This is a genomic window from Arthrobacter sp. E44 (assembly GCF_041877125.1).
Classification (GTDB): Bacteria; Actinomycetota; Actinomycetes; order Actinomycetales; family Micrococcaceae; genus Arthrobacter.
Window position 1 is genome coordinate 1 of record NZ_JBHDJA010000018.1, and the last position, 56,531, is coordinate 56,531.

Below are 56,531 nucleotides of genomic sequence, written 5' to 3' on the forward strand. Positions count from 1 at the left end.
CTCGTTCAAGGCTCGTGGTCCTGTTCCAGGTTGAATGCTTAGACACACTCATCCCAACAGGGCCACGGGCCCCTTTGTCTTCAACGACACGAACTCAATTCCCCATCAACCGCGAAGAGCCCCTTTACCTGGAATTTGCAGTCTTCGATACCCGCGAGCTCGTCGCCCGGCCGGACGCCAAGTGTCTCGTTGATTCCGATCCCGATTCCGACCAGGTTCCCGCGACCATCGAGTCACTCATCAGCTGGGGTTGCCGGGTCAGGCCGGTCCTGATTCGGACCGTCTCAGTGGTCCTGGATCGGGTTGACATACTCAATTGGCATGTTCTACGGAGACGTTCTCACTCACACCATCCCGGGAGCCCACTGGGAAGTTGTCGAAGAGGGCTCACCAATAGTCCGCATAAGCAGGAACACAAGTGTTTCGGTTATTCAGGTGGCTCAACGACGGCTTGATGCGGGGCTGCCGACCCTGGCGATGAATTACGATCACGCACTCGATCACATTGGCCGCGACGAACCTCAAGGGACGTGAGGTTACCAGGTCTGTGAGGATCAGTGCGTCCCTGCCAGCCGAGGACCGGCCTCCACGAGTCCTGTGAAAGATCCTTGTCGAACACGGAAGGGCCGTTGGCCGCACCAAGGAAACCCGGACGCTCAGTTTGGTGTGTGATCCGAAGGGACTGCAGATCTTTCAGGATCCTCTGCCGATGGCTCTAATGTGGCTGCATCGTGGGCAGCTTCGGAACGCCTGCGCCTTCTGCCGACCAGGATCAGCGCGGCGGCCCCTACGAGGATGGCTGCCGCCACGGTGCCGACGATGACGGGAAGGTCGGACATGATGCCGTTCCCCGTGGTGTCTGCCTGAGCCGAGGGTTCTGTTGCTTTTGCCTCAGCCTCAGCAGCTTGGGCCTTGACAGCCGCCAGCGCGGGGATGCCCAGGTCCTGGGCTGGGAAGACCGTCACGGACATATCGGCGGTGTTGGTGACCAGGACGGACCCGTTGGGAGCGACGGCGAGATGCCCGGGGTTCCGGGCCGTCGGCTGGCTGCGGCGGACACTCGTTTCACCTGGTGCGATGACGTTGAGGCTGCTGGCCTCGGAAAGAACATAGACAGCGCTGTCCGGGCCGACAGCGATTTCCTTTGGCCCGCCCGGAACCGGCACCCGGTAGGACACAACTGACTCTCCCGGCTTGATCACCGCGACGTCGTTTGAGGTGATGTTGGTGACGTAGACCGCGCCATCCGGGCCTACTGCAATCCCGTGGGGAGCGCCAGCGCTGTCAGGTGTCTTCCTGACGTCAATGGTGCGGGAAACCGTGCCGGCGGTCGGGGCGATGACCGAGACGGTCCCGCCGTCCTGGTTGGTCACGTAGGCGGTGCCGTCCTGGGCTACGGCTACTTCCCTGGGAGTCGGGCCGACGGTAACCTCTTGAGCCGGCGCGTCGGCTCCTGGCGGGATGATTGACACCGTCCCCAGTTCTGGGTTGGGAACAAAAACAGTGCCGTCGGCAGCGGCGGATATGAGGTGGGCGCTGAAACTGAGGGGAATTGTGCGCGCCACGGCTGAGGCGCCCTTCGGTATTACCGTCAGCTCTTCGTGTGGTCGGTCCCCGAAGGTGGGCCCCTCGACAAACAGGGTGCCATCCGCAGACAATGCCATTCCCTTCGGGTTGACACCTGTCATGAGCGTCTTGGTTGGCGTGCTCGCGCCCTTGGGAAGAACGTGAACTCCTCCGGTATCGCCAATGTAAGCAGTGCCCTCGGTGTCGACGACAACGCCGAGAGGGAATTGGTCAACATAAACCAAATCCCCTGATGCCATCGACGGGGCAGCACCAATCATCAAGATGCTGCCAGCGACAGCCACAGCTATACCCGCGGTGAACCGCATGCACCTACCCCCAAACCTTGCAAGACGAAGACCTTCGAAGAGCATACTGCCGTCGGTCTATCCCCGAAGGCGAAAGATCGCCTTGTCAGTTGGTCCATTCGGCAGACGCGGGATAAGCGGCGACCTTTTTCATCCGCATGACGGTAACGCATCGGGAGATGATGAGCGCGTTCAGGCCGAGCGCGCTGATCTCGACCCCAGAGGACGCTTCCTCCCGGCAAGGCCAGCAGGGCTCCGTTACCGCAGAGGGGAAGCCCTCCATCCTGATCCTGTAGATGAGGCTTTGAGCCAGATGCACAGCGGTTCCGGAGGTCGAGCCCCCTGATATGGATCCGCACAGCACAGTCCGCGCGTTGTGAACACCTCGAATACCTGTTCCCGGTGCGGCTTCCAGCCGATCACGCGAAGCTGACTGCCGCGTGTAGACTCCGGACCACGGGCCGTCGACCATCAGGTGGCGGGAGACGCACCACTACAAAAAGGCACACGCATTTGAGGATCGGCTTGCGGCCCCTGACACTTGCTGTCCAAGTGTTGCAATCTCTCGGTTCCCGGCGAAGACCATCGAAACCGCTGGAGTGCCTTCCATGACATGGGGGATGCAATAGGCACTCGTGCCCGCCGTCCATGGACGTTCGCGGCGTATGCGTCATGGTCGTCTCGATGGGCCTGCTGCTCTACGGCATGACCCAGGTGCCGCCGGACCTGCTGCTGCCCGGGCTACAGCTATGTATGCATAGCGCTGAGACAGGCCAATAGAAGGCGGCCAAGAGTTTGGCCGCCACGACCCGGCCCGGCGGGCGACGGCAGGTGCCCCCGCTGCAGCCGGCATGTATAGAGGCCGACGGTGAGACCGGCTACCGCAGCGCCCGCATGCCGAGAGGCCGACGACGAGAAGCGCCCTTAGATGCTGGCCGCTTGACGGTCGGCGGAGACCCTCGTGAGGAAGTCCTCGACTACCGCCGCGAACTCGTCAGGCCGTTCGATCTGCGGCATGTGCCCGGTCTTGGCGAAGACGTGCGACTCGGCGCGGGGCAGCGCCGCGGCGGCCGCTTCAAGGTGGCTGAACGGCAGGATGTGGTCGTGGTCGCCCCACACCACCAGCGCCGGAACGTCTGACTTGGCGAGCGCGCCGATCAGAGCGGTGCGCCACTCAGCCCGGACACCGGAAATCGTTCCCAGGTCGCGGGCGACGTCGACCAGCGTCCGGCGGTGCGCCTCCCGCTGCGACAGGGCGAGCGCGTGGCCGATGCGGTCGTCCGTGACCAGCGTTTTGTCGTAGAAGAGCGACTGTACCGTCCGGCGTGATGCTTTCTCGTCGGGCCGCAGGAGCAGGGCCGCGAGCGGGCGGACCGCAAGGAGGCGAAGGACCAGTGCCACTTCCTGGCCGAATCCGGCGCTGTTGGCCAGCACGAGCGCGGAGACGCGGTCCGGATGGTCGGCGGCCAGCTTCATGGCCACGGCACCGCCGAGCGAGTTGCCCATCACGGGCAGCGGCCCGGTAACCCCGACGGCGTCCAGGAAGGCCGGCAGGATCCCGGCCAGCTTTGCGAGCGTGGTCGTGCCGGGGAGCCGTTCGGAGTACGCGAAGCCTGGCAGGTCGACGCTGTAGACCGTGTGGCGGTCCGAGAGCCGATCGTGCTGTTCGTTCCAGTCCTCGAGGCTCTGGCCGATGCCGTGCAGCAGCAGGACCGGATCCCCACTGCCGGTCTTCCGGTAGCGCAGCCGTGTCCCCGCGACGGTGACATGGCCCGTCCCCGGCAGCGCGAGGGGATCCCGGGCCGGGGCCGCGGGTTGCCGGGCGGTTTTCCGCACCGGCTGCCCCCGCCGGCCGAACCGGACGTGGTCGGTCAGCCGGCCGGACCGGAGCAGGGCGAAGTCGCGGAAGTAGTTCTGGTGCAGCCGCCACGGCGAGCCTGCGCCCTGCCGGGGCAACTGGTCGGCGCCGCGGAAAATGTAGCCGGCCTTCAGGTCGATCAGCGAGGACAGCGAGCCGTTGGCGACGTCGGCGGGTGCCGCGGGTACCAGCCACTGAAGGTTCCGGCGGTCCAGATGCTTGATCAGCCTGCAGATGTACCCGGCGACCAGGTCCGCCTTCAGGGTCCAGGACGCGTTGGTGTAGCCGATGGTGAGGGCGAAATTCGGGACCCCCTCCAGCATCATGCCCTTGTAGGTTAGAGTCCTGCCAACGTCCACAGGCTCGCCGTCGACGGAGAGCTTCATGCCGCCGATCACCAGCAGGTTCAGTCCCGTGGCCGTGACAATGACGTCGGCGGGCAGCGATGTGCCGGAGGCCAGGTCAATCCCGTCCGGGGTGATCCGGGAGATCGTGTCGGTCACGATCTCGGCAGTGCCGGCACTGATGGCCCGGTACAGGTCCCCGTTGGGGATCGCGCAGACCCGCTGGTCCCACGGCTGGTACGACGGGGCCAGGTGCGTGTCCACCGGGAAGCCCGCCGGCAGTTTGGCTACTGCCGACTTGCGCAGGATCGCCTTCATCGTCTCGGGCCGCCGTCGGCTGAGCTGGTAGGTGAACATGGAGAAGAGAATGTTCTTGGAGCGTACGACGTCGTATGCCAGTTGCGCGGGCAGCTTGCCCCGGAGGCGGTCGGCCAGGTGGTCCCGCGCGGGCACGGGGGCGATGTAGGTGGGGGAGCGCTGCAGCATCGTTACCTTGGCCGCCGACTTTGCCATGGACGGCACCAGCGTCACGGCCGTGGCGCCGCTGCCGATGACCACCACCTGCTTTCCCTCATAGTCGAGGTCGGCCGGCCAGTGCTGCGGGTGGACGATCGTTCCGGCAAAGGTGTCGGCCCCGTTGATGGCCGGGGTGAAGGCCTCGTCATAGCGGTAGTAGCCGGAACAGACGGACAGGAACGAGCAGGTGAAGGTGAGTGGCTCGGGGGAGGAGTCGGTGTCGCCGGACCGGAACTCGCCCCCGGACGTGTGGACCGCCGTCACGGTCCACAGTGCGGTTTCGCTTGACCATGAGGCGGAAATGACCCTGGTGTTCAGCCGGATCCGCGGCGCCAGGCCCTCGTCGGCGACCGTTGCCTCGATGTACTCGCGGATGGACTCGCCGTCCGCGATCGCGTTGGCGCCGGCCCAGGGCCGGAAGGAGTAGCCGAGCGTGTACATGTCGCTGTCGGACCGGATCCCGGGGTACCGGAACAGGTCCCAGGTACCCCCGACGGCGTTCCTCGACTCCACTACGGTGAAGGTTTTTCCGGGTACCTCGCGCTTCAGCCGGCTGGCGAAACCCACACCGCTCAGCCCGGCGCCGACAATCAACACATCTACGTGCTCGCTCATGCCGCCAAGCTATCGACTTAATGTTGAGATAGTCAACACCGTGTTGAGAACCGGGGCTAGGATGGGCGCATGGCTCAAAGAGGAAGACGCAGCGCGAGGGTTTCGGGCGATGAGCGCCAGGACGCAATCCTGGTCACCGCCGAGGCCCTCCTGGCAAACCGTGCCTTTGACGAGGTCTCCATCGAGGATCTGGCCCGGGGTGCCGGCATTTCGCGCCCCACTTTTTACTTCTACTTCCCCTCGAAAGATGCCGTGCTGCTGGCCCTGCTGGACCGGGTTATCAACGAGGTCGAGCACCGGGTGGGGCACCTGCCGCGCGATTTCGAGAGCGACCCCGCGGGTGCGTGGACCCGTTCCATCGGAATGTTCGTTGAGGTGTTTGTCTCGCACCGCGGTGTGTCGACCGCCGCCATCGGGGCGCGCACCCGAAACGACGAGGTGCGCGGGCTGTGGTCCAGGTCGATGCAGTCCTGGGTCGACTTCTCAAGCGACGTTATCCGTGCCGAGCAGGCCCGCGGGGCCGCGCCGGCGGGCACCGACGCGCACGACCTCGCGGTGAGCCTGAACCTGATGAACGAACGGGTCATTACTGCTGCCCTCAACCGGGAGAGTCCTGCCATCGCGGAGACCGCCGCCCTGGACATCCTGTCAACCATCTGGATCCGCAGTATCTACGGGTCCGACAACCCCGGCGGCCGCTAAGGCCGGCGCCGAAAGGAAACCATAATGCCCTCCATCAAGACGCTCACCGTGCTCGGCACAGGGGTGCTCGGCTCCCAGATCGCCTTCCAGGCCGCATTCCACGGTTTCGCAGTCACCGCCTACGACGTCGATGAGGACGCACTTGCCAAGGCGCGGGACCGTTTCGCCCGCCTCGCCGGCATCTACCGGGCACAGATTGCCGGCGCCTCCGAGGGCAAGACCGAAGCAGCCCTGGCAAACCTCCGCCTCACCGCAGACCTGGGGGACGCCGTCGTCGACGCGGACCTCGTGATCGAAGCCGTTCCCGAACTGCTGGAACTCAAACGCGACGTCTACCGCAAGCTCGCGGAACTGGCGCCGGCCAAGGCCATCTTCGCGACCAACTCATCCACCCTGCTGCCCAGTGACCTGAAAGACTTCACCGGACGCCCGGACCGCTTCCTCGCGCTCCATTACGCCAACAACATCTGGGCGCAGAACATCGCCGAGGTCATGGGCACCGCGGAGACGGACCCGGCGGTGTACGCCGCTGTCGTCGACTTTGCCCGGAACAGCGGACTGGAACCGATCGAGATCAAGAAGGAGAAGGCCGGCTACGTCCTGAACTCGCTGCTGGTTCCGCTGCTGAACGCGGCCGCCGGACTGCTGCTGCAGGGCGTGGCCGACCCGCGCACCATTGACAAGACCTGGCGCATCGCCACGGGCGCCCCGAGCGGACCGTTCCAGATCTACGACGTCGTCGGCCTCACCACGGCGTACAACATCGCCTCGGCCTCGCCGGATGCCGGTTCCCAGGCATTCGCCCAGTACCTGAAGGAGCACTACATCGACCAGGGCAAGCTGGGGGTCGCCTCGGGGGAGGGCTTCTACAAGTACTGAGTCGAGGACCTTTAGTGCTGCTGCAGTTCTTCCCGTTCCAGGTCTTGGACCGACCGCGAGGGCGGGCAGAACTCATTGCCCTCCGGCTGCAGGCAGCAAGTGGTTGTCCGGCAAAGGATGGGCTTATGCCTCCCTCGACGGTCACGTTGTGGCCGCACAAATGGATCACCTTGTCAGGTACTCGGTCCACTGACCAGGACTTCGTGAGTTGGTAGCCTGTGGCACATGCCCATCAAACTTGAGAACGTCGGAATCGCGGTTCGTGACCTGGAAGAGGCCATCGCGTTCTTCACTGACCTCGGGCTTACGGTCCTGGGCCGTGACACCGTCAGCGGGGAGTGGGCCGACACCGCCGTGGGCCTTGACGGCAACCACGCAAAAATCGCAGTGCTCCAGACCCCGGACGGCAGAGGCCAGCTTGAGCTCTTCGAGTACATCCATCCTGCCGCCATCGACACACACCCCACACTGCCGAACGAAATCGGAATGCACCGCGTTGCCTTCTCGGTCGACGACATTGACGCCGCGCTGGAGATCGCCGCGAAGCATGGATGCCACCCGCTGCGGGGCGTCGCAACCTACGGAGACATTTACAAGCTGACTTACGTCCGTGGTCCCAGCGGCATCATTGTGATGTTCGCCCAGGAACTCAAGAAGTCCACCGGAAACTGAGCACCTCGCCCCCGTGCGGGTGAGAGGGCCTACGCCCTGCTGCCATATACTCCGAAGATGCCCATCACGCACGCACCCACCCACGCAAAACCGTCCGGTCCCCAGCCAGGCGGAGGCCACCTGTGAGCGGCGGGCTCGTCGCCCTGCTGGACGACGTCGCCGCCCTGGCCCGCATCGCGGCAGCCTCGGTAGACGATGTGGCAGCCGGTGCCGCCAAGGCTGGTACCAAGGCCGCCGGCGTCGTAATTGACGACGCCGCCGTCACCCCGCAGTACGTGTCCGGGGCGGACCCGTCGCGCGAGCTGCCCATGATCAAGAAGATCTTCTGGGGCTCCATCCGGAACAAACTCCTGATCATTCTCCCGGCGCTCCTGCTGATCAGCGCCTTCATCCCTTGGATCATCCCGTTCATCCTGATGCTGGGCGGCACGTACCTCTGCTATGAGGGCGCGGAGAAGGTCTGGCACAAGCTGCGCGGCGGCCACCATGAGGCCGAGGAAGCGCCGGCTGTGGAACGCGGGCATGACGCGGAGGCCACTGTCGTCAAGGGCGCTATCACCACCGACTTCATCCTGTCCTGCGAAATCATGGTCATCTCCATGAACGAGGTGGCGACGGAATCCATTTGGGTCCGGGCTTTCATTCTGGTCCTGGTGGCGATTGCCATCACAGTGCTTGTGTACGGCGCCGTCGGGCTGATCGTGAAGATGGACGATATTGGAGTCCATCTTGCCGCCAAGGATTCTGCGCGCGCCAAGCGCTTTGGCCACCTCCTGGTAAGGGGCATGCCGGCCGTACTGGCTGCGATTACCTTCGTGGGAACGATCGCGATGCTCTGGGTAGGCGGCCACATTATGGTGCAGGGGGCACACGACCTTGGCTGGCACGCGCCCTATGACTTGATCCACGCACTCGAGCACCCGGTGGCGGGCGTTGCCGTTGTTGGCGGCTTCCTGGCCTGGCTCGTGGACACCCTGTGCTCAGCGGTGATCGGGCTCGCCTGGGGCCTGGTGGTCATGGCTGTCATTGGCCCGCTGCTGAAAGTGCTGCCCTTCGGCAAGGCGAAGGATCACGGGCACGGCGCGGCAGGAGAAACGCCCGACGGCGGTGGTCCCGCGGGCCATTAGTCTTCCGTTCCATCGCGGGCCGGGCCAGCGGGCCGGGAAGCGCGGTGCTTAGAACGCGTACCGGATCCGGCAGTACGGTGCGATCCTGCCGATCAGCGCAGTCAGTTGCTGGACGTAGCCTGCCTTGGCGCGCGCCCGGTACCGGACATTGCTGAAACCATTCGAGGAGACTTTGGCCTCCTGGAGGTCAGGGCGCCACAGGACGTTTTCGGCCTGCGGGTGCCAGCCCAGGTTGACCTCGTGCAGTTGCTCATTGTGGGTCAGGAAAATGACCTCGGCGGCCAGCTGCGCCTTGGCTGCAGGGGTCAGGGCGGCGTCCAACTGGCGCAGCAGCTCCTCCCAGTCGGCCAGCCACGTGTCGGTAATGATCACGGGGGAGAAGTTCACATGTACCTCGTACCCGGCGTCGACGAAATCGTTAATGGCGGCCAGCCGCTCGGCCACCGGGGACGTCCGCACATCGACTGACTTCGCCAGGTCCGCCGGCATCAGCGAGAAGCGGACCCTGGTGTGGCCCCCGTGGTTCCAGCCGAGCATGTGCCGGTTGACGAACTTTGTGGCGAAGGACAGCTTGGCATTGGGCAGTTCCCGGAACAGCGTGACAAGGTCCTCCACGTTGTCGCTGATCAGCGCGTCCACCGAGCAGTCGCTGTTTTCGCCAATGTCATAGACCCAGAGCTCGGGGTCGCACTGGTTAGGCTCCAGCTTGAGTCCCTGGCGCGTGGCGTGCCGTTCCAGCGTCCCGGCGATCTGGTCGATATTGGCGAAAACGGTGACCGGGTTGCTGTAGCCCTTGTGCCGCGGAACGTAGCAGTAGGCGCACGCCATGGCACATCCGTTGGCCGTGGAGGGGGCAATGAAGTCCGCTGACCTGCCGTTCGGCTTCACGGTCAGGGACTTCTTGACCCCGAGGACCAGCGCCTCGGTTTTGATCCGGGACCACCGCGGCACGTTGGTTTCGTCGCCGTGGAGGTCGGGAATGTTCCAATGGCTCTCCACGGGAACGACGTCGGCTCCCGGCCACCGTGCCACGATCTCCCGCCCGCGCGGCAGCTCCAAGGCTGCAGGCTGCGCGTAAATGCGGCGGATTTGCAGCAGCCGGTCGAATTCCATGTCCTCATTGTCCTTGACGGACCGGGCCCGAAACGGCAGTTAAGCCGACGGCATCCTTCCCCTGTATGCAGTATGGATGGACCGCCGCCTGCCGGACGGTAGACTGGGATGTGCCGTTCTCCGGCCACTCTGCCCCAGCGTCCCCTGGCACTCCGTGCGCGGACCGTGGCGTTCCCTGTTGTGAAAGGCCTTACCTGCTGTGATTACTGTCCAGGATCTTGAACTGCGCGCCGGTGCCCGGCTCCTGATGGACCAGGTGAGCTTCCGCATCGACAAGGGAGACAAGATCGGCCTTGTCGGCCGGAACGGTGCCGGCAAGACTACGCTGACCCGCGTCCTCGCAGGCGAAGGCCTTCCCGCCGCCGGTAAGGTCACCCGCAGCGGGGAGATCGGCTACCTGCCCCAGGATCCCCGTACCCCGGACATGGAGCAGTTGGCACGGGACCGCATCCTGTCCGCCCGTGGCCTGGACGTCGTCGTCGGTAAGCTTCGGAAGGCCCACGACGAAATGGCCAGCGAGGACGCCGAAGTGCAGCGGAAGGCCATGGGCCGGTATGACCGGCTGGAATCCGAGTTCCTCGCAGCCGGCGGTTACGCAGCGGAAGCCGAAGCTGCGTCGATCTGTTCCAACCTTGCGCTCCCGGACCGGCTGCTGAACCAGCCGCTCAAGACGCTCTCGGGCGGCCAGCGGCGCCGTGTCGAACTGGCCCGCATCCTCTACTCGGACGCCGAGACGATGCTCCTGGACGAACCCACCAACCACCTTGACGCCGATTCCATCGCCTGGCTGCGTGACTTCCTCAAGAACCACCAGGGCGGCCTGATCGTCATCAGCCACGACACGGACCTGCTGGAAGCCACCGTCAACAAGGTGTTCCTGCTGGACGCCAACCGTGCCCAGATCGACTTTTACAACATGGACTGGAAGCGCTACCTCCTTCAGCGGGAGACCGACGAGCGCGCCCGGAAGCGGGAACGCGCCAACGCTGAGAAGAAGGCGCAGGTCCTCATGGACCAGGCCAACAAGATGCGGGCCAAGGCCACCAAGGCCGTTGCCGCGCAGAACATGGCCAAGCGCGCCGAGCGCCTGCTCAGCGGGCTGGAAGCGGTCCGCGAGCAGGACCGGGTGGCAGCGCTGCGGTTCCCGGACCCCGCACCCTGTGGCAAGACCCCGCTCACCGCGGACGGGCTCAGCAAGTCCTACGGCTCGCTGGAGATCTTCACCGACGTCGACCTGGCCATCGACCGCGGTTCCAAAGTGGTCATCCTGGGCCTCAATGGTGCCGGAAAGACCACTCTGCTGCGGATGCTCGCCGGCGTGGACATTCCCGACACCGGCGAAGTCATCCCCGGCCACGGCTTGAAGGTTGGCTACTACGCCCAGGAACACGAAACCCTGGACCACAACCGGACTGTGCTGGAGAACATGCGCTCCGCCGCGCCCGATATGAAGGACGCCGAGGTGCGCGGCATCCTTGGCTCGTTCCTGTTCTCCGGTGACGACGTGGACAAGCCTGCGGGTGTGCTCTCCGGCGGCGAGAAGACCCGCCTGGCTCTCGCCACCATCGTTGCCTCCAGCGCCAACGTGCTGCTCCTCGACGAGCCCACCAACAACCTCGACCCCGCCAGCCGCGCCGAAATCCTGGGCGCCCTGCGCAATTACACCGGCGCCGTTGTCCTGGTCAGCCACGACGAAGGTGCGGTCGAAGCCCTGAACCCGGAACGCGTAGTCATGCTTCCGGACGGCGTCGAGGACCTCTGGAACGAGGACTACCTGGACCTCATCACTCTGGCTTAGCGCACCTGCAGCTCCAGCGCCGCGGTAAGGCTCCGGAGCTGTTGGTAGGTGATGCTGAACATGGAGTTGTGGTCTCCCGCTCCGGCCCACAGCAGCTCGTGGCGCCGCAGGGACTCGTCCAGCAGGGTGCGGATCCCTTTGGGGTGGCCCACCGGGGCTACGCCACCTACCTCCTGGCCCGTATGTTCCAGCACGAAGGCGGGGGAGGCGCGGCGGATCTTCCCTGCGCCCAGCTGCGTTGATACCAGCGCTGTGTCCACGCGCGCGGCGCCGCTGGCCAGGATCAGCAGCGGCTCCCCGCCGAGTTCGAAGACAAGGCTGTTGGTGATGGCTGCAAGGTCACATTCGAGGGCCTCAGCTGCTGCGGCTGCCGTGGGTACTCCCGACGGAAAGGTGCGCACGGTGTCGGCGAGCCCCGCCGCCACCAGAGCGGAGCGCACCAAGGAGACCGGGCCGCCGTCGTACTCCATGCCTCAGTAGCCCTGCGCGTCCAGGAGAGCGTCTTCTTCTTCCTCGGCGGTCGCCTTCTTGCGCTTTCGGGGTGCAGCCGGCCGACGGCGGGGGGCCACCGCAGCATGCATGGCCCCATCGTCAATCAGCTCCTCGTCCTCGGCGTCGATCGCCGCGTTCCGTGCCTGCTGCCGCGCCGCGTAGCCGAACCCGACGAACATGAGAACGCCGAAAGCGAACCACTGCAGGGAGTAGGACAGGTGCGTCCCCTCATCCGTCGACGGCTTGGGGAAGGCAACGGGCATCGCGGCTGCCGGCGGTGTTTCCGAGGCGAGCTGGCCGTACGCGCCCGTCATCAGCGGGTAGCCCAGCTGCGCGGCGTACGTGGGGAGATCGATGGACGCCAGTTGCCCTTCGGGGGCCCCGCGCTGAAGCTCCGGCTCACCATGCTTCAAGCGCACGACGGCGGTCACCTCACCCTGGGGAGGGGCAGGCACCGAATCGGGGCTGCCCGGATTCTTGTTGCCGATGGGCAACCAGCCCCGGTCGATGACGACTGTCTCACCGGTGGTGAGGCGGAAGGGGACCACTACCTCGTAGCCGGGCTGACCGTTGAGAGGCCGGTTGCGCACGATCCGTTCCCCGGCGGCGTCATAGGTTCCCTTGAGCTCGACCTGGGTCCACTCCTTGGCCGGGTCCAGGTGGTTGAACTGGTCCCGTGCCTGCTCGAAAGGGATGGGAGTTGCCGAGTAATTGCTGACCACCCGGTTGATTTCGGCCAGGGTCTCCGCACGGCGGTCCATCTGCCAGCGGCCCAGGAAAACACATGCGGTGGCAAAGATGGCGGCCAGCAGGAGATAGCCCAGCCACTTGCTGGAAAAAAGGAAACGGTACATTCAGATGTCCTGCTCCAGCGATCCGCCGTCGCCGGCGAGGGGGAGGGTTTCCTTCCAGAGCCCGCGCGTCTGCAGGTAGTCCTCCAGCCATGCCCGGTGGTCGGCGCAGGCCAGCCAGGTCTTTCGCCGCTCGGGTGTGTGGATTTTGGGGTTGTTCCAGAGAAGCTGCCAGGACGCCTGCGCCCTGCACGCCTTCCGCGAGCACAGGGCGGTCTCAGAAACGACGTCGGATCCTGCTGCAAAATCGAAAATGCTCATTTGGCCTGCCCCTGCTCTCCGCGCTCCTGGTCATCGTCCTTCACCAGCTCGCCCTGGAGCACGGCGCTTTCCGGTTTTTCGTCGGTGGCCGGGGGAGGCGGGCTTTCGAGCTCGGCCAACGGGGCCGAGTCCAGCAGCAAGTCGCTGGGCGTCTCCGCCTTGTCGCTGCCGTTGGCGATGACCACCGCAATCCACGGCAGGAAAACTGCTCCCGCCACCGCAATGATCTTGAACCACCCGTCCACCACGAAAATCAGGATCAGGCAGACCATGCGGATCCCCATGGCCAGGGCGTACTTGATCATCCGCTGGCGCATATCTTCCGAATGTGCGGCCGCGGCGTCCGTAATGCTGTGGACCTCGGCGTCGCCGGAGAACCGGCCCGGTTCTTCGGGCGCGGAACGTCCCGCATGGTTTTCAAGGGTCACGGTGGATGATCACGCTCCAAAGGCTTCCCTTAATTCTCGCACCATCGGCAGTGCTGCCCAAACCCGCCGCAGGCCTGCCGCTAAGATCGGAGGCAGCCCAAACCACACCCCGCTAGCGCGGCACAGCCTGCCGCAGAATTTCGGAGCATCCCCATGACTGAAACAGCGTCCGCCCCCCGCAGTGTCCTGGTGACCGGCGGCAACCGCGGCATCGGCCTTGCCATCGCGCAGGCGTTCCTCGCCAACGGTGACAAGGTGGCCGTGACCTACCGCAGCGAAACGCAGCTTCCGGAGGGAATCCTCGGCGTCAAGGCGGACGTTACTGATGAAGCCTCGGTGGATGCTGCCTTCAAGGAAGTGGAAGCGGCGCATGGCCCCGTGGAAGTCCTGGTGGCCAACGCCGGCATCACCAAGGACACCCTGCTCCTGCGCATGAGCGAGGACGACTTCACCTCGGTCATCGACACCAACCTGACCGGGGCCTTCCGGGTCATCAAGCGCGCGTCCAAGGGCATGATCCGTCTGCGGAAGGGCCGCGTTGTCCTCATCTCCTCGGTGTCCGGCCTCTACGGCGCACCCGGCCAGATCAACTACTCCGCGTCCAAGGCCGGCCTGGTGGGCATCGCCCGGTCCCTCACCCGCGAGCTCGGTTCCCGCGGCATCACCGCCAACGTGGTGGCGCCCGGCTTCATCAACACCGACATGACGGCAGAACTCCCCGAAGCCACCCAGAAGGACTACCTGTCCAGCATCCCCGCCGGACGCTTTGCCGAGGCCGCGGAGGTGGCCAACGTGGTCCGCTGGATCGCAAGCGACGAAGCCGCCTACATCTCCGGCGCCGTGATCCCGGTGGACGGCGGCCTGGGCATGGGCCACTGACCCTGCCGGTCTCAGCCGCTGACCCTGCCGCCCCCTGACGCTGCGGGAAACTAGCCGCCGGGTCCTTCTTTGTCGAAGTCGGACAAGGGATATCGGCTTCGGCCGCTGGCATGATGGACTGCAGGCCACAACGATTTAGATGTTTCGAACAAAGGAAGCTCGTATGGGACTGCTGGACAACAAAACGGCGATCGTCACAGGATCATCGCGCGGCATTGGCGCTGACGTAGCCAAGATCCTCGCCTCGGAGGGTGCCGCCGTCGTGGTCAACTACCGCCAGAAGGCGCCCCGCGCCAACAAGGTAGTGCAAGGGATCGAGGCCGCCGGCGGCCGTGCCGTCGCCGTGGGTGCCGACCTCACTACCCAGGAAGGCGTGCAGGCCCTCGCCAGCGCCGCCATGGAAAACTTTGGATCGCTGGACATCCTGGTCCTGAACGCCTCCGGCGGCATGGAAACCGGCATGGGCGAGGACTACGCGCTCAAGCTGAACCGCGACGCGCAGATCAACATGCTCAACGCCGCAGTGCCCCTGATGAAGGAAGGCTCCAGGGTGGTCTTCGTGACCAGCCACCAGGCCCACTTCATCAACACGGTCCCCACGATGCCGGCCTACGAGCCGGTGGCCCGCAGCAAGCGCGCCGGCGAGGACGCCCTGCGTGAACTCATCCCCAACCTCGCGGAGAAGGGCATCTCCCTGGTGGTGGTGTCCGGCGACATGATCGAAGGCACCGTCACCGCCACGCTCCTGGACCGTTCCACGCCAGGCGCCATCGAGGCCCGCCGCGCGGAGGCCGGCAAGCTGTACTCCGTCGAAGAGTTTGCGCAGGTTGTGGCAGGGATGGCAACGGCCGACGTCGAGTCCGGCCACACCGAATACGCCGGCGGAGCGGATTACTTCGGCAAGAGCGCCGAGGCTTCCAGCTAAACTCTGGCCCCTTCGCGAGATGGCAGTTCGCGGCAATGCTCATGTCGAGCACTGCCGCGAACTGCCATTTCGCGGTTAAAGCGGGGGAGTCAGACGCCGGCGACGTGGCGGACCGCGTCCAGGTACGGCATGTTCAGTGCTGCGTCGGCCACGGCGCGGACGGCAGGCTTGGCGTTGAAAGCCACCCCGATCCCGGCGGCGCCCAGCATGTCCAGGTCGTTGGCGCCATCACCCACGGCGATGGTGTGTTCAAGCGCGATACCCTCGGCGGCAGCCCACTCCCGCAGGTACTTTTCCTTCGCAGCCCTATCCACCACGGCGCCCAGCACCCTGCCGGTCAGCGCGCCGTCGACAATCTCCAGTTCGTTGGCCTGCCAGTAGTCCAGGCCCAGGTCGGCGGCGATCGGCTCCAGGATCTGGTTGAATCCGCCGGACACCACCGCCACGGTGTGGCCTGCGGCCTTGAACGCGGCCACCAACTGCTCGGCGCCTTCGCTGAGCTTCACTTCCTGGCGGACGGAATGGACGACGTCGGCCGGCAGCCCCGCGAGTACGGCCACTCTGGCGTGCAGGCTTTGGGCGAAGTCCAGCTCACCACGCATCGCAGCCTCCGTTACGGCTGCGACCTCCTCCCGCTTCCCCGCGTAGGCGGCCAGGAGTTCGATGACCTCCTGTTGGATCAGGGTGGAGTCCACATCCATGATCAGCAGCTTGCGGGCCGCAGTGCGAAGGGCGGCGGGCACGATGGCAGTGTCAAAGCCGTCCGTTGCGGATTCCGCCACGCCGCGGCGCAGTGCGGCGAGCCCCGCAGCGGTGGCGTCGGGAAGGGCCAGTTCAAGGATGTGGACCCGATAACGGTTGTCTCCTGACTCCGTTTCGGCCAGCACCTCGGCGCCGTGCGAATCAAGGACGGAACGCAGCTGCTCCAGCCCGGCAGGGGTCACATTCAGGCCATAGCTGACCGCAGTCACGTTCGAAGTCATGCCAGCAATCTTAGCCAGCGGTCAACGGGTGCCTTGAATTCATTGCGGGCGGCCGATGCAGGGCCGTTAGGCAGCCTTCACACCGGTTATCAGTCATCTTCTTTTTTGTCCTAGTGTCTACTCCTATGAGTGATGTTCTGGAACTGGACTCCGTCAGCGTTGTCCGAGGCAAAAAGACCCTGCTGGACAAGGTTGACTGGCAGGTCAACGAGGGCGAGCGGTGGGTCATTCTCGGCCCCAACGGCGCCGGCAAGACCACCCTTCTCCAGATCGCGGCGGCCCGGCTTCACCCCAGCAGCGGAACGGCCGGCATCCTCGACGAAATCCTGGGCCGCGTTGACGTGTTCGAGCTCCGGCCCCGCATCGGTCTCTCCTCCGCAGCCCTTGCCACCCAGATCCCCGAGCACGAGAACGTCTTGAACGTTGTGGTTACCGCTGCCTACGGCGTCACCGGCCGCTGGCGCGAAGGCTACGAGCGCGACGACGAACGGCGCGCCTTCCGGCTGCTGAACGACTGGGGCATGGGGCCGCTGCTCAACAGGACGTTCGCCACCCTGTCAGAGGGCGAGCGCAAGCGCGTCCAGATTGCCCGGGCCCTGATGACGGACCCCGAACTGCTCCTGTTGGATGAGCCGGGCGCCGGACTGGACCTGGGCGGCCGCGAAGAGCTGGTGCACAAGCTCGCCGAGCTGGCCCGCGATGAAGCGGCTCCTGCCATGGTCCTGGTCACGCACCACCTCGAGGAAGTCCCGCCGGGGTTCACCCACGCCATGCTGCTGCGTGACGGCGGAGTTGTAGCTGCGGGTCCCATTACCGAGGTCCTGACCGAAGAACACCTCAGCACCACCTTCGGGCTGCCGCTTGCGGTGACCGAGAACGCGGGACGTTACACCGCCACAGCACGCCGCTAGAAGAGGCCTGCGCAACTACCTTGGAATTCTTCAGCAGCATCATTGTGTTCATCGCCGGGCTGTGGGCCGGCACCATCAACGCCGTGGTGGGCTCCGGGACCCTGGTCACCTTCCCAGTGCTCATCGCCTTGGGCGTTGCCCCGGTAACCGCCTCCATGAGCAACGCGATGGGCCTGGTCTTCGGCACGGGCGCCGGGGCCTTCGGGTACCGCCGTGAGCTGGCCGGCCGTGGGCGGCAGGTCATGCGCCTGCTGCCGGCGTCGGTGCTTGGCGGCATCACCGGCGCCTATCTCCTGCTTCACCTGCCCGAAAAGGTCTTCCACTATGTGGCCCCGGTCCTGCTGGTCCTGGCCATGCTGATGGTCGTGTTCCAGCCGCGGCTGCAGGACTGGGTGCGCAAGCGCGAGGCCGATCCGGCGCAGGCCGCCAAAGACAAACGCCACGGGATCCTCCTGCTGGTCCTGGTCTACCTGGCCGGCGTCTACGGCGGCTACTTCGTGGCAGCGCAGGGGATCCTGCTGGTGGGCATCCTTGGCGTGTTCCTCACCGGCACCATCCAGAACGCCAATGCCATGAAGAACTTCCTGGTCCTCGGCGTGAATATGGTCGCCGCCATCTCCTACCTGCTGTTCGCCTTCGACCGTGTCAACTGGCTGGTGGTGCTGCTGATCGCTGTGAGTTCCACCATCGGCGGCCTCATGGGCGCGAAGGTGGGCCGCAAGCTGTCGCCCCGCGTCCTGCGTGCCGTGATCTTCAGCCTGGGCCTCGTGGCCCTCGCCGTCATGATCGCCAACCTGCTGCAATAATCACCCGGTGACTTTCCACTACCTCGAATCCGCCGACGACCCCCGGGTCAGCGACTACACCACGCTCACCGACGTGCACCTGCGCAAGCTCCGCGAACCGGCCGAGGGCATGTACATCGCCGAGTCGTCGCGGGTGCTGCGCCGGGCGCTGGCCGCCGGGCACCAGCCACGGTCGTTCTTCCTCGCCGAGAAGTGGGTGGCGGACCTCGACGACGTCTTCAAGGCGTACCCGGACGTACCGGTTTTTATCGGCTCGGCAGCCCTGCTGGAGGAAATCACCGGCTTCCACCTGCACCGCGGGGCGATGGCGGCGATGCAGCGCCCTGCCCCGGTGCCGCTGCCGGGGCTCCTGGCCGGGGCCCGCCGCGTGGCCGTGCTGGAGGACATCGTGGACCACACCAATGTGGGGGCCATCTTCCGCTCCGCAGCGGCGCTCGATATCGACGCCGTCCTGGTTTCCCCGCGGTGCGGTGATCCACTGTACCGCCGCAGTGTCAGGGTGAGCATGGGCACCGTGTTCCAGGTTCCCTGGGCGCGCCTGCACAACTGGCCCGGCGACCTCCAGGTGCTGAAGGACCACGGCTTCACCGTCGCGGCACTGGAACTGACGCCCGACGCGGAGGACGTCGACGCCGTCGCCTCCCGGAACCTGGACAAGCTCGCCCTGGTGCTCGGCACCGAGGGTGCCGGCATGAGCCCGGAGACCCTCGCCGCCGTCGACCTCGCCGTAAAGATCCCCATGCGCAACGGCGTGGATTCCCTCAACGTGGCCGCCGCTTCGGCCGTGGCCTTTTGGGAGCTTCGCGCGCGGGCCTAGCGTATGGCGCATTGGTTCGTCAGCCCCACGGGCATCGGCTATGATGGATAGCTGGTTGTCCTGCTTTTTCAGCTACGGCTGATGCAACAGAGCCCAGCCATCCCATTCATACCTGGCAGCTGGCAAAATCCAGCTGCGCGAACAAAGGTCCCATTATGAAGTCTGATACCCACCCGAAGTACGAAGCTGTTGTCTTCAACGACCTGGCCTCCGGCACCAAGTTCCTGACCCGCTCCACCGTGTCTTCCTCCAAGACCATCGAGTGGGAAGACGGGAACACCTACCCGGTCATCGACGTCGAAATCTCTTCCGAGTCCCACCCGTTCTACACGGGCAAGCAGCGCATCATGGACTCTGCAGGCCGCGTCGAGCGCTTCAACGCTCGCTTCAAGGGCTTCGGCGGCAAGAAGTAATTCCTTCGCCTTGGCTTGTATCAGGAAGCCCGCACCGGAAACGGTGCGGGCTTCCTGCGTTAACCGCACACCTGTCTTCTGGGGCAGGATTGGAAGCATGACCCAGTCACCTTTCCCCGCCCCTGAAGCCGCCAGCAACCAGCGCCTGCACGGTGAATATAAGGTGCCCGGCGGCAAGCTGGTGGTGGTGGACCTGACCGTGGTGGACGGCGCCCTTGCGGACGTCTCCGTCAGCGGCGACTTCTTCCTGGAACCGGACGAGGCACTGGCAGACATCAACCGCGCGCTGACCGGGCTCCCCGAGACCACTCCCGCTAAAGACCTCGCCGCGGCCGTCAGCGCAGCGCTGCCAACTGGAGCGGTCCTGTTCGGCTTCTCTGCCGATGCGGTGGCCGTCACCGTCCGCCGTGCACTGGCCAAGGCAACGTCCTGGGGAGACCACGACTGGAACATCATCGCGCCCACCGTGCTTCCCACCGAAATCAACGTCGCCCTGGACGAGGTGCTCACGGAAGCCGTTGGCGCGGGGGAGCGTACCCCCACCCTGCGGTTCTGGGACTGGCAGGAGCCGTCGGTGGTCATCGGCAGCTTCCAGTCCGTGCAGAACGAGGTGGACCCCGAGGGCGTTGCCAAACACGGCATCAACGTGGTCCGGCGGATCAGCGGTGGCGGCGCAATGTTCATGGAGGCCGGCAACTGCATCACCTACTCGCTCTACCTGCCCCAAACCCTGGTGGACGGGCTGAGCTTCGCGGACTCCTACCCCTTCCTGGACGCCTGGGTCATGGCCGCACTGAAGAAGCTTGGCATCAACGCGTTCTACATCCCGTTGAATGACATCGCCACGGACCAGGGCAAGATCGGCGGCGCCGCACAGAAACGGCTGGCAAACGGCGGCATGCTGCACCACGTCACCATGAGCTACGACATCGACGCCGACAAGATGGTGGAGGTCCTCCGGATCGGCAAGGAGAAACTCTCCGACAAAGGCACCCGCAGCGCCAAGAAGCGCGTGGACCCGCTGCGCCGCCAGACCGGCCTGGCCCGGATGGCGATCATCGAGGCGATGATCGAGGTGTTCAGCGAGCGCTACGGGGCAACGCCGTCACAGCTGGCGGGACACGAACTGGCCGCAGCCGAGGAACGGGTGGCCACCAAGTTCGGGACCGAGGAGTGGCTCAACCGCGTCCCGTAGCCTCATCGGTTGCTCCCCACCGGCTCCCATCCTTCGCAAGCTCAGGCCGGGGCCCTCGCCGGCGTGGGCCCGTTGTCGTTTTGGCGCCTCAAAACGACAGTTAGGGAGCAATCGATGAGTGGTGGGGAACGACGGCGGCCTGTGCGGTGAGTGCGCGCAGCAGGTGGCTGCGCTGCTCGATGATGATCCGGCGCAGGGCATGCGGCGCCTCCGGGGTGGCAGCCAGCCACTCATCGGTCCGCCGTACCACCGGATGCTCTTCGGGTTGGGTGCCTGCCGCCAGATCCTGCGCCGCGGGGTAGAGACCGCGAACAATCCGGCTGGCAATCTCAATGCTGCGTTCATCCCATACGGTCCGAAGGCAATCGAAATACGGCTCCACATAGGGTTCCAGCAGCGCCGGCGGAGCGGTGGTGAAGCCACTGATGGTCGCCGTCAGGAGCTGGTTGGAGAGCTCGGTCCCTTCGACGGCTGCGTGCCAGGCCGCGGCCTTGACGGCAGGGTCCGGCCGGGACGCCATCGCGGTCGCGTGCCCTGCCCGGCCCGAAGCGGTGGTGTCCCGGGCCAGTTCGGCATCCAGTTCTGCTGCGCCGGCCTGTCCGTTGGCAGCGAGCGCATGCCACAGGTGCCAGCGGAGCTCGGCATCCACAGCCAGGCCCTCCACCGGAGCACTGCCGTCCAGCAGGCCCCGGAGGCGGGGGAGCAGGCTCCCGTCATGCCGGCTCAGGGTGGGCAGGGTGCGGGCCCAGGCGAGCTGCTGGTCCGAGCCGGGCGTGGCACGGTCCAGTTCGGCAGCGGCCGCGGCCAGGAAGGCGGAGCGCACGCTGGCCCGGCTGTCAGCGGGGGTGTAGCGTTCGACGGCGGTTGTCGCGTTGTCGAGGACGTTCAGCAGGACGCCGATGCCCGTTTCGGCAGGGGCGAAGGCAGCTACGGCATCCACGTACAGCGATGCGGGGCTTTCGCCGTCCCGGGCGGAGTTCCACAGCGACGTCCAGCAGAGAGCGCGGGCCATGGGATCGGCAATCCGGTCCAGCGAGGAACGAACCGTTGCCTCGGAGGCAGGATCCAGCCGCACCTTGGCGTAGGTCAGGTCGTCGTCATTGACCAGGAGGAGCGCAGGCCGCGGTTGGCCCGCGAGCTGGGGGAGTTCCGTGCGGGCGCCGGCCACGTCGGTTTCGATGCTGCCGGTCCGCACCAGGGCGCCCTCGGCGTCGAAGTCGTAGGAACCCACCCGGAGGCGGTGCGGCCGCAGCTCCTCGTGTCCCGTGACGGGGTCCGTCGCTTCCTGGACGATTGCCACCCTGCCCGGCACGCCGTCGTCGTCCGCTGCTGCGCCTTCCGGCGCACCCTCCGCAGCGAAGTCCAAAGACAGCGTGGAAATGCCTGAGGTCTGCAGCCACTGCCGGGCCCAGCCGGACAGCTCACGGCCTGAGGCAGCATCCAGGGCCGCCAGCAGGTCGGCCAGCGAAGTGTTCCCGTAGGCGTGCTTCCGGAAGTACTCGCGCGAGCCGGCGATGAAGGCGTCAAAACCTACATAGGCCACCAGCTGCTTGAGGACGGAGGCGCCCTTGGCGTAGGTGATGCCGTCGAAGTTCTGCTTGGCCGCCTCGAGGTCCGGGATGTCCGCCACGATGGGGTGGGTGGTGGGCAGCTGGTCCTGGACGTAGGCCCAGGCCTTGCGCTTGTTGGCGAAGTTGACCCACGCGGTGTCCCAGTCCGTGGCCCGGTCGACGCCGAGCGTTCCCATGTAGTCGGCGAACGATTCCTTGAGCCACAGATCGTCCCACCACTGCATGGTCACCAGGTCCCCGAACCACATGTGGGCCATCTCGTACAGCAGGGTGTTGGCCCGCCCCTGGTACTGGGCGTCGGTGGCCCGGGACGTGAAGACGTAGCTCTCGGTGAAGGTGACCAGGCCAGGGTTCTCCATGGCACCGAGGTTGTACTCGGGAACGAAGGCCTGGTCGTATTTGCCCCAGGGGTACGGGTAGTCGAAGAGCCGGTTGAAGAAGTCCAGCCCCTTCCTGGTGAGATCGAAGAGGTGGTCCGTGTCGAAGGATTCGGCCATCGAGGCGCGGCAGTAGAGGGCCAGCGGGACGTCGAGGCGGGTGCCGTCGTCGAGCGTTGCCTGCCAGCTGTCCTCTGCTTTGAAGTAGGGGCCGGCCAGGACGGTGGTGATGTAGGTGGACATCGGCAGGGTCGTGGCGAAGTCCCAGCAGGCGGTGGCCGGGTCGCTGGTGAGCAGGGTGCGCTTCACCTCCGCACCGTTGGAGGCTACGTGCCAGTCTGCAGGGGCCATGACGTGGAACGTGTAGGCAGCCTTCAGGTCCGGCTGTTCAAAGTTGGCGAACACCCGCCGCGCGTCGGCCGGCTCATACTGGGTGTACAGGTAGCACTGGCCGTCGGCGGGGTCCACGAACCGGTGCATGCCCTCGCCGGAGCGGCTGTACAGCGCGGTTCCGGTGACCGTGACCTGGTTTTCGGCCCGCAGGTTGTCCAGCCGGATCCGTGCGCCGTCCACCACGTCCTCCACCGGCAGTCCCTTGCCGTTGAGGAGCACGCTGTGAACGCTGCTGCCGATGAAGTCCAGGAACGTGCTGGAGCCGGGCTCGGCCGTGAAGGTGATGACGCTGCGGCTGGTGTAACCGACGACTGCCGGATCAGCTGCCTGCCGCACATCCAGGGAGATGTCGTAGCTGGTGGTGCTGATCAGGGCTGAACGTTCGGCGGCTTCGCGGCGCTGCAGATTCTCATTCGACACCCGGCTATCTAACCACGGCCCTGTTGGGTTGGCTCAGGTGGCCGGGCCAAGGGCTCGCTCAGCCTGCGATAAGGAACGCGGCCCCAAGGCCCAGCGCGGCAATCAGGAACCAGGAGGCCAGTGCTGCCAGGAGCGCCTGGCCACCCGTGTGGAGGAGGCTGCGGATCCGCACCGCCGAGCCCAGCCCGAACAACGCCCCGCCCAGCAGGAGGTCCTGCAGGGTGGCTCCGGCCTCAAGCCACGCTCCGGGAAGCCAGCCCGTGGAGCGGAGCGCCACCATGGCGACGAAACCCACTACGAACAGCGGCACCACCGGCGGCATCTTCGCCGTGCTGCCGTCTGCCGCGCCGATAGACCGCGCGCCCCTTCGATGGTGCGCGCCCGCCATGGCGGCAACAGGCGCCAGCAGCAGCACCCGGGTGAGTTTGACGACGACGGCGATCGCCAGGGCAGCGGTCCCTGCGGTTTGGGCGGTGGCCACCACCTGGCCCACATCATGCACGGAAGCACCGGTCCAGGCGCCGAACACGGCCGCCGTCAGGCCCATGGGATGGGCGACGAGGGGAAGGACACCGATGGCGAGCGTTCCGCAGAGAGTCACCAGGGCCACGGGCAGGACGGTCTCGGCGTGCCGGATCCGGCGGACGGCTGCCATGGCGCCAATCGCAGAGGCCCCACAGATGGAGAACCCGGTGGCCACCAGGAGCGAGGTAACCGGCGGCAAGCGGAAGAGGCGCGAGATGGCGTACGTCCCGCCGAAGCTGGCGGCCACCACCGCCACGATCAGAAGCAGCGCCAGCCACCCCAGGCCCAGGACGTCCATGACGCTGACCTTCAAGCCCAGGAGGACGATTCCGGCGCGCATCAGGTGCTTGCCCGCGAAGTCCAGCCCGGGCCGTGCGCGCCCTTCGGTCCATCCGGCGGCACCGGGAAGGTTGGCGGCGAGCACACCCAGCACCACGGCCAGGGTCATCGCGGGCAGTGCAGGCAGCACCGCATGCACCAGGAAGGCCGCAGCGACGGCCGCTGCCGCCGTCAGCAGGCCCGGGACAAGCCGTGCCAGGAGGGGCCGGAAACGGCCACGGCCCGGGTCGGGAATGCTTCTGCTGACTGGCACTCACCTACTGTGCCCGAAGAGGCCAGTAAAGTACGAACCGGGCTACCGGCGCCAACACGCCACAATGGGTGGCTGTAAATGAATTCGAAACAAAAAGATGGTTGGCTATTGGACATGTCAGACCTATTCCAGGATTACTCCGAGGCCGCAGGCCGCACCGGAGCCTACGACGAGATGTTCGCCCCGGGACAGCAGGCCAGGGACTCGTACGGGCAGGTGGCGGAGGCTCTCCGGAAGCTCTCCCTGGCGGACGTCAGCGCACGCGCCGACTCCATGGCCCGCACCTTCCTGGACCGCGGTGTCACGTTCGACTACGCGGGCGAGGAACGGCCCTTTCCCCTCGATATCGTCCCGCGGGTCATCCCCGCTGCCGAGTGGGATGTCCTGGAACGGGGCGTCGCCCAGCGGGTACGCGCCCTGGAAGCCTTCCTGAACGACGTCTACGACAAGATGACAGTGGTGTCCGATGGCGTGATCCCGCGTCAGCTGGTGACCACCAGCGCGCACTTCCACCGGCAGGTGCACGGTTTCGAGCCCGCGGGCGGCGTCCGGGTGCATATCTCCGGCATCGACGTTGTCCGCGACGCCGCAGGCACCTTCCGGGTCCTTGAAGACAACGTGCGGGTGCCCTCCGGCGTCAGCTACGTGCTGGAGAACCGCCGCGCCATGGCCAAGGGCCTGCCCGAAGCCTTCGGGCAGCAGCTGATCCGGCCCGTGGAGGAATATCCCCGCCGTCTGCTCTCGGCCCTGCGCAAAACCGCGCCGGCCGGCGTTGACGATCCCACCGTCGTCGTCCTCACCCCCGGCGTCTTCAACAGCGCCTACTTTGAGCACACCCTCCTGGCCGGCCTCATGGGCGTGGAACTTGTGGAGGGCCGCGACCTGATCTGCCGCGGAAACCGCGTGTACATGCGGACTACGGCCGGCGAGCAGCGGGTGGACGTGATCTACAAGCGGATCGACGACGACTTCCTGGATCCGTTGCAGTTCCGCTCCGACTCCATGCTCGGCTGCCCCGGCCTGGTCAACGCCGCCCGCGCCGGCGGCGTCACCATCGCCAACGCGGTGGGCAATGGCGTTGCCGACGACAAACTGGTTTACAGTTACGTGCCTGACCTGATCCGCTACTACCTCAGCGAGGAGCCCATCATCGCCAACGTGGACACCTACCGCCTCGAGGAGAAGGAAGCCCGGGAGTACACCCTGGACAACCTCGCGGAACTGGTGGTCAAACCCGTGGACGGTTCCGGCGGAAAGGGCCTGGTCATCGGCCCCGACGCGTCCCGCGACGAACTGGACGCACTCCGCCAGCGGATCATTGCCGACCCCCGCGGCTGGATTGCCCAGCCGGTGTTGCAGCTTTCCACGGTTCCCACCCTGGGCGGCGACAAGTTCGGCCCCCGGCACGTGGACCTTCGCCCCTTCGCGGTGAACGACGGCGACAACGTCTGGGTGCTCCCGGGCGGCCTGACCCGCGTGGCTTTGAAGGAGGGCTCCCTGATCGTCAATTCCAGCCAGGGCGGCGGGTCCAAGGACACGTGGGTCCTGGCCGACTCACCCCAGATGCCAGTGGAAACCGTTCCCCGGCAGTCGGTCACCGTCCGCGAACGGGTTTCCGTCTGGCCTGTCGAGAGCAACTGGCGCGACCGCCAGTCGGAGCAGCAGCAGTGAGCCGGGCATTTGGACACTTGGCCGCCGTCGGGCATTTCTTTTCCAACTTTGTTCCGGGCGCGCAGGAGGTAGCCGCGAATGCTTAGCCGTATTGCCGAGTCCCTGTTTTGGATCGGCCGTTACGTGGAGCGGGCGGACGGAACCGCCCGCATCCTCGACGTCCACCTGGAACGCCTGAACCACCTCCCCATGGAGGAACGCAAGAGCGTGGCGCAGGAACTACTGGCCGTCATGGGCGCCAGGCCGCAGAGCGAGGACTTCGGCCTGCCGGAACTGCTCCACGCCCTGGCCTATGACAAAACCAGTGCCACCTCCATCGCGGGGTCCCTGGGTGCTGCCCGCGAAAACGCGCGCCGGGCCCGGGAGACCGTGTCCTCTGCACTGTGGGAGAGCCTGAACACCACCTACTACGGGCTGAGCCAGCACCGCAAGGACGTAGTGGGCACCTACCGGTTCTGCAACTGGACCCTGGAGCGTACCGCCATGGTCAGCGGCCTTGCCGACACCACGGTGAGCCATGACGAAAGCTGGCTCTTCCTGGTCCTGGGCCGTTCCCTGGAACGCGCGGACATGACGGCACGCATGCTCTCCACCCGCGACGTGCTCTCCGCGGGCATGTCCTGGGTCAACATGCTCCGCTGCGCCGGCGCCTACGAATCCTTCCTCCGTACCCGCCGCGCGGCCTTCGGCGACCAGCATGCCGCCGAATTCCTGCTCCTGGACCGGCTCTTTCCGCGGTCCATCGTCTATGCGCTGCGGGACGCCGACGAGTGCCTGGCCAAGCTGGACCCGTCCGCGCAGCGCGTGGGCTTCATCAACGACGCCCGCCGCATCGTGGGGCAGGCCCGGACCTTTCTGGAATTCCACCGCACGGACGATCTCATGTCCGAGCTGCCCGAACACATGGAACGGGTGCAGAAGGCAGTGTCCCAGGCCTCGGACGCCATTTCCCGTAAGTACTTCAATCAGGCGGATGAACTTGCCTGGGTGGGAGAAGTGTCATGACCCGGTTGAGCATCGTCCACAGGACGGCCTACAAGTACAACAAGCGGGTGACCCTGTCCTACAACGAGGCCCGGATGACCCCGCTGACCGATTCGCAGCAGGTGGTCCTGGAATCCGTGGTGAAGGTGGCTCCGTCGCAGGCGGCGGTCAGCACCTACCGTGACTACTGGGGGACCAGGGTCACCGCCTTCGACATGCAGATGCCGCACGAGAGCCTTGAGGTGGTTTCCAACATCACCGTCGAGGTGCACCGGGCGGAGAAGATCCCGGCGGAAGCCGACATCGTGGGCTGGGAGGACCTGAAGTCCCCGGAAACCCTTGATGCCTTCAGTGACTGGCTGCCGCAGTCACGGTTGAGCGGCCCGGGCGACGAAGTGCTGGGCGTCATCCCGGATGTCGTGGCCGGGAAGAACCCGCATGAGGCGGCCATGGCCGTCTTCGCCTGGATGCGCGGGGAGATGACCTACATGTCCGGTTCCACCGCCGTCACCACCAACGCGGAAGAGGCTTGGGGGCAGCGCAAGGGCGTGTGCCAGGACCTTGCCCACCTGGCCATCGGCGCCCTGCGCAGCTGCGGCATTCCCGCGCGCTACGTCTCCGGCTACCTGCACCCGCGCTCCAGCGCCGGCATCGGGGAGACCGTTGCCGGGCAGTCGCACGCCTGGCTTGAATGGTGGGACGGGGATTGGCGCAGCTGGGACCCCACCAACCACAAGCCCGCCGGCGACTTCCACGTCACCGTGGCCAGGGGCCGCGATTACCGGGACGTGCCCCCGCTGAAGGGCATCCTGTCCGGGGGCGGCGGGTCCGCCCTCAAGGTAAGCGTGGAAATCACCCAGCTGGCTTGACACGACGGGTTCCCCGCCTTAATGGCCGGGGAACCCGTCGTCGTAATTTGTTGTTGACCGGCTTTGGGCCTATTCCTGCGACGCCTTGGCAGAGCTGTTGATCTGCGTCCACCAGGTCATCGGATCCGTGACCTTGAAGCGGCGCCCCGTCACCGAATCCGGCGTGATGCGGACAAAGGCGTCTTTCCGCCCCGCTTGCCACGGGAAAAGGTACAGGCGGGACGTCTCCAGCACTTCTTCGGTGCTTTTAACCAGGGCGGCGGTGCCCTTGACCACTACGCTCCAGGCCAATCCCGTGTCCGGGTCCACCCCGTCCGCCTCCACGGCAACGGCGGCCTCGCCTCCGGTGGCTGCGGACAGTTTGGTTCCCTGGGCGGTCCGGAAAACCAGCGTGCCGCCGTCCACGGTGTAGTTCACCGGGAAGATATCCGGACGGCCGTCCGCCAGCACTGCCAGCCTGCCCACGGACACCGTCCGCAGCATGGCCCAGCATTCGTGGTGTTCGAGGTTCTGCACTTGGCTGGATGACTCGTTGCTCATGCCGTGAGCATACCGCGCATCACCAGGGGCTGGGCTTGTAATCCTTCAGGAAAACGCCGTACTGGTCCTCGCCCTTTTCGCCCATGACGATGGGATCGTAGACCCGGGCCGCGCCGTCCACCAGGTCCAGGGGAGCGTGGAAGCCTTCCTCCATCAGCCGGACCTTGGTGAAGTGCGGACGTTCGTCGGTGATCCAGCCCGTGTCCACGGCCGTCATCAGGATTCCATCCGTGTCCAGCATTTCCTGCGCACTGGTGCGCGTCATCATGTTCAGGGCGGCCTTGGCCATGTTCGTGTGGGGGTGCCCGGGCCCCTTATATGCGCGGGAGAACTGGCCCTCCATGGCGGAGACGTTCACGATGTACTTCCGCCGGGCAGTGGAGCGCCTCATGGCGTCGCGGAGGCGGCTGACCAACAGGAACGGCGCGGTGACGTTGCAGAGCTGCACCTCGAGCATTTCGAGCGGATCCACCTCGTCCACTACTTGGGTCCAGCTGTTGATGGTGGCCAGGTCGGGAACCAGCCCGCCGGCGTCGATGGCCGTGCCCGAGGCGATCCGTTCCAGCGAGGCGGACCCGGTGGACAGCGCGAGGGAGGTGACGGCATCGCCGGCCAGGACGGGATGTTCCGTGACGCTGCCGGCGATCGCCAGCGGGTGCTTGTCATGGGCGTGGCCGAAGGTCAGCAGCTCCGGGCCGCCGTTGGCGTGCTCCAGTGCCGCGGGGAGGGGTTCGTCCTCGGCATCGACCAGGGGCTTGTAGGCATTGCCGGAACGGCGCACCGTCTGGGCGGCGTTGTTGATGATGATGTCCAGCGAGCCGGCTTCATTGAGCGAGTCGGTGAGGGCCATGACCTGGGCAGGATCGCGCAGGTCAATGCCCACGATCCGGAGCCGGTGCAGCCACTCGCCGCTGTCCTCCATGGCGGCGAAGCGCCGGGCCGCGTCCTTGGGGAACCGGGTGGTGATGGTGGTGTGCGCTCCATCGCGCAGCAGGCGCAGGGCGATGTACATCCCGATCTTGGCGCGGCCGCCGGTGAGCAGGGCCCGGCGCCCGTTGAGGTCAGTCCGGGCGTCGCGCTTGCTGTGGCTGAAGGCGGCGCATTCGGGGCATAGCTGGTGGTAGAACGCGTCCACCTGGGTGTAGTGCTGCTTGCAGATGTAGCAGGGGCGGGACCTGATGAGGTGGCCTGCAACCTTGCCGGTGGTGGACGGCGCCAGCTTGTTGCCGCGGGTCTCGTCATCGATTCGGTCCGGCGCGGCCGTGGCGGTCTGGGCGATAACGGCGCGGTCAGCCTCGGCGATCGAATCGCGCTTGGTGACCCTGCGGTGGCGCTTGACCGCCTTGAACATCTTTCCCGTCGCACGGCGGACTGCAAGGTAGTCCGGGTGCTCCTCGTCGTACGCGTGGATGGTGTTCAGGACCTTGAGGCAGGCCTGGATGTCCTCAGGGGTCAGATCGGGGGAGCTCATTGGGAAAATTTTACAGCGTACGCCGCAGGCCGGGGCACCATCGGTGGTGCCCCGGCCTGCTGGCTTACTGCGGGGAAAGCGGCGGCGACTCTGGCGTCAGGAAACCCTGCCGGCCGGCGCGGCCTCCGCCGCTGCGGCAGCATGCGTGCCGGCAACCTTGTCCGCGGCCTCGCGCATGTCGGGGTACTGCTCCGCGGCGGCCCGGATCGCACTGGGCAGGACGCCGACATGCTTCGCCGCGAGCTTCCGTTCTTCCTCGCCCGGCTCCGGGACCTCCTGGCCCTTGGACAGGACGGTAATGCCGGATTCGGTGACCTTGAAGCCGCGGGCCCGGTCAAGGTCCGGGTCGAGTCCAATGGCGGCTCCCGCGGGGACCTTGACGTTCTTGTCCAGGATGGCGCGGTTGATGACGGCCCCTTCGCCCACCTGCACCTTGTCCATCAGCACCGAGTCGATGACGCGGCCGCTGGTGGCCACGTAGACGTCGTTGGACAGCACCGAGCCTTCCACCACGCCGCCGGAAATCACCACGCCGTTGGCAACGATGGAATCAAGCGCCGTGCCCACGGTGTTGTTCTTGCCGCGGACGAACTTGGCCGGCGGCGAAATGCTCTGGCGGGTGTAGATGGGCCACTCGGAGTTGTAGAGGTTGAAGACCGGCAGCGGGGAGATGAGGTCGATGTGGGCGTCATAGAAGGAGTCGATGGTGCCGACGTCGCGCCAGTAGGTCCGGTCGCGTTCGGTGGAGCCGGGGATGTCGTTGAGCGTGAAGTCGTAGACACCTGCCTCGCCGCGGTTGACGAAGTAGGGGATGATGTCCCCGCCCATGTCGTGCTTGGTGTCCAGGCGCTCGGCGTCCACGTGCAGCGCGGCCACCAGGGCGTCGGCATCAAAAACGTAGTTGCCCATGGAGGCGAGGAACTGGGAGGGGTCCGCGGCAAGACCGGGGGTGCTGGCGGGCTTTTCCACGAACGCCGCGATCTTCTGGGGGTCGTTCTGGTCCGTTTCGATGACGCCGAACTGGTTGGCCATGTGCAGCGGCTGCCGTACTGCGGCCACGGTGGCCTTGGCACCGCTGTTGACGTGCTGGGCAACCATCTGGGCGAAGTCCATCCGGTACACGTGGTCCGCGCCGACCACCACCACGATGTCCGGGTTGGCGTCATGGATGAGGTTCAGGGACTGGTAGATGGCGTTGGCACTGCCCAGGAACCAGCTCTTGCCCACGCGCTGCTGCGCCGGGACAGAAGCGATGTAGTTGCCGAGCTGGGTGGACATCCGCCAGGTCTCTGAAATGTGCCGGTCCAGGCTGTGCGACTTGTACTGGGTCAGCACCACGATCTGCAGGTAGCGGGAATTCACCAGGTTGGACAGCGCGAAGTCGATGAGGCGGTAGCTGCCGGCGAAGGGCACGGCGGGCTTGGCCCGGTCTGCCGTCAGTGGCATAAGCCTGTTTCCCTCGCCGCCTGCGAGGACAATGGCCAGGACTTTTTTGGTTAACGGCATGATGGTCGCTCCTGTACGCCTTCGTAACTCCCCAAGACAGTCCGGTATGCCCGGACTCCTTCACACTAGAACAGTTATCCGTGAACGACTACCTTGGGTCTTGTGCGAATAGACATTGTGACTAAAGAGTTCCCGCCGGAGATCTACGGTGGCGCCGGGGTGCATGTAGCCGAATTGAGCAGGGTGCTTAGTAAGCACGTTGACCTGCAGGTTCGTGCTTTTGGCGCTCCCCGTGACGCCGACTATCATGGCGCGACGGTAACGTCCTACCAGGTCCCGGAAGACCTCGGCGGGGCGAACGCGGCGGTCCAGACCCTGGGTGTTGACCTGCGCATTGTGCCGGACGTCCAAGGCGCGGACCTGGTCCATTCGCACACCTGGTACGCCAACATGGCAGGCCATCTGGCGTCTCTGCTCCACGGAATCCCGCACGTCCTCAGCGCCCACAGCCTCGAGCCGCTGCGGCCCTGGAAGGCTGAGCAGCTCGGTGGCGGCTATGCCCTCTCCTCCTGGGTGGAGAAGACAGCGTATGAAGCTGCGGCCGCGATCATCGCGGTGTCCGAAGGCATGCGCCAGGACATCCTGCGCAGTTACCCCAACGTGGACCCGGCGAAGGTCCGGGTGGTGCATAACGGCATCGACGTGGAGCTGTGGCAGCGTGACGAAAACGACGACGCCGTCCGCGCCCTTGGCATCGACCCGGCCAAGCCGAGCGTCGTCTTTGTGGGAAGAAACACACGCCAGAAGGGCGTCCCCTACCTCCTGAGGGCGGCGGCGAAGCTGCCGGCCGACGTCCAGCTGGTCCTGTGCCTCGGCGCGGCCGACACCCCGGAACTCGCAGCAGAGACCGCGGCCCTGATCGAGGACCTGCAGAAGCAGCGCACGGGCGTGGTGCTGATCGAGCGGATGCTGCCGCGCCACGAGCTCATCCAGGTGCTCAGCCACGCCACCGCGTTCGCCTGCCCCTCCATCTACGAGCCGCTGGGCATCGTCAACCTTGAAGCCATGGCGTGTGGGGCGGCGGTGGTGGCCAGTGCCACCGGCGGCATCCCCGAGGTCGTGGAGCATGGCCGCACCGGACTGCTGGTCGACCTGGAGCAGGTGACGGACGGCACGGGCACGCCCCTGGATCCGGAGAAGTTCGTCAAGGAGTTTGCTGCGGCCCTCACCGAGGTGGTGTCCGATCCCGACCGCGCCCGCGCCATGGGACGCGCTGGCCGGGAACGCGCCGAAAAGCACTTCTCCTGGGAGTCCATCACCGAGACCACCCTTGAGGTGTACCGCTCTGTACTGCCGGCCGCCGGCTGATCGTCCAAGTACAAATAACGACGGCGCCGCTCCCCTTGATAGGGGAGCGGCGCCGTCGTAATTTCCCGGCATCGCATGGAGTGCCTTGGGCGCTCCCGGCAGGTCAGCCCTTCCGGGCTCCGGCAGCGGTCCGGGCGATCAGCACCTTCTCATCCACCGGGGATTGGCCGCTGGCACGCTGGTTCCGGAAATGTGCCCGGGCTTCGTCCTGGCGCGTCTTTTCGGCACCGGTGGCAATGGCTGCACGGACGTGGTCCTCGCCGTATCCAAAGGCATCCACCAGGTCCAGCGCGTGCGGACGGATCTTCTCCAGCAGCCGGTTGATGTAGCCGCCCACCGTGCGGGCCCGCTGCATGGAAAGGCGGCCGTTCATCAGGTACCAGGACAGGTTCTTTTCGATCAGCGACAGGCCGAACAGGTCACGCAGCCAGGTCAGCACTTTCCTGGTTCCCGGGTCCGCCACCTGATGGAGGGCCTCCGTGAAGGCCTCCCACTGCAGCAGTTCGGCGTGCGCCTGGGCGGCGTCGATGAGTTCGTTCTGGTGCCGGTTGAACAGGGCGGCGCCCTTGTCCTGCGGCAGGCGCTTGCTGCCCTTGAGGGCAGCTCCTGCCTCAGCCACCATGGTCTGCACCCGGTCCGTGAGGAGCGCACGCTGGCTTTCCTCGTCCCGCAACGCGATCGCGGCCTTCTGGACCGATCCGGTGTCCGCCATGAACTGGGCCACTTGGCGCAGGCCGGTACGGTGGACTGCGACGCCGGCTGCCTGGATCACCACGTAGCGGGCCAGGACGCCGAAGTCGACGTTGCGGAATTCCTTGGCGTAATCAGCCAGCAGGCGCTTGGCCACCAGCTGAAGCAAAACGGTGTTGTCGCCCTCGAACGTGGCGTACACGTCCAGGTCCGCGCGCAGCGAGGCGAAGCGGTTTTCGATCAGGAACCCGGCGCCGCCGCAGGCCTCCCGGCATTCCTGCAGGGTGTCCAGGGCGTGCCAGGTGCTCAGCGGCTTCAGCGCTGCAGCCAGGGTTTCCAGATCCTGGCGGTCCGCGTCGGTATCGTGGGCACCGGAGAAGACGTCGTCGAACTTCTCCAGCAGCTGTTCGTGGGCGAAGGCGGCCGCGTAGGTGGTGGCCAGCCGGGTGAACAACCGCCGCTGGTGGCGCTGGTAGTCAAGGAGGACTTCCTCCTCGGTGTGGGAGGAGGCATTGAACTGGCGGCGCTCGGTGGCGTACTGGATGGCCGCCTTCAAAGCCACCTTGGAGGCGGCGACGGCGGCACCGTCCAGTGATACCCGACCCTGGACCAGGGTGCCCAGCATGGTGAAGAAGCGCCGGCCGGGGCTGGCGATGGGCGAGGTGTAGTTTCCGTCCACGTCAACGTTGCCATACCGGTTCAGGAGGTTGGTCCTGGGGATGCGGACGTTGGTGAAGTGCAGGCGGCCGTTGTCGATGCCGTTGAGGCCACCCTTGATGCCGTCGTCCTCGCCGCCAATGCCGGGCAGGAACTCCTTGGTCCGGGGGTCCCGCAGGTCCACGTAGAAGGCGTGGACTCCATGGTTCACGCCGCGGGTGACCAGCTGGGCGAAGACCACGGCGCCCAGCCCGTCAGTGGCGGCGTTGCCGATGTAGTCCTTCCAGGCCGCCCGGAAGGGGGTATGGATGACGAATTCTTCGGTGTCGGGATCGTAGGTGGCGGTGGTGGCGATGCTGGCCACATCTGAGCCGTGGCCGGTCTCGGTCATGGCGAAGCAGCCGGGGATCTCGAGGCTCATGATTCCCGGCAGCCACTTCGCGTGGTGTTCAGCCGTGCCCAAGTGCCTCACCGCGGAACCGAAGAGTCCCCACTGGACGCCGGCCTTGATCTGGAGCGAGGGGTCGGCCACCACCAGTTCCTCAAAACCTGCGATGTTTCCGCCGTGGTCGTCCGAGCCGCCCAGGTCAGATGGGAAGGCGCGGTGCACGGCCTCATTGTCCACGAGGTATTTGAGCTGGCCGAAGACGCGTTCACGGTGGTCCGTGTGGGTCAGGCCCTCCACTTTGTGCAGTTCCGGCCTGGCTGCCAGGTCCCGCGCCTGGCGGCGGACATCGGCCCACTTTCCCAGGAGCTGCCTGCCCAATGCCTCGACGTCGACGGCGGGTTCGGAACTTTTGTCCGGAGTGGCGGCAGGCGTTGCCGCGGGGCGGAGGCCCTTGCCGGCTTGGCGTTCCACTACATCAGTCATGTCACAGTCCTTCTTTGGCGGATAACTTGGTGGTTGGTGAAGCAGGGGTGAGCTCAGGGGCTATGCCAACGCACAGCCACGCCGTGATCTGGCGCGCCATGCTCTCTTGGGTTGGCTTGGCAGGGGACTCGGGGGTGCTGAGCCACTGTTCGCCGGCATTCCGCACCAGGCCGATGGCCGCCTTGGGCCAGTAGCCGATGACGGCTTCTCCGACGTCGCCCAGGTGCGAGCGCATCGGTTTGGCGATCATGTCCGCGATGGCGTCGAAGAAGTGTCCCAGCGGGCCACCTGCGGCTGCAGGATGGGCAGGGCCGGGCTGGTCAGCCGGCGCATAGCTTGTGACAAACGCGTAGACGTTGGGGCTGGTGTCCGCCATTTGCAGGTAGGCCGATACCATCGCCAGCAGCCCTTCCCGGGGTGTGACGGCACTTTGCGCAGCTTCCTGGATGCGGTGCTGCATCTGGCTGAGGACCACTTCTCCCACAGCCTGCTGCAGCCCGGCTTTGTCCCCAAAGTAGCGGTAGAAGACCGATTTGGAGGTCCCGGCGGCAGTTGCGATGTCCTCCATCGAGGCGTCGCTGCCCAGTGCATGCACTGCCCGGCGGGCCTGCTTGATCAGCTCTGTGCGGCGTTCCTCGCGGTGGCTTTGCCAGCGCGAGGAACGCCCGTCCGGGCTTGCGGGTTGTTGAAGCCCGATGGAAGGAGAGATGTTTGTGTCCTGAAAGTTCACGATACCCAGCGTATCAGGTACGCTGGGTATCGGTAACCGCATGTGACCCGAGGAGCCTTCCATGTCCATAGACGGACAGTCCACCCCCGCGCCTGATGGATCAGCCTCAGCCGCCGTCCCGCCAACCCGCAGGGCGGTGGTCGTCGGCGGAAACAGGATTCCGTTCGCCCGCGCCGGCGGCGCCTATGCAAAGTCTTCCAACCAGGACATGCTGACCGCTGCCCTGGACGGCCTGATCGCACGCTTCGGACTTCAGGACGAGCGGATCGGCCAGGTGGCAGCGGGCGCGGTGCTCAAGCATTCCAAAGATTTCAACCTCACCAGGGAAGCCGTACTCGGCACGGCACTCTCGGCCGAAACTCCCGTCTACGACCTCCAGCAGGCATGTGCCACAGGCCTTGAAACGGTTGTGGGGCTGTCGAACAAGATCAAGCTGGGTCAAATCGACTCGGCCATCGCCGGCGGCGTTGATTCGGCATCCGACGCACCGGTGGTTGTCAGCGAAGGTCTTCGCGAGGTAATCCTGGACCTGCACCGCGCCAAGACACTTCCCCAGCGGCTGCAGATCCTGAGCCGGCTGCGACCCAAGGACTTGGCGCCGCTGGCCCCCGGTACGGGAGAGCCGCGTACCGGCCTGACCATGGGCGAGCACCAGGCCCTCACCACCGCACAGTGGAAAATCTCCCGCGAAGCCCAGGACGAGCTGGCCTTGAACAGCCACCACAACCTGGCCGCCGCCTACGATTCAGGCTTCTTTGATGACCTGCTGACCCCGTACCGCGGGCTGACGCGCGACGCGAACCTCCGCGCCGATACCTCAAAGGAAAAGCTCGCTTCCCTGAAGCCGGTCTTTGGCCGCAACCTCGGTGCAGATGCCACCATGACCGCAGGCAACTCCACGCCGCTGACGGACGGGGCCTCCACGGTGTTGCTGGCTTCCGACGAATGGGCAGACGCCCGGGACCTGCCCAAGCTGGCCGCCGTGGTTGACGCCGAGGCTGCTGCGGTGGATTTTGTGCACGGCAAGGACGGGTTGCTGATGGCGCCCGTGTTCGCTGTGCCACGGCTCCTGGCCCGGCAAAACCTGACGCTTGCTGACTTTGACTACTTCGAGATTCACGAAGCCTTTGCCGCCACTGTCCTCAGCACACTGGCTGCATGGGAGGACGAGGAGTTCGGCCGCACCCGCCTGGGCCTGGAAGGTGCGTTCGGCAGCATTGACCGATCGCGCCTCAACGTCAACGGGTCTTCGCTGGCGGCGGGCCACCCGTTCGCCGCAACCGGCGGCCGCATCGTCGCCACCCTGGCCAAGATGCTGCACGCCAAGGCGGCTTCCACCGGCCGTCCTGCCCGCGGCCTGGTGTCCGTTTGCGCAGCCGGCGGCCAGGGCGTCGTCGCGATCCTGGAATCTCTGTAGGGGGCGGCATGGCAGACAAATACACGCAACTGGTCAACAGCGGCCTGGGCCGCAACCTGGCAAAGAAGCTCGGCCTTCCGCAGCCCGCTGTCCTGCGCCGCTACGAGCCGGGCCAGCCGCTGGTGACGGGACCCGTCGTCGTCGTGGGGGATACTGCAGGGGCAGACAAACTGGCCGCGGAACTGCTGTCCTGGGACCTTGACGTCAGGCGGCACGCTGTCCCGGCCGAAAAACTCGGCGCCATCATCCTGGTCCTCGACGAGGTGGAGCACCCGGCAGAGCTGGAAAAGCCCGTACTGGCCGCGGCCGGCTCGCTCCGGGACCTGCGGCCAGGTGGCCGGATCATCACGTTGTCGCGTCCCGCAGCGGAGGCGACCTCACCCGAAACCGCTGCGGCACGGCAGGGGGTGGATGGCTTCCTGCGTTCCCTTGCCAAGGAACTGCGGGCAGGGGCAACGGGTAACGGCGTACTCCTGGCAGACGGCACCACATCCATCAGTCCCAGCACCCTCGGTGCCATCAGGTTCTTCCTTTCCGCCCGGTCCGCGTTCGTGGACGGCCAGTTCCTGAAGGTTTCAACTGAGGACGGCGGGCTTCCCGCTGACCCCCAACGGCCGCTGGAAGGAAAAGTTGCCGTCGTCACCGGCGCCGCCCGCGGCATCGGAGCCCAGATTGCCCGGACCCTGCACCGCGATGGAGCCACACTGATCCTGGTGGACATCCCGGCGGCCGGGGACCAGCTGGCGTCCGTAGCCAACGAGGTGCGGGGCACTGCCCTGCAGCTGGACATCACCGGCGAGGACGCGGGACAACGGATTATCGGCCATGCCGTCCAGCGGCACGGTCGGCTGGACATCGTGGTGCATAACGCGGGTATCACCCGGGATAAGCTGCTGGCCAACATGGACCAGGCACGGTGGAACAGTGTCATCAACATCAACATTGCGGCCCAGCTCCGGATCAACGAGGCACTGCTGCAATCCGGGCATTTGGGGCCTGCGCCGCGTATCGTGTCAGTTGCCTCCACCAGCGGCATCGCCGGTAACAGGGGACAGACCAACTACGCCGCATCCAAGGGGGGAGTGATGGGAATGGTCCGGGCCAGCGCCCCGCTGTTCGCGTCCCTCGGCGGCACCATCAACGCGGTGGCGCCCGGTTTCATCGAAACCGAGATGACGGCCCGGATCCCCCTTGCCGTGCGCGAGGTGGCACGGCGGCTCAATTCGCTCCAGCAGGGAGGCCTTCCCTCCGACGTTGCGGAAACCATCGCTTTCCTGGCCAGCGACGCCGCGGGCGGCATCAACGGGGAGGTGCTGCGGGTGTGCGGGCAGAACCTGGTGGGGGCATGACAGTCCAGCAACCAGTAATCCTGGCCGAAATGCCCTCCCTGTCCAAGCTCTACGTCAATGCGGCCGCGATGGCAGCACGCCGCAGGCTGCTGGGAAACCACGACACGTCAGTCCTTCCGGCTGAAAGCCATGAAGTCAGGGGCGTGGCTGTCAACGTTGAAAACCTCACCGCCTACCAGCATCTGATCGGTGAGACGGCCAGCGACGTCCTGCCGGCCGGTTTCATCCACGCCATCGCATTTCCCCTGGCCATGAGCGTCATGAACCGGGACGACTTTCCGCTGCCCCTGCTGGGCATGATCCATTTGCGCAACAGCGTGGAGCAGAGGTCGCCATTGGTCTTCACCGACCTTCTGGACATGACCGCCAAGGTGGAAAATTTGCGCGGACACCGTGCAGGCACCCAGGTGGACGTTGTGGCGGAGGTCCGGCCTGCCGGCCCTGGGGAGGTGCACTGGCGCGGGGTGTCCACCTACCTGGCCAAGGGCGTGTTCCTGCCCGGGATCGACAAACCCACTGCCATCCCGGCAAAGGCAGACTTCACCGCACCTGACCCAACAGCCCTGTGGCAGCTGGGAGTGGATGCCGGACGTGCCTATGCCGCCGTATCGGGGGACTTCAACCCCATACACCTGAGTGTGCTCTCGGCCAAAGCGCTGGGGCTGCGCCGTTCAATCGCGCACGGCATGTACCTGGCCTCGCGGGCCCTTGCAGATGTGGGACCCGCCCGGGGCGATTCCTTCATCTGGGACGTGGACTTCGAAGCGCCGGTCTTCCTGCCGTCCCGGGTGGCTCTGGAGATCGAAACCGAACAAAGCGGTTCAGGGGCGTGGAAGCACTCCAACTTTGTTGCGTGGAGTCCGCGCTCCGGGCGGCGCCACTTCACCGGCACTGTTTCAGCGCTGTAGCTCGTGGCGCCGGATTCCGGGCTTAGTCCTTCGGCCGCACCGCCCGCAGGATCCGGTGAAGGCTGAGCAGGACCGACTCGGAGGCAGGGACCGTTCCCTGCGCCGCAGGCCTTCCGGCGGTGGCGGCCATACAGGCCTCCACCGCCGCTTTGGCGGTTGCATACGCGTCCTTCCGGGACCCGGTGTCGCCGCTGGAGTCGACCGACAGCAGCTCTCCGGTTGCGGTGATGGCGTCTGCCAGCGGTTCGTTGTCCTGCAACGGGATGGCGTACGGTACGTCGTCTTCCCAGATCACATCGGAAAGCACATCGGTCATGTCCTGGATGTGGAACGTAACGCGCTCCAGGTCCTGCAGGTCGCGGTAATCCTGGTCCATGTCGCGCGGGTGCAGTTTCCGGCGCGGATTCGCCCGGCGGCTTGCGTCGGCTTCCTTGACCAGGTGCCGCACCGACCTGGCCGCCTCGGCCAGTTCGTCCGACCTGCGCGACCAGTCCTCATGCTCAGGCGGCCATTTTTCCTTCAGGGCCGCGCCCATGTCGGTCAGTTGCCGTCCCAGTGCGAGCCGCAGGTCTGCAAGGCTGGAGGCGGCCGCGTTGAAGTGCAGCGGCGGGAAGATCAGGAAATTTACCGCGATGCCCACCGCCACGCCGGCAGCCATCTGCACCAGGTAACCGTAGGAAAAGTCATCGGCATTGCTGCCGCCCACCAGCAGCACCAGGAGTGCCGCCGTCGGAATCCAATCGCTGCCTGAGCCGATGCCCGGCAACCCGCCCAACAGCACTCCCACCCCCATGAAAAGGGCGACTGTCAGGGGTGAGGGCTCGCTGATGCTCACCAGGACGAAAGCGAGGCCGATCCCCATCGCAAGCCCCGCCAAAGCCTGCGCCCCTTGCTTCACCGACCCGGCGACATTGTGGTACATCGCCACCAGTGCACCCAGCGGCGCGTAGTAGGCGTAGTGCGACGCCGCGCCCGGCATGTGGGGAGCGATGGCGAAAGCCAGCCCCGCGGCGAGAGCCGCTTTGGCAGCCAGCTGAAGCCGCTGTGCTGCGAAGGCGGCAGAGAGTCCCGCCACCGATTGTTTGAGTAGTTGGGTCCCCCGAGCCCACCGTGCATCCGGCCGTGCCTGAGTATTGCCCATCCGGACCACAGTAGGCCCGGGGCACCCTCAGGACAAGCCGGCCGCTGACCGCCGCACCTCTGCGGCGAGGCGGTGGGCCCGGCCCGGCGTGCGCCCTTCTTCCTGCCGCCGGGGAATGTAACCGAAGCTCATGCCATAGGAGGGGTCTGCAAATCCAAGGGCCGCATTGGCCCCCTCATGCCCGAAGGCACGGTAACTTCCGAAGTTCCGCGAGGGGTGCGGTTTCATGAAGACGACGGCGAAAGCATTGTCCAGTCCGGAGGACCGGTCCAGGCCCCACACCTGCTCCCGTGTCATGGCCGCGACAGTCCCACCTGTGAGGAACGGCTCATCGCCGTCGACGCCGGTGGTCGCCGCCGCGTACAGCCGGGCGAGGCCGTCTGCTGATCCCACACCGCCCGCCGCGGACATACCGGCGGCCCGCACGGACCGGATGTTCGGCAGCTCCATGACGGTGCTGACGGGTGCATTGCTGTTGAGGCCTTCGAGGCTGAGGGGGTCCACCCACGGCTGGTTCGCAACATCCTCGTAGAGGACATCCCGGTACCGCGGTTCCAGGTCCTCCGGAAGGCCGAGGAAGAACTCCACCTCCTGCGGTTTGCGGATCCTCCGGTCATAAAGGTCCTGCAGTGCCTCACCCATGGTGCGGCGGCACAGTTCCTCCATCAGGATGCCAATGGTGAGTGCGTGGTAGCCGAACTGCCGGCCGGGTTCCCATGCGGGGGCGGCAGCGGCCAGCCGGGCGGCGGCGCGGGCTGTTGTGAACTCGTCCAGCCCGAAGCCGCCCTCAACGCCCAAAAGACCGGCCTGGTGCGACAGCGCCTCCCGCACCAGCAGCCGGTCTTTTCCATGCACTGCGAACTCGGGCCAGTAGTGGGCCACTGTCTTGTCCAGCTCAAGGACGCCGTCCTGCACGAGCAGAGCGATGACCATTGCGGCAACGCCTTTCGAGCAGGAATATGCGCCGGTCAGGGTTTCGGCGTCCATGTCCGGCCCACCCGCCAAGTGCACCACCGGCACCCCGTGCTGGTAGGCAGCGACTTGCGCGCTGTAACGGGGGTCCTCTGCGAGAAGGGACTTGAACAGGCCCAGCACGTTTTCGTACCCCGGCGCCACAAAACCAAGAGAAGTCTGCATGCCTTTCAGTGTAGGAGGAAAGCGATTTCTCGCGCCGGGTTTGGCCCGCCTTAGGCTCCGTGTCCCGGTGCCACTTCCTCACCCGGCCGGACCGGCCCCGGAGGGGTACCGTCGCCGAAGGGCCGGCCGCCCAGGGATTCGCGGCCGTGCTCTTCCAGCCATCCGCCCAACGCGGGGCCGGCGGGAACAATTCCGGTGGGGTTGATGTCCTCATGGACGATGTAGTAGTGCCGCTTGATCTGCACGAAGTCGATGGTGTCGCCGAAGCCCGGCGTCTGGAACAGGTCCCTGGCGTAGCCCCACAGGTTGGGCATCTCGCTCAATTTCTGCCGGTTGCACTTGAAGTGCCCGTGGTACACGGGATCGAACCTTGCCAGTGTGGTGAACAGCCGCACATCCGCCTCGGTGATGGTGTCGCCAACCAGGTAGCGCTGCCGCGAGAGGCGATCCTCCAGCCAGTCCATGGCGGTCCACAAGCGTTCGTATGCTGCGTCATAGGCTTCCTGCGAGCCGGCGAAGCCGCAGCGGTAGACGCCGTTGTTGACTTCGGTAAAGACCCGCTTGTTCACCTGGTCGATCTCGTCGCGGAGGTGCTCCGGATAGAGTTGCGGCGCACCCGGTCGGTGGAACTCCGTCCACTCCGTCGAAAAGTCCAGGGTGATCTGGGGGAAGTTGTTGGTCACCACTTCGCCGCTGCGCACGTCCACGATGGCAGGGACCGTGATGCCGCGGGGGTAGCCGGGGAAGCGTTTGAAGTAGGCCTCCTGGAGCCGCTCGATGCCCAGGACCGGATCCACGCCGCCGGGATCGAGGTCGAAAGTCCAGGAACGTGCATCATGGGTGGGGCCGGGCTGACCCAGCGAGATTGCCTCTTCCAGCCCCAGCAGCCTGCGGACAATTACGGTGCGGTTGGCCCATGGGCATGCCCTGGCGGCAATGAGGCGGTAGCGCCCTGCCTCCACGGGCCAGCCGGGCTCGCCGTTGCTGCCGGGCGCGGCGTCCCTGGTGATGCGGTCCTCAATGTAGTTGGTGTCGCGGGTAAATTCCGCGCCGCCTGTCACATAGGCTCCGCGGGTGCTGTGCTCGTTGGTGGCGTGGGTCGCTGTGCGGGTGCTTTCCGTTTCCTGGCTCATGCCACCAGCCTATGCGCCGCCCCTGAAATCTAGGGACCTTTCAGCAGGATCACCGAGATAGGCTGCCACGCCACGAGCCAGGCCCCGGCGACGATCAGCGAAAACAAGGCGATCCAGATCCCCGAGGGAACGGAGGTGGCCCGGTACAGGAGGTAGGCATCGGAGCTGCCCAGGCGGTCCCGGCGGCGGAGGTGGACGTTGGTGAGCTTGAGCAGGTCGCGGACGCCAGCCACCAGCAGCGCCATGCCGAGGACGACGGTAACGTGGCCCACGACGGGCCCAGGTGCCAGGAACGCCAATGCGGCGGTGCCGGCGATGGCTGATGCGGTGATGGCGAATCCGGCCAGGTTGCGCAGGAAGACCAGCGACGTGGCCAGGACCAGCGCAGTGGCGGCCATGGCGGCGGGACCCCAACCACTGAGCCCGCACCACACGAAAGCTGCACCAACCATGGCAGGCACCGGGTAGCCCCAAAAACACGACCACGCGGCCGCCAGCCTGCTCCGGCTGTACGTGGTGGTGGTCCCCGAATGGTCGAGCCGGAGCCGGATCCCTGCCAGCCGCTGCCCGGAGGTCACGGCGGCAAACGCGTGCCCCAGTTCGTGCGTGGCGGTGGCGAGGAGCCCGAAGTAGCGCCAGCTGCGGCGCGGGATGGACAGGGCGACGGCGGCTGCCAGGGACAGGAGCAGCTCAACCCACGTGACGGTGGGTACGTTTGTTTGGGTGAAGGCGGCGCTGAACGCGCTCCACAAGCTGGCGGGGCTGTCCACCGTTGCCTCCTGGCTGCCGGGCCGGGGTGGTGCGTGCCGGCGTCGTACGTTGTGTGCCCAACCTTACGAAGCTGGGCTGGGTGAATGCTTGGCGGTGAGTGCTTAAAGCCGAAAGGCACGCCTGGTGCGGCGTGCCTTTCGGGCAAGGGTGGTGATTTTGGCCACTGGCGGAAGCGTGTCGCCCTAGCCTTCGCACTCGGTGCAGTAGCTGTGGCCGTCCTTCTGCCGGGCGATCTGGGACCGGTGGCGGACCAGGAAGCAGGAGTAGCAGGTGAACTCGTCCTCAGCCTGCGGGATAACCTGGACTACGAGCTCCTCAGCGACGAATTCGCCACCCGGGACCCCGGCGCCGTCCAGCCCGTCAGCTTCGTCCAACTCCTGCACAACGCTGCGGGCGTCGGGAGCATTCGCTGACTGGAGCTGCTCGAGTGAGTTGTCCTGCGATTCCTTGACGTCGGAACGCAGTTCATCGTAATCGGTTGCCACTTTGGGTGCTTCTCTTTTCTTTGATGGGCTGTCGGGTATGAAACGTACAGCATGGAGCCGGTATTCCCCAACAGGGAGCGTAGATCCGGTGCCGATTGGGTAAAGGTTCAAAGGAGCGGCCGCGGGTTTGGAACCGGAATGCGGCGGCATGGGCAGTGGAGGGACGGCCGGTTGCTGTTCCCTCTGCGTGACGGAAGGGGCAGATTTTGGAGCAACTCACCGCAGAGTTCGGCGGTGCGGGACAAGTCGGCGTGGGTGTCGGTCCCGTGCTGGAGAAATTCGACGCCGTGTCCAGGATCGTGGTCCTGCGCGGGGGCGGTTTGGGAGACTTGATTTTCGCGATCCCCGCCATGGCGGCGCTGAAGGCGGCCTACCCCGAAGCAACCATCACCTTGCTGGGCACGCCGATCCACAAGGCGCTGCTGGCGGCACTGAAGAGCCCCGTTGATGAGGTGGTGGTCCTGCCCTTCGCCGAGGGAGTCCGGCCCGGGGAAGAAGATGCGGAAGAACTGGAGCGTTTCTTCGCGCAGATGCGCAGCCGGAACTTCGACCTCGCCGTCCAGGTCCACGGCGGCGGGCGGTATTCCAATCCTTTCCTGCTGCGCCTCGGGGCGCGCCACACGGTGGGCACCAGGACACCCGACGCCGCCAGCCTGGAACGCACCATCCCCTACCTCTACTACCAGAACGAACCACTGCGGGCCCTGGAGGTGGCAGGATTCGCAGGTGCCTTCCCCGTTGACCTCGAGGCCCGGCTGTCGCCGGCTGATGGTGGAGCAGCCACGGAAGCTGCCAACAGCGAAGCCGGCCAGCCGCTGGTGGTGATCCATCCCGGTGCCACCGACCCCCGCCGTCGTTGGCCGGCGGAGAAGTTCGCCGAACTCGCGGCCGCCTGCGCGGCTGACGGGTCACGGGTGATCATTGTTGGGGACAGCAGCGAGCAGGAGTTGGCAGAGGGGATTGCCGAGCGGGCGGCATCACCCGGCGTCCGCTCCGTGGCCGGGGCACTCGATATGGCGGGACTGGTGTCGCTGCTGGCGGAAGCTGATGTTGTCGTGGCGAACGACAGTGGCCCACGGCATCTTGCGCAGGCGCTCGGCGTACCCACGGTGGGGATCTTCTGGGCCGGCAACGTGATCAACGCCGGCGCCCTGGGCAGGAGCCTGCACCGCGTGCACGCGTCCTGGGTCACCACCTGCCCCACCTGCGGCATCGACGTCACCCAGGTCGGCTGGACTGCCCCGCGCTGCGCCCACGACGACTCAGTGGTGGCCACAATCGGAGTGCCTGAAGTGTATGAGGACGTCCTCAGCCTCACCGCCACGACGTTCGCCAAGCAGGACGCATGACCGGCGCCGAAAGCGCCCAGCAGTCCGGCGACACGATTCCTGCCGATGGGAAACCGGAACTTCTGGTCCTGCGCGCCTTGAAGCTGGGCGACCTGCTGGTCGCAGTGCCGGCACTCAAAGGCATCCGGCGGGCTTTCCCTGAGCACCGGCTGCGCTACGCGGCACAGGGATGGTTATCCGAAGCACTGGGTCTGGTGGGCGGCTATGAGCTGCTGCCGACGCACGGCCTGGATGAACCCCTGGCGATGGAACCGGGCGTGGTGGATGTGGCCGTCAACCTGCACGGCAGCGGTCCGGAGAGCCAGGGGCGGATCGACGCGCTAAAGGCACGGCAGACCGTGGGCCACCGGAGCCCGCACCGGGACGGGCCGCCCTGGCGGCCGGAGCTGCACGAGCGCGAACGCTGGGTACGGCTGGTGGAATGGCATGGCATCGAGGCGGATCCGCTGGATGTGCAGCTGAATTCGCCGCATATGCCCAGCCCGGTCCCAGGCGCCACAGTCCTGCATGTGGGAGCTGCATACGGCAGCAGGTTGTGGCCGGCAGAGCGCTTTGCGGCGGTGGCAGCGGCGCTCGCAGAAGCGGGACACCAGGTCGTGTTCACCGGCGGGACATCGGAACGGGTAAGGGCTGAGGAAGTGTGCCGCCTCGCAGGACTCCCGGGCACCACCGTTCTTGCCGGGGTGCTGGGCCTTGGCGAGTTCGCTGCCACGATCGCCGCCGCACGCCTGGTTGTCTCAGCCGACACCGGGGCGGCGCACCTGGCATCCGCGTACGGGACACCCTCCGTGGTGCTGTTCGGGCCGGCCCCGCCGAAAATCTGGGGGCCCCCTCCGGGGCCGCATGTGGTCCTGACCCGCGCGGAACTCCGGCGCGGGGACACGTTTGCAGCCCAGCCCGATCCTGCCCTGCTGGCCGTCCAGGTCCCCGATGTCATGGCTGCCGTAAGGAGCCTGGGGCTTCTCTAGGCACTGTGGATTTGCACGCCGTTGATGTGGGTCCGCAGGGTTGGAGTCCGGCCCCTGCGGCCTAAAATTGGTGCATGAGCACTGAGCTGGAAATCGCCTTGGTGTTGGGGACAGCGTTCCTGTGGGTCACCGTGACGCTGACGATTCTGTCCGCCATCGACCGGCCGGAACGGAAAGCGCGGCGGCAGGAATGGCGCGACATCCGGGCGGAGAAGCGGCGGATTGAGTACCGTCCGGTGGCTGCCGGTTCCCACCCCCAAGGGCGGGGCCGGCGCCCCCGGAGCCGCAGGCTGCACCCGCACTGACGACGGCGGTCTTCCGCGGGTGCATCAGCGTGGAGCACCCGCGGGAGGGCGACGCGCCCTGGCAGGCGCCCGCCGTCGTGGGCTTTGCTGCATTGGCCTGCTGAATGTGTGCCTGCCGCAGCTTGCCCCTGCCCCTGCCTGCCGCAGCGTTGAAGGTCAAGTCTTGACCGCATCCGCCGAAACCCTGACACTTTCCCGATGGGAGTAAGCGAAGAGTTGCGGGCGCTGGGGGACGTGGTGGACAGGCTTGCGGTGAAGTTTCCCGCCCTGCCCAGGGAACACATCGAGGACGTGGTCCAGCAGGAGCACAGCCTGCTGGACACCGGCAGGGTCCGCGCGTTCATACCTGTCCTGGTTGAACACGCCGCCCGGGACCGCCTCTCGCGCTGAGACCGGCGCCGGGGATTAAGGCGCAGGTGCGACGTCGATGAGCACCTTTCCGATTGTTCCCTGTTCCACGGCATCATGTGCCGCCGGCGTCTGCTCAAGGGTGAAGCGCGTCAGGGGCAGTCCATGGTCTTCGCCCACCCGCAGCGCACCCGCTTCCAGGGCCCCGGCAACTGCCGCCACTGCCTGCTGTTTCTGCTCATCCGTGACCGTGTAGGTGAGGATGAACTGGTAGCGGACGTTCTTGGTCATGCTTTCCCGGATGGGAACATTGAGCGATTCCCCGGGGTTGGCTGCATAAATGGAGACCGTGCCGCCGGGTTTGAGGACCTGCAGGTCAGTCTCGATGTTCGCCGGCGCATTCACGTCCACGATGATGTCGACGCCGTCCGGTGCTGCTGCCTTAACGGCGTGGACCACATCCTCGGACCGGTAGTTGATAACCGTGTCGGCGCCGGCACGGCGGGCAAGCTCAGCCTTCCGGTCTCCGCTGACGGTAGTGATGACCGAAGCCCCTGCCCAGTGGGCCAACTGGATGGCCGCATGCCCCACAGCCCCTGCGCCTCCGGTGACCAACACACTCCGGCCTGCCAGGGCTCCGGGGGAGAGCTGGTCCGGGCCGTCCTCGTTCGACGTCAGGGCACGGTGTGCTGTCAGGGCTGGAATTCCCAGCGAGGCACCCGTATCGAAGGATTCGGCGTCCGGTAATGCCACCACCTTATGGGCAGGCACCACGACGTATTCCTGGGCCGTACCTTCGTTACCGGCCCATGCGACATCCCAAAGCCACACACGGTCGCCCACGTTGAAACCGGCCACCCCGGACCCCAGTGCGTCGACAACCCCGGCTCCGTCCTGGTTGGGAACCTTGGGGTCGGGCAGCTTGTTGCTTCCACTGCCCGACCGTGACTTCCAGTCGGTGGGGTTCACTCCGGACACCACCAGACGGACCCTGACCTCGCCCGGACCCGGATCACTCACCGGTTTGTCCTGCAGCTTGAGCACAGATGAGGGACCTGTTGCTTCGTACACGATTGCCTTCATGTCTTCTCCCATGTCCGGTTGCATAATTCCTACGGGTTCCAAGCTACCGCTGCCGGTCAGGGGTTGCGGGCGGCGTCGGGGTCAGTGGGTGCCTCCGTGCGGCGCTTCTGAATAAGTTCCTTTGTCCGCACCAGGCGCAGGAGGGTTACCAGGATGATGCCGCCGAGAACGTTGAACAGCAGCGTGTAGCCGAACCAGCCCAGCCACTGCACGTAGCTGATGTCCGCGCCCGAGTGGATCGCGGCGAAGATCAGCAGGGAGTCGAGGATTGAGTGGAAGAGCGGCAGCGCAGCCAGGAGGAACCCGCCGATAGCGGTGGCCACAATGCGGGCCACATCGTTGTCCGTGCCTTGCTGCATCCTGCTCATGAGGGTGATGGTGCTGCCGCCCAGGACGGCCAGGGCAATGGACTGCAGGGAGAACGGGGCGTCAACGAAATGGTGGGCGCTCTCGCTGACCACCGTTGACCATTCGGGGAATGCCACCATGACGATCCACACAAAGATCCATCCGCCCAGCAGGTTGGAAATGAGCGTTCCTCCCCACAGCTTTGCCAGTTGGGTGTAGCTCGCTTCCTTGGCAGCGACAGCCGCGACAGGCATCAGGAAGTTCTCCGTGAACAGCTCACTGTGGGCCAGCAGGAGGGCGATGAGCCCCATGCTGAACGCCAGGCCCGCTATCAGATGGTTTCCCGTTTCATGGAGCACTGCCAGGTACGCCATGATGCCCAGTCCCACCTCAAAACCGCCGAACACGCCTGTCACAAGGATGTTCCGCATGGTTCGATGCAGCCGCTCGGCCCCCTGGCCCACCGTCCGTTCGAACGACTCCTGAAGGTCATGCTCAACTGGGGCGTCAGACTCCCCGAGCTCCCGCCGTCGTTCTTCGCTCATGTGCCTCTCCGCTGCCGGGTCGCCTGGAATGCTACTGGGTAAGTACCCGCCGGAGCCGGTCCCACCCATCCGTGTGCTGGCCAAAGGGGGAGGGCACGAAAAAGGCGCACCCCGTTCGCTGGGTGCGCCCCTTCCAAAAGACCGTTTCTTAGTCCTTGAAAGCGTCCTTGACCTTTTCGCCGGCCTGCTTCAGGCCGCCCTTTGCCTGGTCCGCCTGGCCTTCGGCCCGCAGGCTCTCGTCGCCGGTAGCGTTACCCGCCGCTTCCTTGCCCTTACCGCCGGCCTTTTCGGCAGCGTTCTCGATCTTGTCGCCCAGTCCCATGGTGTTACCTCCTGTGGTTGACAGCCGTTCGCATTCGGCTGGAAACATCATAAGCATGCTTATGATCTATTTTTCAAGTCCACGGGCGTCGGGGGCTAAAAGCGGGTGGTGCCGCGGAGCCCACGGGGACGGCCGTCCGGGTCGACAATGAACCGGTAGACCGGATCGGCCCAAAGGCGATGGAGGGGCGGGACAGGTTCCGGGGCATGGCGGCGTACCTGTCCCGCGGGCCGTTTCGTACGGCGGCCCGTACTGTGCCAGCGGTCCAGGGCATCGGCCGTGCGGTTCCATAACTGCAGCGCCCCATCCATCTGGAGCTGGGTGTCGTCTTCGTCCAGGCCGAGGTGTTCGGCCCACAGCTGCTGCCGCAGCTCCCTGGCGAGCGGGCGGGACCTTGGGGTACGTGTTCCCCCGTCCTGTGAGCCTTCGGCGGAGGTGTCGATCACGGCGCAGGTGAGTTCGCTGTCAGTGGTCCAGGACCGGCGGTTGAAATTGTCGGATCCGCAGGTGAACCAGGTGTCGTCGATAATGCAGATCTTGGCGTGCACGTAGACGGGAGTCCCCTCGCTGTTCTCCAGGTCAAACACCCCCACCCGGTCCGGCGCGGCCTTGCGGAGCATGCTGATGGCGCGCAATTGCCCCAAGCGCCTGGGCGGACCACCGAGGAACCCGTCGGAGTCCGGGTACCTGGGCACCACGATGATCACGTTCAGTTCCTGGTTGCGCTCCAGTGCGGCTGCTATTCCGTGTGCCACTTCGCTGGACCACAGATACTGGTCCTCGATGTAGATGAGGGAACGGGCCTGGCCGAACGCTTTTGCATAACCCCGCGCGATGCTGCGCTCGCCGTCCGGTGCGAACGGGAAGGGCGGGTGCTTCAGGCCGTAGGTGCGGAGCAGCTGAACGGCATGCGGACCGGCCGGAGGCGGGGGAGGAGCGGCCTCCGGTAGTGGTTTGGGGTGCCGGGGCATGCGGGCGAGGCGCTGCAACAGCATCCGGTACGGCGTATGGCGGTCAAGCGGGTGGGGATCGTTCCACCGTTCGGCAAACACGGCCAGCACATCTGCCACTACCGGGCCCCGCAGTTCGAGGGCGGCGTCATGCCATGGGGGCCTCGGGCCATAATGCGAATCCATCTTCACCGCCTGTGGGTCTCCGGCGTGGCCGGCGTCGTCCCGGCGGCTGTGCGAAAGGTCGATTCCTCCTACGAAGGCGACATCGCGGGAGGGGTCGTCGCGATAGCGGATGACCATCAGTTTCTGGTGATGTGAGCCGAAGAGGCGTACCCGCTGATCCAACAGGGCCTCCCCGCCGGCGTCGTTGATCTGCCGGCTGAGAAGTTCGTTGGAGCGGCCGCTGATGGGCGCAGATATGCGCTCGCCGTGGGATCTCCAGACGAGGCCGCGCACTTCCACCCCCGATCTGGCCAGCCCGGCGAGCAACCCGCCGATGGTGGTTCCGTCTGGCGCAATCTGCTCGTCGGCATCGCCGCGCCAGTCGGTGAACCAAACCCTGTCACCCGCCTGGAGGCCGCGCAGCTCATCCCGCAGCCTGGCGAAGTAGGCTGCTCCGTGAACCAAGGGGCGGACCAGGTTGCCTTCCGACCACGTCGGAGTTCCCGCACCACCCGCCTGGATGTCAGAGGCGGGGTTGCCGCGCTCAACCCAATTCAGAAACCACTTGCCAACCATGCTTTCCACTCGGTGCTCCTTTCGGGGCCCGGGGGACCGGGCGACTGGGTTCCCAAACTAGCCTACGTACCTGCGCAATCGGTGACCGTGAAAGGAGCGGCCCCACATCCAGTAGCCGCGCCGCGCGCAGGAGCGGCGGAATAGGCTTGGCCATGGCAGTTCCCCTCCGAACAAAGAATGAGGCCACAACACCATGTCACTGAAGGAAAAACTGAAGGGCGACGTCGTCGCTCATATGAAAGCCGGTAACAGAGTGGCCCTGACCACGGTCCGCAACGTCCTGGGCGAGATCGAAACGCGGGAGAAGTCCGGAAAAACCCCCATTGAGCTCGATGACCTCCAGGTCACCGCACTCCTGCAAAAGGAGGCTGCCAAGCGCCGGGACACCGCTGCCACGTATTCCGCCGCCGGACACTCCGACCGGGCGGACGCGGAGATCGCCGAGGCCGAGGTCATCGAGACCTACCTGCCCAAGGCCCTGACCCGTGAGGAAGCCGAAGCCATCGTTGACGAGGTTATTGCCGGCCTGAAGTCAGACGGCGCCGAGCTGAGCATGCGCTCCATGGGGACCATCATGAAATCCGTCACTCCCAGGATCGGGGGACGCTTCGACGGTAAGGCCGTCAGCGAGATCGTTAGGGGACGGTTGGCCTGACCAGTATCCGGGAGCATTGCGGGGTTTAGCCCACGTGGATTGGGGGACGCTGCGGGGGTCCCGCACGCGGCATGGTCTTAGTAGGCTCGCTGGTGGAACCGGGAGGCCCCAGAGGAGCGGATATGCGCACGAACGCTGGTAGGACAAAAGCCATCGGTAACAGGACCAGGCGGCTGCTGGCGGTCACCGTCATTCTTGCCTCTGGCACCGCAACAACTGCCATCGCCGCGAACAGCCCGGCAGTGCCCCCTGGTCCTCCCACTCCAGTCGGTTCCGCGGCTTCCCCGCGGCCCACTGACCAGTTCATCGTAAAGTTCAAGCCCTCGGCAGCGGGCAGCGTTGCAGGGCGGGGCAAGACGTATGCGAAGGCTGCCGGCGATACCTCCATCGAGGTCAGGGAGGTCAAGGCCACGGCCAGCGACGCCAAGGTAGTGAAGGCAAGCCGCCGGCTGAGTGCTGCAGAGTCCCAGCGTATGTTGGAGAGCCTTGCCGCAGGCGCTGACGTCGCCTCGGTGGAGCCCGACATCCTCCTGTATCCGTCGTCCATACCAAACGACCCCTACTACTCCCAGCAGTGGGCTTTGTCCGATCCCAATTCCGGCATCCGCGTCCCCTCAGTGTGGGATAAAACCACGGGTGCGGGACAGGTCGTCGCCGTTATCGACACCGGCATCACCCAACACAGCGACCTCAAGGGCAATGTCACCGCCGGTTACGACATGATTACCGATCCAGCCTCTTCAGGTGACGGCGACGGAAGGGACGCCGACCCCTCCGATCCGGGGGATTTCCGGACCGCAGGTGCTTGCGGTTCCGGCTCGTCCGCCAACTCTTCCTGGCACGGAACCCACGTGGCCGGGCTTATCGCCGCCGTCGCCAACAATGCCGAGGGAGTCAGCGGCGCTGCTCCCGGAGTGAAAATCGAGCCGGTCCGCGCACTCGGCGCCTGCGGTGGTTACCTCTCTGATGTTTCCGACAGCATTACCTGGGCCTCAGGGGGGACGGTCAGTGGCGTACCCGCCAACGCTAATCCGGCGAAGACCATCAACCTGAGCGTCGGGGGAACTGCCGCGTGCCCTGCCGCCATGCAGGCAGCCATCGACGGCGCCGTGAGCCGCGGTTCCACTGTTTTTGTCGCTGCGGGCAATGAGAACCAGCCCGCGTCGAACGTCGCGCCGGCGAACTGCAACAACGTGATTGCCATCGGCGCCAGCAGCAAGGCCGGGTCCAAAGCGTCGTACTCGAATTTCGGACCCACGGTGGATGTCATGGCCCCGGGAGGCGACACGGATGCGGGGATCCTCTCCACGTTGAATGCCGGTACCACCAGCCCGGGCGCCGAGACCTATGGATACATGATGGGCACGTCAATGGCCACGCCCATGGCGTCGGCCGTTGGTGCCTTGATGAAGGCGGCCGATCCCTCCTTGGCGCCATCCCAAATCGAAGCCAAGCTCAAGGCGACCGCACGTCCCCTCCTGGGAACCTGCCCGGGCGGATGCGGAGCAGGCCTTATCGATGCCTCCACTGCCGTCATCTTTCCAGCCCCGCAAACTCCGATCGCCGCCAAGGCGGCATCCCTGAATGGCGCCCTCGGAGCGGCCACCACAGGCGAGGTCTACGGCCTGAAGGACAGCGGCGGATATCAGTGTTTTGAACACGGGTGCATCGTTTACTCGCCTGCATCCGGGGCACACGTCTCCACCGGCGCTATCCGGGGGCTTTGGGCAGCCACGGGTTTTGAGAACGGCCGGCTGGGATACCCGGTGACTGACGAGGTCACCGGTCTTCGGGATGGGGGCGTTTACCAGAACTATCAGGGCGGAGCGATCATCTGGTCTCCAGCCACGGGCGCCCACATCTCCGTCGGTGCGATCCGGTCCATCTGGGCCTCAACGGGGTTTGAATCGGGACGCCTGGGATACCCCACAAGTGATGAATATCCGACTGGCAATGATGGGAGTGTCGCCCAGAACTACCAGGGCGGCATCATCCATTGGAGTCCGGGCGGCCACTACATCACCTGGGCGTAAAGCGGCAGCAGGAGCAAGCGCCCGGGATGTCCGGGACTGGGGTTCACTTTGCTGTTTCGGCATAGACTGCCGGAGCCCGGACACCCTTTCGGCGGCCTGGCGGAAACACCTGTGCCGCGGCCGCCAGTGTAGGTGTCAGCGTTGCGGTTCCCCTGGCGGCCCTGCTTATCGCAGGGGCCCTGACTACGGCGCGGACACGAGGTTGGCGGCCTGGGTGCGCAATCTGTAGAACGACCACGACGCCGTCCTTAGCCATGTCCCTTGCAGCTGCGGTAGCCGGGCGACAGAATCCGTCAGCCCTGCGGCCAGGATCCAGGCGGGAAATAGTCGGCTGATGCAGGACGTGTTACCGCCGGACACTCCTGCGGCCGGCGAGACCTTCTGGGGAAAGACCGGCACTGCGAGCTATGGCAGGTTTACCTTCCTGCTGCTTCGGCATCGGCAACGGGTGTCTGCATGTGCTGTGGGCTGCTCGCGGGCTCGGGCATCGCCCGCCCTCTGGCTTTCGCAAGGGACACCAACATGCTTAGAACCGTAACTGTCCAGGCAAGCCCGGTCAGGAACACCAAGGCGATTGCCGCTAAGGGGTGCATGGCGAAAGCTTAGGACGGTGACTCCCGTAGATCCGGGCGCAACTCCGTGCCGAAGTCCGCCTTTATGCCAGCGGCCGTAACGTACTGTCAGAAGATTGTTGCTGCGGCATGTGTTTGGGGACGGCGGTGAAACCACTGAGGTTGCTGCCTCGGAGTTGCTGGACGTCGTCAATGCAGGACCAGCCCGGCGGTCATCATTCCGCGGAGGCATCATTTCGTCCCACCGACAGATGAGTATCGCCCGGAAGCAGGCCGGGCTCCTGCTGACTCAACAAATGCGGCAGCAGGGGAGGGGCGGCCTGAAGCAGTGGGCCGGGTAGTGGCGCCGTTATTGGGGGACTGGGCCAGCAGGGCCCGTCCCATCTGCACGCCGACCATCTGCACGCCGACCATCTGCAGGTCGGACGTTTACTTCGCCCTGCCTGCTGCGGTCCAGAAGCCATGACGGGTCCGTTTCCGGCGGCGGCCGGCGCCGCAGCCTTCTGATCAGGGCCGCGAAGGGCAAAAGCAGCAATTGCAGGAGGCCACCCGCGATGAGCACGCCGATGCACAAAATGATGATCGGGCTGTACAGAATGAAAATCCCTGCGATGGCGGCAAGGTAACCGAAAGTGAACCCGAGGATCGTCCCGGTATCCATTCCTGCTCCAAAGAAAGGTCACCCTGAATAGGTGATTGCTTATTAGATTGGTGGCCACCCTGCTTCTTGGCGGGCTGCCTCACGGTCGGATAAACGACATCAGCCGCGGATTCGTCTGAGTCTCAACCTGTGTCGTCGCGGGGCAGGGGCTTGGCTGGTGACGGGCCGGGCGCGGCGCCAGGGCCGATGGGGGCGATAGCTGATCGGGACTGGAACCGGCGGTGCCGCAGCCACCCTGGAGGACCCCTTCCTGCGGCGCCTCAAATTCAGAAGAACAACTACGGTCAGGCCGATCCAGGCGAAGGCGCCAACGAAGATCAGGGCCACCGCCTGAAGCGTGCTCATGGCGCAAAGGCCCGCTTTGGCCAGGAGGCCCACTGATCCTGTCCTGACGGGCTGGATTCCTGCGGGAGCTCAAATGTTTGGGAATGGTCAGCATGCGAGGACACGAGTCCCTGCTTTCCGCAGTGGTCCGGATCGGCTGACTGCGTAACCCTCTGGGTCATAGTTTCCGCTTGTCACCGAGGTGAAGCAAGGCCATTAGGGGATGCGGACGAGGTCATAGGGACACAGGACAATGTGCGCCCCGTTTCCCCCAGGCACACCCTATTTGACCCCCCCGGCAGACATGCCTTCCCACTCGACTGCACCGCAAGAAACAGCCCGGGGAGCTGGATTCCAAACCCCAGTTGTACTGGGTACCGGCACCACCGTGGTTGAGAACGCGTCTCGCGTGGTTGGAGACACAAAAAAACCCCGGTTTCCCGGGGTTTTCTTTGTGCGCGGAGGGGGACTTGAACCCCCACCCCCTTTCGAGGACTAGCACCTCAAGCTAGCGCGTCTGCCATTCCGCCACCCGCGCAGGTGGTATTTCGGGAAGCCGTCCCGCCTTTCAGCGTTTCGCGCCTCTCCGAAGCAGCGAGAAAAACTCTAACACGACTTTTCGGAGAACAACGAATCGGACCAAGTAGGTAGGCTGAGGACAGCGATTCAAGCCCGTGCCGCCCCAGTCATTCCCTACCAAGGAGCCCCATATGCCTGATGTCCTGCCCGAGGATGAAGTTGTCCGGATCTGCCAGGAACTCATCCGGATCGATACCTCCAACTACGGGGACGGGTCGGGGCCGGGGGAGCGGCCGGCGGCCGAGTATGCCGCTGGGCTCATTGAAGAAGTGGGCCTAAGCGCAGAGATCTTCGAGTCCGCACCGGGCCGCGCCAACGTTGTCACCAGAATGGCAGGTGAGGACCCGTCCGCCAGCGCCCTGGTGGTCCACGGCCATCTTGATGTCGTTCCTGCCCTCCGTGATCAGTGGTCGGTGGACCCGTTCGGCGCAGAACTGAAGGACGGATTGATCTGGGGCCGCGGCGCCGTCGACATGAAGGACATGGACGCCATGATTCTTTCGGTCCTGCGGAGCTTCGCCAGGGAAGGCAGGAAGCCCAAGCGGGATATCATCTTCGCTTTCTTCGCGGACGAGGAAGCCGGGGGCGTGTACGGCGCCCGCTATGCCGTGGACAACCGCCCCGAACTTTTCGAAGGCGCCACCGAAGCCATTTCCGAGGTCGGCGGCTTCTCGGCGACCATCGGCGGCCAGCGCACCTATCTCCTCCAGACGGCGGAGAAGGGCATCTCCTGGCTCCGCCTCGTGGCCCATGGAAGGGCCGGCCACGGTTCC

51 protein-coding genes and 1 tRNA gene (1 of these 52 running past the window's edge) are annotated in these 56,531 nt (G+C 65.7%); 27 read left to right on the forward strand and 25 right to left on the reverse strand.

Going from position 1 to position 56,531, the window contains the following annotated elements; genetic code table 11:
- Positions 1-303: 303 nt before the first annotated feature.
- Positions 304-534 (forward strand): DUF6278 family protein, encoded by a 231-nt coding sequence (locus tag ACETK3_RS15575; protein ID WP_373462205.1) that lies wholly within the window; start codon positions 304-306, stop codon positions 532-534.
- A gap of 122 nt (positions 535-656) precedes the next feature.
- Here the strand turns inward: ACETK3_RS15575 and ACETK3_RS15580 are convergent, their stop codons facing one another.
- Both ACETK3_RS15580 and ACETK3_RS15585 read right to left on the reverse strand, forming a co-directional pair.
- Positions 657-1,688 carry a hypothetical protein gene (locus tag ACETK3_RS15580; RefSeq protein ID WP_373993168.1) on the reverse strand — a complete coding sequence of 344 codons (1,032 nt, stop codon included), beginning with the start codon at positions 1,686-1,688 and terminating at the stop codon, positions 657-659.
- A gap of 1,110 nt (positions 1,689-2,798) precedes the next feature.
- Positions 2,799-5,207 (reverse strand): alpha/beta fold hydrolase, encoded by a 2,409-nt coding sequence (locus tag ACETK3_RS15585; RefSeq protein WP_237430443.1) that lies wholly within the window; start codon positions 5,205-5,207, stop codon positions 2,799-2,801.
- 69 nt (positions 5,208-5,276) lie between these two features.
- Here ACETK3_RS15585 and ACETK3_RS15590 point away from each other — a divergent pair, with 69 nt between their 5' ends.
- From ACETK3_RS15590 to ACETK3_RS15605, 4 genes are all read left to right on the forward strand, one after another.
- Positions 5,277-5,909: a TetR/AcrR family transcriptional regulator gene (locus ACETK3_RS15590; RefSeq protein WP_236802666.1), complete on the forward strand. Its 633-nt coding sequence runs from the start codon at positions 5,277-5,279 to the stop codon at positions 5,907-5,909.
- Positions 5,910-5,933: 24 nt separating this feature from the next.
- A complete protein-coding gene (locus ACETK3_RS15595; RefSeq protein ID WP_237430444.1) occupies positions 5,934-6,788 on the forward strand; it encodes a 3-hydroxyacyl-CoA dehydrogenase in 855 nt (284 codons plus the stop codon).
- Positions 6,789-7,013: 225 nt separating this feature from the next.
- Positions 7,014-7,460 (forward strand): VOC family protein, encoded by a 447-nt coding sequence (locus ACETK3_RS15600; RefSeq protein WP_236802671.1) that lies wholly within the window; start codon positions 7,014-7,016, stop codon positions 7,458-7,460.
- A 122-nt stretch (positions 7,461-7,582) separates the two neighbouring features.
- A complete protein-coding gene (locus ACETK3_RS15605; protein WP_236802673.1) occupies positions 7,583-8,587 on the forward strand; it encodes a DUF808 domain-containing protein in 1,005 nt (334 codons plus the stop codon).
- Positions 8,588-8,635: 48 nt separating this feature from the next.
- Here ACETK3_RS15605 and ACETK3_RS15610 read toward each other — a convergent pair whose 3' ends face one another.
- The gene (locus ACETK3_RS15610; protein WP_236802675.1) at positions 8,636-9,700 is read right to left on the reverse strand and encodes a spore photoproduct lyase family protein; all 1,065 of its coding nucleotides are present in this window, start codon (positions 9,698-9,700) and stop codon (positions 8,636-8,638) included.
- A 199-nt stretch (positions 9,701-9,899) separates the two neighbouring features.
- On the opposite strand from ACETK3_RS15610, the gene abc-f reads away from it, so the two are divergent.
- Entirely contained in the window at positions 9,900-11,498 is a 1,599-nt protein-coding gene (abc-f, locus tag ACETK3_RS15615; protein ID WP_236802677.1) for a ribosomal protection-like ABC-F family protein, read from the forward strand.
- Here abc-f and ACETK3_RS15620 read toward each other — a convergent pair.
- Genes ACETK3_RS15620 through ACETK3_RS15635 form a run of 4 tightly spaced genes read right to left on the reverse strand, consistent with a single transcriptional unit; the run spans position 11,495 to position 13,530 of the window.
- Positions 11,495-11,968, reverse strand: coding sequence for a YbaK/EbsC family protein (locus ACETK3_RS15620; protein ID WP_236802679.1), 474 nt, complete (start codon positions 11,966-11,968; stop codon positions 11,495-11,497). The two genes, abc-f and ACETK3_RS15620, sit on opposite strands and share 4 nt — an antisense overlap.
- A gap of 3 nt (positions 11,969-11,971) precedes the next feature.
- Positions 11,972-12,844 carry an SURF1 family protein gene (locus ACETK3_RS15625; RefSeq protein WP_236821961.1) on the reverse strand — a complete coding sequence of 291 codons (873 nt, stop codon included), beginning with the start codon at positions 12,842-12,844 and terminating at the stop codon, positions 11,972-11,974.
- Positions 12,845-13,102, reverse strand: coding sequence for a hypothetical protein (locus ACETK3_RS15630; protein ID WP_236802683.1), 258 nt, complete (start codon positions 13,100-13,102; stop codon positions 12,845-12,847).
- Positions 13,099-13,530, reverse strand: coding sequence for a DUF3099 domain-containing protein (locus ACETK3_RS15635; RefSeq protein ID WP_236802685.1), 432 nt, complete (start codon positions 13,528-13,530; stop codon positions 13,099-13,101). The genes ACETK3_RS15630 and ACETK3_RS15635 overlap by 4 nt, the downstream gene beginning before the upstream one ends.
- A gap of 153 nt (positions 13,531-13,683) precedes the next feature.
- On the opposite strand from ACETK3_RS15635, the gene ACETK3_RS15640 reads away from it, so the two are divergent.
- A complete protein-coding gene (locus tag ACETK3_RS15640) occupies positions 13,684-14,409 on the forward strand; it encodes a beta-ketoacyl-ACP reductase (RefSeq protein ID WP_236802687.1) in 726 nt (241 codons plus the stop codon).
- A gap of 163 nt (positions 14,410-14,572) precedes the next feature.
- On the forward strand, positions 14,573-15,334 hold the full coding sequence (locus ACETK3_RS15645; RefSeq protein ID WP_237428159.1) for an SDR family oxidoreductase: 762 nt from the start codon (positions 14,573-14,575) through the stop codon (positions 15,332-15,334).
- A gap of 89 nt (positions 15,335-15,423) precedes the next feature.
- Here ACETK3_RS15645 and serB read toward each other — a convergent pair whose 3' ends face one another.
- Positions 15,424-16,317 carry a phosphoserine phosphatase SerB gene (gene serB, locus ACETK3_RS15650; RefSeq protein ID WP_236802691.1) on the reverse strand — a complete coding sequence of 298 codons (894 nt, stop codon included), beginning with the start codon at positions 16,315-16,317 and terminating at the stop codon, positions 15,424-15,426.
- Between the two features lie 125 nt (positions 16,318-16,442).
- Here serB and ACETK3_RS15655 point away from each other — a divergent pair, with 125 nt between their 5' ends.
- The 5 genes from ACETK3_RS15655 (at position 16,443) to ACETK3_RS15675 (ending at position 20,459) form a co-directional block, all read left to right on the forward strand.
- Positions 16,443-17,228, forward strand: coding sequence for an ABC transporter ATP-binding protein (locus tag ACETK3_RS15655; RefSeq protein WP_236802692.1), 786 nt, complete (start codon positions 16,443-16,445; stop codon positions 17,226-17,228).
- 20 nt (positions 17,229-17,248) lie between these two features.
- Positions 17,249-18,034, forward strand: a complete 786-nt coding sequence (locus ACETK3_RS15660) for a sulfite exporter TauE/SafE family protein (protein WP_237428161.1) — start codon at positions 17,249-17,251, stop codon at positions 18,032-18,034.
- Positions 18,035-18,041: 7 nt separating this feature from the next.
- On the forward strand, positions 18,042-18,851 hold the full coding sequence (locus ACETK3_RS15665; RefSeq protein ID WP_306970860.1) for an RNA methyltransferase: 810 nt from the start codon (positions 18,042-18,044) through the stop codon (positions 18,849-18,851).
- 155 nt (positions 18,852-19,006) lie between these two features.
- The gene (locus ACETK3_RS15670; protein WP_018761303.1) at positions 19,007-19,264 is read left to right on the forward strand and encodes a type B 50S ribosomal protein L31; all 258 of its coding nucleotides are present in this window, start codon (positions 19,007-19,009) and stop codon (positions 19,262-19,264) included.
- 97 nt (positions 19,265-19,361) lie between these two features.
- Positions 19,362-20,459, forward strand: a complete 1,098-nt coding sequence (locus ACETK3_RS15675; RefSeq protein WP_373993169.1) for a biotin/lipoate A/B protein ligase family protein — start codon at positions 19,362-19,364, stop codon at positions 20,457-20,459.
- 100 nt (positions 20,460-20,559) lie between these two features.
- Here the strand turns inward: ACETK3_RS15675 and pepN are convergent, their stop codons facing one another.
- Together pepN and ACETK3_RS15685 are read right to left on the reverse strand one after the other, a co-directional pair.
- The gene (gene pepN / locus ACETK3_RS15680) at positions 20,560-23,220 is read right to left on the reverse strand and encodes an aminopeptidase N (RefSeq protein ID WP_373993170.1); all 2,661 of its coding nucleotides are present in this window, start codon (positions 23,218-23,220) and stop codon (positions 20,560-20,562) included.
- A 58-nt stretch (positions 23,221-23,278) separates the two neighbouring features.
- Positions 23,279-24,337: a YeiH family protein gene (locus tag ACETK3_RS15685; protein WP_373993171.1), complete on the reverse strand. Its 1,059-nt coding sequence runs from the start codon at positions 24,335-24,337 to the stop codon at positions 23,279-23,281.
- 114 nt (positions 24,338-24,451) lie between these two features.
- Between ACETK3_RS15685 and ACETK3_RS15690 the strand changes: the two genes are divergently transcribed.
- The 3 genes from ACETK3_RS15690 to ACETK3_RS15700 all read left to right on the forward strand — a co-directional run bounded on the left by ACETK3_RS15690 (position 24,452) and on the right by ACETK3_RS15700 (position 27,861).
- On the forward strand, positions 24,452-26,008 hold the full coding sequence (locus ACETK3_RS15690; protein WP_236802704.1) for a circularly permuted type 2 ATP-grasp protein: 1,557 nt from the start codon (positions 24,452-24,454) through the stop codon (positions 26,006-26,008).
- 78 nt (positions 26,009-26,086) lie between these two features.
- Positions 26,087-27,013, forward strand: coding sequence for an alpha-E domain-containing protein (locus tag ACETK3_RS15695; RefSeq protein WP_142133862.1), 927 nt, complete (start codon positions 26,087-26,089; stop codon positions 27,011-27,013).
- On the forward strand, positions 27,010-27,861 hold the full coding sequence (locus ACETK3_RS15700; protein WP_306970867.1) for a transglutaminase family protein: 852 nt from the start codon (positions 27,010-27,012) through the stop codon (positions 27,859-27,861). The genes ACETK3_RS15695 and ACETK3_RS15700 overlap by 4 nt, the downstream gene beginning before the upstream one ends.
- Before the next feature lie 69 nt (positions 27,862-27,930).
- Here ACETK3_RS15700 and ACETK3_RS15705 read toward each other — a convergent pair whose 3' ends face one another.
- The 3 genes from ACETK3_RS15705 to glgC all read right to left on the reverse strand — a co-directional run bounded on the left by ACETK3_RS15705 (position 27,931) and on the right by glgC (position 31,378).
- Complete coding sequence (locus tag ACETK3_RS15705) at positions 27,931-28,401, reverse strand: pyridoxamine 5'-phosphate oxidase family protein (RefSeq protein ID WP_306970868.1); 471 nt, start codon at positions 28,399-28,401, stop codon at positions 27,931-27,933.
- A 19-nt stretch (positions 28,402-28,420) separates the two neighbouring features.
- A complete protein-coding gene (locus tag ACETK3_RS15710; protein WP_306970869.1) occupies positions 28,421-29,872 on the reverse strand; it encodes an SDR family NAD(P)-dependent oxidoreductase in 1,452 nt (483 codons plus the stop codon).
- Between the two features lie 96 nt (positions 29,873-29,968).
- The gene (gene glgC, locus ACETK3_RS15715; protein ID WP_236802710.1) at positions 29,969-31,378 is read right to left on the reverse strand and encodes a glucose-1-phosphate adenylyltransferase; all 1,410 of its coding nucleotides are present in this window, start codon (positions 31,376-31,378) and stop codon (positions 29,969-29,971) included.
- Positions 31,379-31,480: 102 nt separating this feature from the next.
- Here glgC and glgA point away from each other — a divergent pair, with 102 nt between their 5' ends.
- On the forward strand, positions 31,481-32,686 hold the full coding sequence (glgA, locus tag ACETK3_RS15720; protein WP_236802712.1) for a glycogen synthase: 1,206 nt from the start codon (positions 31,481-31,483) through the stop codon (positions 32,684-32,686).
- 103 nt (positions 32,687-32,789) lie between these two features.
- Here the strand turns inward: glgA and ACETK3_RS15725 are convergent, their stop codons facing one another.
- Entirely contained in the window at positions 32,790-34,904 is a 2,115-nt protein-coding gene (locus tag ACETK3_RS15725; RefSeq protein ID WP_306970871.1) for an acyl-CoA dehydrogenase, read from the reverse strand.
- A 1-nt stretch (position 34,905) separates the two neighbouring features.
- Complete coding sequence (locus ACETK3_RS15730) at positions 34,906-35,676, reverse strand: TetR/AcrR family transcriptional regulator (protein ID WP_373462206.1); 771 nt, start codon at positions 35,674-35,676, stop codon at positions 34,906-34,908.
- A gap of 19 nt (positions 35,677-35,695) precedes the next feature.
- Here ACETK3_RS15730 and ACETK3_RS15735 point away from each other — a divergent pair, with 19 nt between their 5' ends.
- From ACETK3_RS15735 to ACETK3_RS15745, 3 genes are read left to right on the forward strand one after another with little or no spacing between them, the layout of a single operon-like run.
- Entirely contained in the window at positions 35,696-37,051 is a 1,356-nt protein-coding gene (locus ACETK3_RS15735; RefSeq protein WP_236802717.1) for an acetyl-CoA C-acetyltransferase, read from the forward strand.
- Positions 37,052-37,059: 8 nt separating this feature from the next.
- Positions 37,060-38,400: a 3-oxoacyl-ACP reductase gene (locus tag ACETK3_RS15740; protein WP_236802719.1), complete on the forward strand. Its 1,341-nt coding sequence runs from the start codon at positions 37,060-37,062 to the stop codon at positions 38,398-38,400.
- Positions 38,397-39,308, forward strand: coding sequence for a MaoC/PaaZ C-terminal domain-containing protein (locus ACETK3_RS15745; protein WP_306970874.1), 912 nt, complete (start codon positions 38,397-38,399; stop codon positions 39,306-39,308). The genes ACETK3_RS15740 and ACETK3_RS15745 overlap by 4 nt, the downstream gene beginning before the upstream one ends.
- Positions 39,309-39,330: 22 nt before the next feature.
- On the opposite strand, the gene ACETK3_RS15750 is transcribed toward ACETK3_RS15745, so the two are convergent.
- The 5 genes from ACETK3_RS15750 to ACETK3_RS15770 form a co-directional block, all read right to left on the reverse strand.
- Positions 39,331-40,383 (reverse strand): aromatic acid exporter family protein, encoded by a 1,053-nt coding sequence (locus ACETK3_RS15750; protein ID WP_306970876.1) that lies wholly within the window; start codon positions 40,381-40,383, stop codon positions 39,331-39,333.
- A 93-nt stretch (positions 40,384-40,476) separates the two neighbouring features.
- A complete protein-coding gene (locus tag ACETK3_RS15755; protein ID WP_306970878.1) occupies positions 40,477-41,586 on the reverse strand; it encodes a serine hydrolase domain-containing protein in 1,110 nt (369 codons plus the stop codon).
- A 50-nt stretch (positions 41,587-41,636) separates the two neighbouring features.
- Positions 41,637-42,719, reverse strand: a complete 1,083-nt coding sequence (locus ACETK3_RS15760; protein ID WP_236802725.1) for a glutathione S-transferase family protein — start codon at positions 42,717-42,719, stop codon at positions 41,637-41,639.
- A gap of 29 nt (positions 42,720-42,748) precedes the next feature.
- A complete protein-coding gene (locus ACETK3_RS15765; RefSeq protein ID WP_237428173.1) occupies positions 42,749-43,489 on the reverse strand; it encodes a M50 family metallopeptidase in 741 nt (246 codons plus the stop codon).
- A gap of 183 nt (positions 43,490-43,672) precedes the next feature.
- Positions 43,673-43,975 (reverse strand): DUF4193 domain-containing protein, encoded by a 303-nt coding sequence (locus ACETK3_RS15770; RefSeq protein ID WP_018761323.1) that lies wholly within the window; start codon positions 43,973-43,975, stop codon positions 43,673-43,675.
- A gap of 206 nt (positions 43,976-44,181) precedes the next feature.
- Here ACETK3_RS15770 and ACETK3_RS15775 point away from each other — a divergent pair, with 206 nt between their 5' ends.
- From ACETK3_RS15775 to ACETK3_RS15790, 4 genes are all read left to right on the forward strand, one after another.
- Positions 44,182-45,324: a glycosyltransferase family 9 protein gene (locus ACETK3_RS15775; protein ID WP_237428174.1), complete on the forward strand. Its 1,143-nt coding sequence runs from the start codon at positions 44,182-44,184 to the stop codon at positions 45,322-45,324.
- The gene (locus ACETK3_RS15780) at positions 45,321-46,292 is read left to right on the forward strand and encodes a glycosyltransferase family 9 protein (protein WP_237428175.1); all 972 of its coding nucleotides are present in this window, start codon (positions 45,321-45,323) and stop codon (positions 46,290-46,292) included. The genes ACETK3_RS15775 and ACETK3_RS15780 overlap by 4 nt, the downstream gene beginning before the upstream one ends.
- A gap of 74 nt (positions 46,293-46,366) precedes the next feature.
- Positions 46,367-46,597: a hypothetical protein gene (locus ACETK3_RS15785; RefSeq protein WP_237428176.1), complete on the forward strand. Its 231-nt coding sequence runs from the start codon at positions 46,367-46,369 to the stop codon at positions 46,595-46,597.
- Positions 46,598-46,795: 198 nt separating this feature from the next.
- Positions 46,796-46,987: a three-helix bundle dimerization domain-containing protein gene (locus tag ACETK3_RS15790; RefSeq protein ID WP_236802735.1), complete on the forward strand. Its 192-nt coding sequence runs from the start codon at positions 46,796-46,798 to the stop codon at positions 46,985-46,987.
- 15 nt (positions 46,988-47,002) lie between these two features.
- On the opposite strand, the gene ACETK3_RS15795 is transcribed toward ACETK3_RS15790, so the two are convergent.
- The 4 genes from ACETK3_RS15795 to ACETK3_RS15810 all read right to left on the reverse strand — a co-directional run bounded on the left by ACETK3_RS15795 (position 47,003) and on the right by ACETK3_RS15810 (position 50,934).
- Positions 47,003-48,028: an NADPH:quinone reductase gene (locus ACETK3_RS15795; protein WP_237428177.1), complete on the reverse strand. Its 1,026-nt coding sequence runs from the start codon at positions 48,026-48,028 to the stop codon at positions 47,003-47,005.
- A gap of 56 nt (positions 48,029-48,084) precedes the next feature.
- Positions 48,085-48,921 carry a formate/nitrite transporter family protein gene (locus tag ACETK3_RS15800; RefSeq protein WP_237428178.1) on the reverse strand — a complete coding sequence of 279 codons (837 nt, stop codon included), beginning with the start codon at positions 48,919-48,921 and terminating at the stop codon, positions 48,085-48,087.
- Positions 48,922-49,069: 148 nt separating this feature from the next.
- A complete protein-coding gene (locus ACETK3_RS15805; protein WP_142133841.1) occupies positions 49,070-49,243 on the reverse strand; it encodes a CsbD family protein in 174 nt (57 codons plus the stop codon).
- A 95-nt stretch (positions 49,244-49,338) separates the two neighbouring features.
- On the reverse strand, positions 49,339-50,934 hold the full coding sequence (locus ACETK3_RS15810; protein WP_306970933.1) for a phospholipase D-like domain-containing protein: 1,596 nt from the start codon (positions 50,932-50,934) through the stop codon (positions 49,339-49,341).
- 193 nt (positions 50,935-51,127) lie between these two features.
- Between ACETK3_RS15810 and ACETK3_RS15815 the strand changes: the two genes are divergently transcribed.
- Together ACETK3_RS15815 and ACETK3_RS15820 are read left to right on the forward strand one after the other, a co-directional pair.
- Positions 51,128-51,589 (forward strand): GatB/YqeY domain-containing protein, encoded by a 462-nt coding sequence (locus tag ACETK3_RS15815; protein WP_306970887.1) that lies wholly within the window; start codon positions 51,128-51,130, stop codon positions 51,587-51,589.
- Positions 51,590-51,711: 122 nt separating this feature from the next.
- Positions 51,712-53,622: a S8 family serine peptidase gene (locus ACETK3_RS15820; protein WP_306970889.1), complete on the forward strand. Its 1,911-nt coding sequence runs from the start codon at positions 51,712-51,714 to the stop codon at positions 53,620-53,622.
- 2,012 nt (positions 53,623-55,634) lie between these two features.
- On the opposite strand, the gene ACETK3_RS15825 is transcribed toward ACETK3_RS15820, so the two are convergent.
- A tRNA-Leu gene (locus ACETK3_RS15825) sits at positions 55,635-55,717 on the reverse strand.
- 172 nt (positions 55,718-55,889) lie between these two features.
- Between ACETK3_RS15825 and ACETK3_RS15830 the strand changes: the two genes are divergently transcribed.
- On the forward strand, positions 55,890-56,531 hold the 5' end (the start) of the coding sequence (locus tag ACETK3_RS15830; RefSeq protein WP_236802747.1) for a M20/M25/M40 family metallo-hydrolase. The gene runs 663 nt beyond the window's last position; the window shows 642 of its 1,305 coding nt (coding positions 1-642); the start codon lies at positions 55,890-55,892; its stop codon lies beyond the right edge, outside the window.

What these genes read in the sequence shown, in the direction of transcription:
- ACETK3_RS15580 (WP_373993168.1), bottom strand. Translation starts at nt 1,688, where the DNA reads ATGACAGGTGTCAACCCGAAGGGAATGGCATTGTCTGCGGATGGCACC.
- ACETK3_RS15585 (WP_237430443.1), bottom strand. Translation starts at nt 5,207, where the DNA reads ATGAGCGAGCACGTAGATGTGTTGATTGTCGGCGCCGGGCTGAGCGGT.
- ACETK3_RS15590 (WP_236802666.1), top strand. Translation starts at nt 5,277, where the DNA reads ATGGCTCAAAGAGGAAGACGCAGCGCGAGGGTTTCGGGCGATGAGCGC.
- ACETK3_RS15595 (WP_237430444.1), top strand. Translation starts at nt 5,934, where the DNA reads ATGCCCTCCATCAAGACGCTCACCGTGCTCGGCACAGGGGTGCTCGGC.
- ACETK3_RS15600 (WP_236802671.1), top strand. Translation starts at nt 7,014, where the DNA reads ATGCCCATCAAACTTGAGAACGTCGGAATCGCGGTTCGTGACCTGGAA.
- ACETK3_RS15610 (WP_236802675.1), bottom strand. Translation starts at nt 9,700, where the DNA reads ATGGAATTCGACCGGCTGCTGCAAATCCGCCGCATTTACGCGCAGCCT.
- ACETK3_RS15620 (WP_236802679.1), bottom strand. Translation starts at nt 11,968, where the DNA reads ATGGAGTACGACGGCGGCCCGGTCTCCTTGGTGCGCTCCGCTCTGGTG.
- ACETK3_RS15625 (WP_236821961.1), bottom strand. Translation starts at nt 12,844, where the DNA reads ATGTACCGTTTCCTTTTTTCCAGCAAGTGGCTGGGCTATCTCCTGCTG.
- ACETK3_RS15630 (WP_236802683.1), bottom strand. Translation starts at nt 13,102, where the DNA reads ATGAGCATTTTCGATTTTGCAGCAGGATCCGACGTCGTTTCTGAGACC.
- ACETK3_RS15640 (WP_236802687.1), top strand. Translation starts at nt 13,684, where the DNA reads ATGACTGAAACAGCGTCCGCCCCCCGCAGTGTCCTGGTGACCGGCGGC.
- ACETK3_RS15645 (WP_237428159.1), top strand. Translation starts at nt 14,573, where the DNA reads ATGGGACTGCTGGACAACAAAACGGCGATCGTCACAGGATCATCGCGC.
- serB (WP_236802691.1), bottom strand. Translation starts at nt 16,317, where the DNA reads ATGACTTCGAACGTGACTGCGGTCAGCTATGGCCTGAATGTGACCCCT.
- ACETK3_RS15655 (WP_236802692.1), top strand. Translation starts at nt 16,443, where the DNA reads ATGAGTGATGTTCTGGAACTGGACTCCGTCAGCGTTGTCCGAGGCAAA.
- ACETK3_RS15670 (WP_018761303.1), top strand. Translation starts at nt 19,007, where the DNA reads ATGAAGTCTGATACCCACCCGAAGTACGAAGCTGTTGTCTTCAACGAC.
- ACETK3_RS15675 (WP_373993169.1), top strand. Translation starts at nt 19,362, where the DNA reads ATGACCCAGTCACCTTTCCCCGCCCCTGAAGCCGCCAGCAACCAGCGC.
- ACETK3_RS15690 (WP_236802704.1), top strand. Translation starts at nt 24,452, where the DNA reads ATGTCAGACCTATTCCAGGATTACTCCGAGGCCGCAGGCCGCACCGGA.
- ACETK3_RS15695 (WP_142133862.1), top strand. Translation starts at nt 26,087, where the DNA reads ATGCTTAGCCGTATTGCCGAGTCCCTGTTTTGGATCGGCCGTTACGTG.
- ACETK3_RS15700 (WP_306970867.1), top strand. Translation starts at nt 27,010, where the DNA reads ATGACCCGGTTGAGCATCGTCCACAGGACGGCCTACAAGTACAACAAG.
- ACETK3_RS15705 (WP_306970868.1), bottom strand. Translation starts at nt 28,401, where the DNA reads ATGAGCAACGAGTCATCCAGCCAAGTGCAGAACCTCGAACACCACGAA.
- ACETK3_RS15710 (WP_306970869.1), bottom strand. Translation starts at nt 29,872, where the DNA reads ATGAGCTCCCCCGATCTGACCCCTGAGGACATCCAGGCCTGCCTCAAG.
- glgC (WP_236802710.1), bottom strand. Translation starts at nt 31,378, where the DNA reads ATGCCGTTAACCAAAAAAGTCCTGGCCATTGTCCTCGCAGGCGGCGAG.
- ACETK3_RS15725 (WP_306970871.1), bottom strand. Translation starts at nt 34,904, where the DNA reads ATGACTGATGTAGTGGAACGCCAAGCCGGCAAGGGCCTCCGCCCCGCG.
- ACETK3_RS15730 (WP_373462206.1), bottom strand. Translation starts at nt 35,676, where the DNA reads ATGCGGTTACCGATACCCAGCGTACCTGATACGCTGGGTATCGTGAAC.
- ACETK3_RS15735 (WP_236802717.1), top strand. Translation starts at nt 35,696, where the DNA reads ATGTCCATAGACGGACAGTCCACCCCCGCGCCTGATGGATCAGCCTCA.
- ACETK3_RS15740 (WP_236802719.1), top strand. Translation starts at nt 37,060, where the DNA reads ATGGCAGACAAATACACGCAACTGGTCAACAGCGGCCTGGGCCGCAAC.
- ACETK3_RS15745 (WP_306970874.1), top strand. Translation starts at nt 38,397, where the DNA reads ATGACAGTCCAGCAACCAGTAATCCTGGCCGAAATGCCCTCCCTGTCC.
- ACETK3_RS15755 (WP_306970878.1), bottom strand. Translation starts at nt 41,586, where the DNA reads ATGCAGACTTCTCTTGGTTTTGTGGCGCCGGGGTACGAAAACGTGCTG.
- ACETK3_RS15760 (WP_236802725.1), bottom strand. Translation starts at nt 42,719, where the DNA reads ATGAGCCAGGAAACGGAAAGCACCCGCACAGCGACCCACGCCACCAAC.
- ACETK3_RS15780 (WP_237428175.1), top strand. Translation starts at nt 45,321, where the DNA reads ATGACCGGCGCCGAAAGCGCCCAGCAGTCCGGCGACACGATTCCTGCC.
- ACETK3_RS15785 (WP_237428176.1), top strand. Translation starts at nt 46,367, where the DNA reads ATGAGCACTGAGCTGGAAATCGCCTTGGTGTTGGGGACAGCGTTCCTG.
- ACETK3_RS15790 (WP_236802735.1), top strand. Translation starts at nt 46,796, where the DNA reads ATGGGAGTAAGCGAAGAGTTGCGGGCGCTGGGGGACGTGGTGGACAGG.
- ACETK3_RS15795 (WP_237428177.1), bottom strand. Translation starts at nt 48,028, where the DNA reads ATGAAGGCAATCGTGTACGAAGCAACAGGTCCCTCATCTGTGCTCAAG.
- ACETK3_RS15800 (WP_237428178.1), bottom strand. Translation starts at nt 48,921, where the DNA reads ATGAGCGAAGAACGACGGCGGGAGCTCGGGGAGTCTGACGCCCCAGTT.
- ACETK3_RS15805 (WP_142133841.1), bottom strand. Translation starts at nt 49,243, where the DNA reads ATGGGACTGGGCGACAAGATCGAGAACGCTGCCGAAAAGGCCGGCGGT.
- ACETK3_RS15810 (WP_306970933.1), bottom strand. Translation starts at nt 50,934, where the DNA reads ATGGTTGGCAAGTGGTTTCTGAATTGGGTTGAGCGCGGCAACCCCGCC.
- ACETK3_RS15815 (WP_306970887.1), top strand. Translation starts at nt 51,128, where the DNA reads ATGTCACTGAAGGAAAAACTGAAGGGCGACGTCGTCGCTCATATGAAA.
- ACETK3_RS15820 (WP_306970889.1), top strand. Translation starts at nt 51,712, where the DNA reads ATGCGCACGAACGCTGGTAGGACAAAAGCCATCGGTAACAGGACCAGG.